This is a genomic window from Vogesella fluminis (assembly GCF_014652335.1).
Taxonomy (GTDB): Bacteria; Pseudomonadota; Gammaproteobacteria; order Burkholderiales; family Chromobacteriaceae; genus Vogesella; species Vogesella fluminis.
In genome coordinates this window covers 57,672-114,607 of sequence record NZ_BMYP01000002.1, presented here as the reverse complement: position 1 = coordinate 114,607, position 56,936 = coordinate 57,672, and the positions used below count along the sequence as shown (strand labels likewise).

Genomic DNA, 56,936 nt, shown 5'->3' with positions numbered 1-56,936 from the left:
AAGGATGCCTGGCAGCAGAAGGAAGCGGCGCAGCAGTAATACTTGCCGCGCCTGCCGTCAGCAGTCGCAGCCGTGAGCGGCGGTGCCGCGCCACAGGGCGCGGCGATATCGCTCAGGCGCCGACGCCGTACTGGGCGCGGTAGGCGCGCACCGCCTCCAGGTTGTCGGCCAGCTCCGGGCTGCCCTCGAGGAAGCCGAGCAGGTCTTGCAGGTTGGCGATCGCCACCACCGGCAGCTTGAAGTCGCGGGCCACTTCCTGCACCGCCGACAGCTCGCCCGTGCCGCGTTCCATGCGGTCCAGCGCGATGGCGACGCCGGCCGGCTCGGCGCCGGCGGCACGGATCAGCTGCACCGACTCGCGCACCGAGGTGCCGGCGGAGATCACGTCGTCGATGATCAGCACCTTGCCCTTGAGCGGGGCGCCGACCAGGCTACCGCCCTCGCCGTGATCCTTGGCTTCCTTGCGGTTGTAGGCGAACGGCACGTTGCGGCCCTGTTCCGCCAGCGCCATCGACGCAGCGGCGGCCAGGATGATGCCCTTGTAGGCCGGCCCGAAGATCATGTCGAACGCTACGCCGCTGCTGCTGATGGATTTTGCATAAAAGCGCGACAGCTGCAGTACGCTGTCGCCGTCATTGAACAGGCCGGCGTTGAAGAAGTACGGCGAGGTGCGTCCGGCTTTGGTGACGAATGCGCCAAAACGCAATACCTGCTTGCTCAGCGCAAAACGAATAAAATCCTGACGGAAATCGCTCATTCCCAGATACCTTTTTGATGATTAACACTTTGACGTGGCTGAAAAATTGCCGGCAAGGATACCACGGGAGACCCCATGCTTCGAATCGTTTCCGCCAACCTCAACGGCATCCGTTCTGCCGACAGGAAGGGTTTCTTCGACTGGCTGGCCGGGCATGACGCCGATTTTGTCTGCGTGCAGGAGCTGAAGGCGCAGGCCGGCGACTTGTCGCCGCGGATGCAGAATCCGGACGGCCTGACCGGCTACTTTCACTACGCCGACAAGAAGGGCTACAGCGGCGTCGGCATCTACACCCGCCAGCAGCCGGATGCGGTCACCATCGGCCTCGGTGTGGACTGGATCGATGCCGAAGGCCGCTATTTGCAGGTCGATCGCGGCAATTTGTCGGTGATCTCGCTGTACCTGCCGTCCGGCTCCAGCAGCGACGAGCGTCAGAACGTGAAATTCCGCTTCCTCGACGTGTTCAAGCCGCACCTCGACCAGCTGCGCGCGCAGGGCCGCGACGTGGTGATCTGCGGCGACTGGAACATCGCCCACCAGGAGATCGACCTCAAGAACTGGAAGGGCAACGTCAAGAACTCCGGCTTCCTGCCGGAGGAACGCGCGTGGATGACGCAGCTGCTCGGCGACGGCTGGTGCGACGTGTGGCGCCGCCTGTATCCGGACGCGCCGGGCTACAGCTGGTGGAGCAACCGCGGCCAGGCCTACGCCAAGGACGTCGGCTGGCGCATCGATTACCACATCGTGACGCCGTCGCTGATGGCGCAGGCGCGCAGCGCCAGCGTCTATAAGGACGAAAAGTTCTCCGACCACGCACCGTTGACGGTGGACTACGACAGGAGTGAGTGATGCCGGACGATGACGACGTGTTCCTGATTACCGTCCCCGGCTGGGGCAACTCCGGCGCCAGCCACTGGCAGAGCTACTGGGAGGTGCTGTATCCGCTGGCACGGCGGGTGGAGCAGGACGACTGGCTGTACCCGACGCGCGACGCCTGGGTGCAAAGGTTGGCCGCAACGGTGGCGGACTGCGACGGCAAGGTGGTGATCGCCGCGCACAGTCTCGGCTGTCACACCACGGTGGAGTGGCTGGGCCAGGCCAGCCTGCTGGAGCAGAAAAAGGTGAAGGGCGTGCTGCTGGTGGCACCGCCGGCGCTGCCGATCACGCCGCAGCGCGCCGCCGCCAGTGGCGAGTTGCCGCCGGGGGCGCCGCTGCCCGACTTTGCCGGCTTTGCCGCGCCGCGCGAACTGCGGCTGCCGGTGCCGGCGCGGCTGGTGGCCAGCCACGACGACCTGTTCTGCGACTGGACCGAGGCGGAGGCGCTGGCGGCGTGCTGGCAGGTGCCGCTGCTCAGCGCCGGCAACAGCGGCCACATGGGCAGCAACAGCGGCCTTGGCGACTGGAAGGCCGGCCAGCGCCTGATCCAGCAGCTGATTCTCGACTGAGTGTGACTGAGCGCGGCCGCGCCTTGCGGCCAACCTTGTAAATAAGAATCCCCGCCGCGGCGGGGATTGTTGTTGTCGGGCTCAGGCGCCGGTGGCCACCGGCCTTGTCGGATCGCTGCACCACTCGCTCCACGAGCCGGCGTACAGCCGCGCGCCGCTGAGGCCGGCGTATTCCAGCGCCAGCTTGTTGTGGCAGGCGGTGACGCCGCTGCCGCAGGACAGGATTACTTGCCCGGCCGGGGTGCCGTCCAGCAGCGCCAGCCATTCGGCGCGCAGCTGTGCGGCCGGCTTGAATAGGCCGTCGCGGTCGAGGTTGTCCATGAAGAAGCGGTTCTTGGCGCCGGGGATGTGGCCGCCGACCGGGTCCAGCGTCTCGTTCTCGCCGGCAAAGCGGTCCGGCGCGCGGGCGTCGACCAGCAGGTACTGCGGCGTGCACAGGTTGGCCGCAATCTCGTCCAGTGTCACCGCGCTTTCCTGCGGTGTGCCCATGCTGAAGCGGGTGGCACTGCGTTCCGGCGTGCCGGTGTCCAGCGCGCCGCCGGCCTGCTGCCACGCCTGGATGCCGCCATCCAGTACCGCGACATTGGCGTGGCCCAGCCAGCGCAGCAGCCACCAGGCGCGGGCGGCGAACATGCCGCCGGCGTCGTCGTAGGCCACTACCTGGGTGTCCGGACCGATGCCCAGCGCACCGAGGTTGACCGCCAGGCGCTGCCCGTCCGGCAGCGGATGACGGCCGTTGCTGCCGTTCCTGGTGCCGGACAGGTGGTAGTCCAGGTGCAGGTAGTGCGCGCCGGGCAGGTGGCCCTCGTCGTAGGCGGCACGGCCGAAGTCGGGGTCGGCAACGGGGCTGGACAGCTTGAAGCGGCAGTCGAGAATGATCAGCTGGTGTTGCGGGATTTGTTGTAATTCGCTGGCGGAAATCAGGGTAGTAAACATCAACGCTCCTCGGTCAGTGGCTGACGGAGCCGCTTCAGAGCCGGTCTGGGTGGCGGGCAAGACCGGCTGGGAAGTGGTTCCTGTTTGAAATCTTAAACGCGGTTCACCTTACCACCCGCCTGCCATGGCGGCAATGCCGCCGCGGCATTCAGCCGGCCTGCAGCGCGTGGCGCAGCTGTGCGGCCAACGTTGGCGTGCTGTGCGCCACGCCGTCGCGCATCGCCGCACCCCACAGCGGATTGGGGAAGTGTTTGTCGTCGGCAAAGCGCGGGATCACGTGCCAGTGCAGGTGCGGCACCATGTTGCCGAAGCTGGCGAGGTTGATCTTGTCCGGGTTCAAGACATCGCGCAGTGCCCGCTCGGTGCGCAGCACCCAGTCCAGCACGTGGGCGCGGTCGGCGGGGGCAAGGTCGGTCATCTCCTTGACGTGTGCGTGCCAGATCACGCGGCAGAACGCCGGGTAGTCGGCATCGGCCACCAGAATCACCCGCAGCTTGTCGTCGCGGTACAGGATGTCGCCACCGTCCTGGTGGCACAGTTCACAGTTCATGGGCTGGTTCCAAGCGTGGCAGGGGGCGGGCGGCCGTCCTGCCTGTGGTTGAGGGAGGGGGTGCCCGATTGTGCCCAAGCCGCGCGCGGCTGTTAAGCGCGGGCGGCGGCCGGTGTCGTCGATGTGCCGCGCCGGCGGCGCAAGGTTGGCCGCAGTGTCAGGTGCGGAAGCCCTGGGTCAGCGTGTCCAGCTGGTCGGAGCGCGCCTCCAGCGAGCGCACCGCGTGCCGGCATTCCGATACCGCGTGGTCGGTCTGTTGCGCCATCTGGCTGATCTGTTCGACATGGCTGGCGATGTTCTGCATCGCCGCCGACTGCTGCTGGGTGGCAGACGAGATGCTGTGCATCCGCGTCATCACGCTGGACAGGCCGCCGTTGATCTGCTCGATCTCGCTGGCGGCGGACTGTGCCAGCGCGACGCCGGATTCGACGCGGGCGATGGCGTCGCCCATGCCATCCAGAGCCTTGCGTGTTTCCTGGTGCATGGAGGTGATCATCTGGCCGATTTCCACCGTCGAGTTGCCGGTGCGCTCGGCCAGCTTGCGCACCTCGTCGGCGACTACCGCGAAGCCGCGCCCCATCTCGCCGGCGCGTGCCGCCTCGATCGCCGCATTCAGTGCCAGCAGGTTGGTCTGGTCGGCGATGTCGTGGATCACGCGGACGATGCCGTTGATGTCATCGGAGCGCCGCCCCAGCACGTCCAGTGTCGATCCCAGTAGCCGGACTGCGCTGGCGATGCCGTGGATCTCGCTGACGGTGTTGCCGACGGTGCCGGCAGCCTTGTCGGCGTTGTTGCTGGCTTCCTGCATCAGCACTTCGGCATCGCGTGCACTGTCGGCGATCTGGCTGACGTTGGCGGTGAGGTGGTTGACCGAGCCGGCGGTGGCGCTGGCGGCCTTGGCCTGCGCGGCCGAGCCGTCGGCGATGGTGTCGGTGATCTGAGCGAGGCCGTGGGTGCCGTGGCGCAGTTCAGTGGCCTCCTGCTTCACCTGGGCGACCATGGGGCGCAGGATGTCCATGAAGCGGTTGAACGCCGACGAGGCCTCGCCCAGCTCGTCGTGGCGGGCGACCGGCAGCCGCCGGCTGAGGTCGCCGCCGCCGCCGGCCAGCTGCCCCATCGCCTCCCTGAGCGTGAGCAGCGGGCGGGTCAGCCAGCTCAGCAGCAGTGCGAGGCCGGCCAGGATGGCGGCGATGGCGATTGCGGCGATCAGCATCGACAGCTTACGGGTGGCATCCACGTCGCGCAGTATGCTGGCCATCGGGATGGTGACGGCCAGCGACCACGGCGCAGCCTCGCCGCTGGCAACCACCGGGGCGAGGAAGTATGCATTGTCGGCGGCGTCGACGAAGTGGTAGGGCTGACCGGCCTTGATTGCCGCCAGTGCTGCGGCGGGCAGCTCGCTGGCGGGCTTGCCGGCGCGCGCCGGGTCCGGGTGGGCAACGTAGTGGCCGGCATTGGACAGCAGCGTCACGTAGCCGTCCGCCATCGGGTGCAGCGGCGCCAGCGCCGCCTGCAGGTCGGCCAGCGCGAAGTCGGCACCGACCACACCGACAAAGCGGCCGTCCACCTTCAGCGGCGCCATCGCCGAGGTCATCAGTACCGGCTTGCCGCCGACCGGGTAGACGTAGGGTTCCATCAGGTAGTCACGGCCGCTCTGCTTGGGGGCGAAGTAGTAGTTGTCGGCGTCGGTCTTCTCGTAATCGACCAGCGGCTCGACCGCCACTTTGTCGCTGCCACGGTTCCAGTACGGGATGTAGCGCCCGGTTTTGTCGTGGGCCGGCTGGTCGACGAATTCGGCGTCGCGGCCGTCCAGCGCGTTGGGCTCCCAGGCGCTGGACAACGCCAGCAGCGTGCGGTTGCGCTCCAGTTCGGTGGCCATAATCGCGTCGTAGGCCTTGCGCTCGGTGACGCCGCTGTGCTTCAGCCCGACGAAGGCGCTGCCGACGCCGTGCACACTGTCGAACGCACTACGGAAAGTGCGCGCGACGTTCTCGGCCTCGGCCCGTGCCAGGTGGGCGGCTGACTGCAGCCCCTGTTCGCGCGCGGCGCTGGCCTGCTGCTGGATGATGATGAACAGGGTGAGGGAAAAACCGACCAGCACGGACAACGCGACAGCGAGCAGGATGCGCGTCCGGATGGACAGGCGGGAAAGGGTGTTCATGATGTCCTCCCATGATATATGGCTATGTTGTGGGGGGAGTCTATCACCGGCCGGCAGGATGAAGGGGGCTGACCGTTCAGGCAGTTGCCGTCACACCCAGTCGCGCACCGGCAGGAAGTCGCTGTACAGCGCCGCCTCCGCGCTGCCGGCCTCCGGCTGGTAGCCGTATTCCCAGCGTACCAGCGGCGGCATCGACATCAGGATGGATTCGGTGCGGCCGCCGCTTTGCAGGCCGAACAGCGTGCCGCGGTCCCACACCAGGTTGAATTCCACGTAACGGCCGCGGCGGTAGAGCTGGAACTGGCGCTCGCGCTCGCCCCACTTTGTCGCCTTGCGGCGTTTGACGATCGGCAGGTAGGCGTCGAGGTAGCCGTTGCCCACCGCCTGCATGAAGGCGAAGCTGGTGTCAAAGTCCGGCTGGTTGAGGTCGTCGAAGAACAGGCCGCCGATGCCGCGCGCCTCGTCGCGGTGCTTGAGATAGAAGTACTCGTCACACCATTGCTTGTATTTCGGGTAGGTGTCGGCGCCGAACGGCGCGCACAGGTCACGCGCCACCGTGTGCCAGTGCACCACGTCGTCGGCGTTGCCGTAATAAGGGGTGAGGTCGAAGCCGCCGCCGAACCACCACACCGGCGCCTCGCCCTCCTTCTCGGCGATGAAGAAGCGCACGTTGGCGTGGCTGGTCGGCACGTAGGGGTTTTCCGGGTGGATCACCAGCGACACGCCCATCGCCTCGAAGCGGCGGCCGGCCAGCTCCGGACGGTGCGCGGTGGCGGAGGCCGGCAGCGCCGGGCCGGTGACGTGCGAGAAATTGACGCCGGCCTGCTCGAACACCGCGCCGCCGCTCAGCACGCGGCTGATGCCACCGCCGCCAAGACCGGTGTCGCCGCGCTGCCAGCTGTCGGCGATGAAGCGGGCGCCACCGTCGGCGCCTTCCAGCCCGGCGCAGATGCGGTTTTGCAAGTCGAGCAGGAAGGCTTTCACTTGGTTGGCGTGGGGGTGGCTCATCGCAATGTCCTGATTGGGTCAACAAGCGCCGATTGTAGCAAAAGCGGCGGCGGTCGCCGCCGTGGTGTGCTCATTGGCCGGGCAGGGCGCGGACAACGAAAAAAAGCCCGCCGGAGCGGCGGGCAAATGCACACGAGGACTAAATGGAGCAGCAGGGAATCAGAAGCGGTAACCCAGGCCGACTTTCAGCGTGCCGACCGGTGCGGTGTCGGTGATGTCTTTGTGGCCGATGTTGCCGATGCCTTCGTACTCGACGCGGGCGGACAGGTTCTTGTCAAAGTTGTAGGCGGCACCGACGCCCAGCCCCATGCCGAAGCTGCTGTCCTTGCTGCTGGCCAGCGCGGGCGAGGCACTGTTGAACTTGCTGCGGATGTGGTTGGCGGACACCTTGCCGTAGACCTCAAGCTGCTGGCTTACCGGGATGATGCCAAGTGCAGCGACACGAAAAGTGTCGTAGTCCAGGCTGCCGGCACCGTTCAGCGCGGTGGCGCCGCCGTGGCGCAGGTAGCTGCCCTCGACCGCAAAGTTGTCGTTGATGCGCTGGCCGATGCCGATCTCGGCCATGCCGGAGGTGGCATCGTCGTCGTTGACCTTGCGGTCGCTGACGCCGGCGCGGTTGGCGGCGCCGTCTTTCAGTGTCCACTGGTTGGCGGAGATGCCGACATTACCGAACACGTAGCTGCCGGTTTCCGCGGCGAAGGCGGTGCTGGCGGCAGCGGCAAACAGGGTAGCGACAAGCAGTTTCTTCATGATGGACTCCGTTTCACGGTGAGTGAGGTTGATGAGTCCATTCTGCGTGCCGCCGCCGCGCAACACTATGGCGCTTGCGTATGCCGACTGTGTGGCAGCGGTGCGTTTATATGACGCTTTGTGACGGCGCCGGCTGCAGCGGCAATGTCAGCCCGAAGCGGGCGCCGCCTTGCGGCGACTGGGCGATCCATGCCTTGCCGCCGTGGTGACGGGCGATCAGGCGCACGAAGGACAGGCCGAGGCCGTAGCCGCCGCTGGCGCGGTCACGCGAGCGATCGAGACGCTGGAACGGGTCGAAGATGCGCTCGCGTTCCTTTTCCGGGATGCCTGGCCCGTCGTCGTCGACGGTAACAACCAGCTGGCCGTGTTCGGCCGCCACCGTCATGGCCACCTGCTGCCGCGCGTACTTGAAGGCGTTCAGCAGCAGGTTGCGGGTGGCGACGTACACCAGGCGGCGGTCGAAGGTGGCCTCGCCGCGCGCGCAGTCCAGCGTCAGCTGCAGCAAGGTTGGCCGCAACGGCTGCACCAGCTCGATCAGGTCTTCGAACCACTCTTCCAGGTCGATGGTGTCGTACTCCAGCGGCACCTCGCCGCGATCGAGCCTGGCGTAGCTGAGGCTGACGTTGATCAGCTCGTCCAGCTCCTGCATGTCGCGCTCCATGCCGTCGCGGTAGCCGCGGCGTTCGTTGTCGGATTCCGCCTCGTCCATCATGGTCAGTCCGAAGCGCAGCCGTGCCACCGGCGTGCGCAGCTCGTGGGCGATGGCGTGTGCCAGCGCCTGCCGCGTCTCCATCTGCGTTTCCAGTTTCTCCGCCATGCTGTTGAGCTGGCGCTGCAGCGGCGAGAACAGCGGGCTGCGCGCCGGCGGCGCCCGCGCGCCGAGATCGCCCTCCGCCAGCCGCAGCGAGGTGTCGCGCAGTGCGGCCAGATCGTGCCAGTGCGGGCGCAGGTTGAGGTAGATCAGCAGCGCCAGCGGCACGCCGAAGAAGGCGAACCACAGCACGAACAGGCCCAGTTCGCTGTGCAGCCAGCCGCCGCCACTGCCCTGGCTGTCCAGCGGGCCGATCACCAGCAGCTGGCTGGTGCCGGGCAGTGGCGCGTACAGGTTCTGCTGGCTGCTGTCGAGCCAGCTCTGGCCGCTGGCCAGCCGTGCGCGCGCCTCTTCGCCGAGGCTGGCCGGCGGCAGCCTGAGCAGCGCCAGCGGATAGGCGAACAGCGGCTGCAGCTCACGCAGGCTGGCGTCACGCCGCGCCGGTGGCTGGCGCAGCAGCTCGCGCTGGATCAGGCGCACGGTGCCGTCCATCTGCTTCTGCAGCCGTTCGCGCTCGCTGTTGGCGGACAGCACGATCAGCAGCAGTACAAAGCCGAGCAGCAGCACGAACTGCAGCAGCATGGTCTGCGCGAAGTAGCGCGCGAACATACGCGCCATGCCCAGCGGCGGTCTCACTCCCAGTCGCTCCGCGAGAACAGGTAGCCCTTGCCGCGCACGGTCTTGATGCGGGTCGGCGTTTCCGGGTTGTCGTCCAGCTTCTTGCGCAGGCGCGAGATGCGGGCGTCGATGGAGCGGTCGAGACCGTCGAAGCCGATGCCGCGCAGCTGGTTCATGATGTCGTCGCGCGACAGGATTTCGCCGGCGTGGCTGGCCAGCAGCCACAGCAGGTCGAATTCGGCGGTGGTCAGCTCCAGCGACTGCGTGTCGAGCACCGCCTCGCGCGTGCTCTGGCAGATGCTGAAGCGGCCGAAGCCGAGCCTGTCCTGGTCGCTGCCGTCGTCACCGTTGTCGCTGCGGCGCAGCAGTGCGCGGATGCGCGCCAGCAGGCGGCGCGGCTCCACCGGCTTGGCCAGATAGTCGTCGGCGCCCAGCTCCAGGCCGAGGATCTCGTCGATCTCCTCGTCGCGGGCAGTCATCATCAGGATGCGCCCCGGATAGCGGTGGCGCACCGCGCGGCAGACTTCGAAGCCGTCCTTGCCGGGCAGCATCACGTCGAGGATCACCAGGTCGGGCATGGTCTCGATGATGCGTTCTGCGGCGCCGTCGCCATGGGCGTGGTGCTGGATGTCGTAGCCGTTCTTGCGCAGGTAGCTGCCGACGAGGTCGGCCAGGCGCTGATCATCCTCGATCAGCAGCAGACGTGGGTTCATGGCAGATCCTTGTGGGGTGACTGGCCGGTTATACCGCAATTCCGCCAGCAGGCAAAACAGCCCGCGACGGGCGGGCTGTGATGTGACGGACGGGCAGCGCTGCGCGCGTTACAGCCAGAAGTCCTGGCGCGCGCGATGTGCTTCCAGCAGGCGCTGGAACACGCCGGGGTCCTTGGTGTAAGTCATCTCGCCGCTGGCCGGCTGGTAGAAATCGAGCAGGCGCGACACCCAGAAGCGCAGCGCTGCGGCGCGCAGCATCACCGGCCACGCGGCGTGTTCTTCCCTGGTCAGCGGCCGCATGCTCCGGTAGCCGGCGATGATGGCGCGCGCAAGTGTTGCGTCGATGTCGCCCTGCGCATCGCGTGCCCAGTCGTTGAGCGCGATGGCGAGGTCGTACAGCAGCACATCGTTGCAGGCGTAATAGAAGTCGATGAAGCCGGCGATCTTGTCGCCGTCCATCAGCACGTTGTCCTTGAACAGGTCGGCGTGGATCACCCCCTGCGGCAGGAAGTCGAAGCGGTGGCTGTCCTGGAACGCGATCTCGCAGCGCAGGCTGGCGGCATCGGCAGCCGGCAGCTGTGCATACAGCGCCGAGGCGGTGCGGCTCCACCAGTCCGGGCCGCGCGGGTTGCGCATGCGGCGCGGAAAGGTGCTGCTGGCCTTGTGCATTTGCGCCAGCATCTCGCCGACGGCATGGCACTGTGCCGCGTTCGGCTGTGCGACATCGTGGCCGGCCAGGCAGCTGACCAGGCAGGCCGGCTTGCCGGCCAGCAACGAGGCGAACTGGTCGTTGTGGTCGGCAATCGGCGCCGGACAGGCAACGCCGTGCCGCGCCAGATGGCTCTTCAGTTCCAGGAAGTAGGGCAGCTCGTCCAGCTGCAGCACCTCGAACAGCGTCAGCACGTAGCGGCCGCGGGTGGTGGTGACAAAGTAGTTGGTATTGGTGATTCCGGCCGCAATGCCTTTCAGCTCGACCAGCTCGCCCAGCGCATAGCGCTGCAGCCACTGTGCCAGCTCTGCGGTCGAGACCGAGGTATAAACCGACATGCCTGCTCCTCAGAAGGTAAGCAGGACCCACTGCGGCACCACCAGGCGCTGCGACGGGTCGATGCGTTTCATCTGGCCGTTACCTTCGTCATCACGCAGGTAGTACGGTGGCGCGTTTTTCGGCGTCACTTTCAGCAGGTAGAGGCGGCCGTTGAGACGGTATTCCTCGATGCTGTTGTCGCCGTCCTGGATGATGCGGACTTCCGGCTCTGCCATGGCGTCGGCGGCAATGGTCGGCGGTGGCGGCAGTACCGCGGCGGGGGTATCGGCCAGTGCCGGCAGGGCGATGGCGGCCAGCACGGCCAGGATCAGGCGGGACATGGTGTTTCCTTGGTTGTCGGCGCTGACGGGCAGCGCCGGTCGGCAAATATTACAGATTGAGCAGCTGTTCGCGTTCTTCCGGCAGGGCCTCGAAGCCGCGGGTTTCGTAAAAGGTGAAGATGGTTTCCACGATCTGCTGCGGGTCGTCGATCAGCTGCAGCAGGTCGAGGTCTTCGGCGTTGATCAGGCCGTCGCCGACCAGGCGCTGGCGCACCCAGTCGAGCAGGCCGTCCCAGAACTCGGCGCCGCACAGGATGATGGGCATCTTGCGCGTCTTGCCGGTCTGGATCAGTGTCAGCGCCTCGAACATTTCGTCCAGTGTACCAAAGCCGCCGGGCATCACCACATAGGCCAGCGCATGTTTGACGAACATCACCTTGCGGCTGAAGAAGTGGTCGAACTTCAGGCTCAGGTCCTGGTATTCGTTGGGGCGCTGCTCGTGCGGCAGCACGATGTTGAGGCCCACCGACGGGCTGTTGCCGTAAAAGGCGCCCTTGTTGGCCGCCTCCATGATGCCGGGGCCGCCGCCGGAGATCACCGCGAAGCCGGCATCGGATAACAGGCGGGCAATGTCCTCGGTCTGCTTATAATAGCGATGATCGCGCGGCGTTCGTGCGCTGCCAAAAATACTTACAGCGGGACTGATCTGTTGCAGTTCTTCTGCCGATTCAACAAATTCCGACAGAATTTTCATCACATGCCAGGCTTCGCGCGAGCGGAAACGCTGCATCATCGCGTAGCGGTCGCTGGTTTGCGGTAATTTATCGGACAAGCTCATATCTGCCCCTTTTCTTATGAAAACCCTGTTATTGATTGATGGCTCTTCTTATTTGTACCGGGCCTTCCATGCGATGCCCGACTTGCGCTCACCCGCCGGCGACCCGACCGGTGCCATCTACGGCATGGTCAACATGCTGCGCCGGCTGGAAAAGGAAGTGCAGTTCGATTATAGCGCCTGCATTTTCGATGCTAAAGGTAAGACTTTCCGCGACGAGCTGTACCCGGAGTACAAGGCCAACCGGCCGTCGATGCCGAGCGACCTCGCCGCGCAGGTGCTCACCGTGCACGAGGTGGTGCGCGCCAGCGGCTGGCCGCTGTTGATGGTGGACGGCGTCGAGGCCGACGACGTGATCGGCACCCTGGCCCGCACGGCCGAGGCCGCCGGCATGAAAGTGATCGTGTCCACCGGCGACAAGGACATGGCGCAGCTGGTGACGCCGGCGGTGACGCTGGTCAACACCATGACCAACGAGCTGCTGGACGAGGCCGGGGTGAAGGAAAAATTCGGCGTGCCGCCGAGCCTGATCATCGACTACCTGACGCTGATCGGCGACAAGGTCGACAACGTGCCCGGCGTCGACAAGTGTGGCCCGAAGACGGCGGTGAAGTGGCTGGAAGAGTACGGCACGCTGGCCGGGGTCATCGCGCAGGCGGACAAGGTCGGCGGCAAGGTCGGCGACAATCTGCGCGCGGCGCTGGAATGGCTGCCCAAAGGGCGCGAGCTGATCACCATCAAGTGCGACGTGCCGCTGCAGGCGGAGCTGCCGCAGGGCATGGACAGCCTGCTGCACGGCAGCAAGGATAAGGCGCGGCTGGCGGAGTTGTTCGCCGAGTGCGGCTTCCGCACCTTCCTGCGCGAAGTCAGCGAAGCGGTTTCCGATACCGCCACCGTCACGCTGGCCGCCCCGCGGGCGCAGCCGGCGCTGCATACCAGCGGCGACCTGTTCGGTGACGACAGCGCGACGGTGCCGGACGTCGTTGCCGCCAGCGAGCCCGTCGCCGCCATCGCGCGCCACTACGACACCATCCTCAGTACTGAGCAGCTGGACGAGTGGCTGCAAAGCTTGGCCGCAGCCGAGGTGGTGTCGCTGGACACCGAGACCACCAGCCTCGACCAGATGCAGGCGCGCCTGGTCGGCATCAGCTTCTCGGTGGCGGCGGGGCAGGCCGCCTACCTGCCGCTGGCGCACCGCGGCCCGGACGCGCCGCAGCAGCTGGACTTCGACGCCACGCTGGCCAGGCTCAAGCCGTGGCTGGAAGACGCCGGCAAGAAAAAGCTGGGGCAGAACCTGAAGTACGACCGCCACGTGTTTGCCAACCACGGCATCACCCTGCGCGGCGTGGTCGACGACACGCTGCTGGCCTCCTACGTGATCGAGAGTCACGAACGCCACGGCATGGACGAGCTGGCGCGCCGTCATCTGAACGAAACCACGGTCAGCTATGAGGAAATCTGCGGCAAGGGCGCCAAGCAGATCGGCTTTGCCGAGGTGGCGGTGGACGTTGCGGCCAACTACGCGGCCGAGGACGCCGACATCACCCTGCGCCTGGCGCAGCACTTCGCGCCGCTGCTGAATGGCAAGCTGGCCGAGGTCTACCGCGACATCGAGCTGCCGGTGGCGGAGGTGCTGTTCGCGATGGAGCGCAACGGCGTGCTGATCGACCGCGAGCAGCTGGCGGCGCAGAGCCACCAGCTGGGTAGCGAGATGCTGCAGCTGGAGCAGCAGGCCTACGCGCTGGCCGGCCAGCCGTTCAACCTCAATTCACCGAAGCAGTTGCAGGAAATCCTGTTCGGCAAGCTCGGCATCCCGACCAAGGGCGTGCGCAAGACGCCGTCCGGCGGCTACTCCACCGACGAGGAAGTGCTGGAGAAGCTGGCGCTGGACCACCCGCTGCCCAAGCTGATTTTGCAGTACCGTGGCCTCACCAAGCTGAAGTCCACCTACACCGACAAGCTGCCGGCGCTGATTAATCCACAGACCGGCCGCGTGCACACCACTTATGCACAGGCGGTGGCGATTACCGGCCGCCTGGCCAGTTCCGACCCCAACCTGCAGAACATCCCGGTGCGCACCGCCGAGGGCCGTCGCGTGCGCGAGGCCTTCATCGCCGCGCCCGGCCACGTGATCGTTTCCGCCGACTACTCGCAGATCGAGCTGCGCATCATGGCGCACCTGTCCGGCGACGCCGGCATGCTGGCGGCGTTTGCCGGCGGCGAGGACATCCACAGGGCCACCGCCGCCGAGGTGTTCTCCACCCCGCTGGCGGAGGTGACGACCGAGCAGCGCCGCGCCGCCAAGGCGATCAACTTCGGCCTGATCTACGGTATGGGCGAATTCGGCCTTGCCTCACAGCTGGACATCAGCCGCGACGCTGCCAAGCTGTACATCGACAGCTACTTCCGCAAATACCCGGGCGTCGCCGAGTACATGCAGCAGACGCGCGATGCGGCGCGCGAGCAGGGCTATGTCGAGACCGTGTTTGGTCGCCGCCTGTACCTGCCGGAGATCCGCGCCGCCAACCAGGCGCGCCGCGCCGGCGCCGAACGCGCCGCGATCAACGCGCCGATGCAGGGCACCGCCGCCGACCTGATCAAGCTGGCGATGATCGCGGTGCAGGACTGGCTGCAGGCCGAGCGGCTGCAGAGCAAGCTGATCATGCAGGTGCACGACGAACTGGTGCTGGAAGTGGCGGACAGCGAACTGGCGCTGGTGCGGGAAAAACTGCCGCAGCTGATGGCCGGCGTCGCCGTGTTGAAGGTGCCGCTGCTGGCAGAAGTCGGCGTCGGTGTCAGCTGGGAGAGCGCGCACTAAGCGCGCACGGCTTCAGCGGCATGGCAAAAGGTTGGCCGCAACGGTGCACGCTGTTGCGGCCAACCTTTTTTGCAATCTCGCCGTTTACAGCGACTCGGCGACGCAGACGCGGTTGCGTCCCTTGGCCTTGGCCTGGTACAGCGCCAGATCGGCACGGCGGATCAGCTCACCCAGTTCGCGGCAGGCCGGCGACAGCGAGGCGATACCGATGCTGACCGTGATCGGGATGGTGTGGTCCTGGTGCGCGATCGGCAGCGCGGCGATGGCGTTGCGCAGCCGTTTCGCCACCACCAGCGCCTCGCCGGCCGGGGTGTCGGGCAGGATGGCGGCAAACTCCTCGCCGCCCATGCGGCACACCAGGTCGCTGGCGCGCAGCGTGCCCTTCACGCACTGGGCGAAGGCCTGCAGCACCACGTCACCGCCATCGTGACCGTGGTTGTCGTTGACGCGCTTGAAGTGGTCGAGATCCATCATCAGCAGGCTGAACGACTTGCCGTGATGGCTGGCTTCGCGCAGGCGCTGCGAGGCAAGGTCGAGAAAATGGCGGCGGTTGGCAAGGCCGGTCAGACCGTCCTGCGTCGCCAGCCGGTACAGTGCGGTGGCACGCTGCTCCTGCTGGATGGCAATCGCCATCAGGTGCGAGGTACGGCGCACGATGTCCAGTACGTGCTGCTTCGGCGTGCAGGGGTGGTCATGGTAAATGGCGAAGGTGCCGAGCACCTTGCCGTCCTGCGCCAGGATCGGTTGCGACCAGCAGGCGGCGAGGTTGTTGCCGGCGGCCAGTTCGCGGTAGTCCTGCCATAGCGGGTCGTGGGCGATGTCGCTGACGATCACCGCTTCGCCGCGCCGCGCGGCGGTGCCGCAGGAGCCGACGCCCTCACCGATCGGCAGGCCGTCGATGGCCTGCTTGTATTCGCTGGCCAGCGACGGTGCCGCTGCCAGGTGCAGCCGTTCGCCGGTCTCGTCCAGCAGCATGATGCTGCACATCGTGCCGCTGAGCTGGTTTTCGATCATCTGGCAGGTCCAGCCCATCACTTCCGGCAGCGGCCGGTCGTTGGCGATCATCTCCAGCAGCCGGTTTTCGTCGGCTTCCCACTGCCGGGTGGCATGCTGCTCGCTGATGTCGCGGTCGATGCAGAGCAGCGACTGCAGCTGGCCGGCGTCGTCGAACTCCGGCAGCAGTCTCGATTCGAACACATAGAGTTGCTGCGGCAGGCTCAGCTCGCTGATGAAGCGCTGCGGCTTGCCGCTGGCGATCACCTGCAGTGCATTGTGGCGGATGGCATCCTTCAGCTGTGCCGGCAGCCGTCGTTCTTCCAGTGTGCGACCGATGTGCTCCGTCGCCGGTGTCGGCGAAAACCGGCGCAGCGTGTTGTTGATGAAGCGGCAGCGCAGGTCGGGGTCGTAGCGGGTAATGATGTCCGGCGAGTTGTCGACCAGGGTGCGGAAGGCATGACGGTCCTCGCGCACGCTGATCAGCCAGCCGTCTTGCAGCGGTGTGACCAGCCATTCCAGCAGCAGACCGTCTGCCGGCAGCGTCAACCCCTTGTCATCGGGCTGATCGAGGCGCTGCAGCACTGCCTGCGGCAGCAAGGTGGCGGGCAACGGGCGGCCGGCGGCGGGCAGCGCTCTGCCGTGGCAGGCAATGCTGAAGCGCTCGCTGACAAAAACGACCTGCCGCGACAGGTCGAGCAGCAGATAGCCGGCCGGCAGCGCGCCGAGGACGGTTTCGAGAGTGGCTTGGGCGAACACGCGGTGCTCCTGCAGGCCATGACCGCATGGCGGGCAATGGCAAATCCGGGTAATGATCCAGCATAGTACCTGAATGCCATGTGCGGAGATATCCGTTGCCGGCGGGCGGGCAGGCATCGCCAAGCTGCGCCGGCTGGAGTATTCTGCCGGGATTGGCTACAGGAGCATTCCGTGGAGTATTTTCCGATTTTCATGCGCCTTGCCGGCGAGCCGTGCCTGCTGGTCGGCGGCGGCGAGGTGGCGGTGCGCAAGGCGCGCCTGTTGCAGTCGGCCGGCGCCCGGCTGACGGTGGTGGCGCCGCAATTGGTGCCGGAGCTGGCGGAGATGGCGGCGGCCGGCGAGGTGTGCCATATCGATGCCTGTTTCCTGCCGGCACAGGTCGGCGGCCAGCGGCTGGTGGTGGCCGCCACCAGCGACCGCGAGGTCAATCGCCTGGTGTCGCAGACGGCGCAGGCGCAGGGCATTCCGGTCAACGTGGTGGATGACCCCGAGCTGTCCAGCTACATCACGCCGGCCATCGTCGACCGCTCGCCGCTGGTGATCGCGGTGTCGACCGGCGGCGGCGTGCCGGTGCTGGCGCGGTTGATCCGCGCACGGCTGGAAAGCCTGATTCCGGCCGGTTTCGGCCGCCTGGCGCAGTTCGCCGCGCGCTTTCGCGACCGGGTCAAGGCGCGCTTCGGCAATGTCGAGGAGCGGCGCGCGTTCTGGGAGGCGGTGCTGGAGGGGCCGCTGGCAGAGCAGGTGATGAACGGCGACGAGCGCGCCGCCGAGGCCGACCTGCTGCAAAGGTTGGCCGCAGGCGACAGCACGCCGTCCGGTGCGGTGTACCTGGTGGGTGCCGGCCCCGGCAACCCCGATCTGCTCACCTTCCGCGCCTTGCGCCTGATGCAGCAGGCCGATGTGGTGCTGTACGACAACCTGGTGGCACCGGAGCTGATGGAGCTGGTGCGCCGCGATGCGCAGCGCATTTTTGTCGGCAAGCAGCGCGCCAACCATGCCATGCCGCAGGAGGAAATCAACACGCTGCTGGTGCGGCTGGCGCAGGAAGGCAAGCGCGTGTTGCGGCTGAAAGGCGGCGATCCGTTCACTTTCGGGCGTGGCGGCGAGGAAATCGAGCTGCTGGCCGGGCACCGCATCCCGTTCGAGGTGGTGCCCGGCATCACCTCGGCCAGCGGTGCCGCAGCCTACGCCGGCATTCCGCTGACCCACCGCGATCACGCACAGTCAGTGGTGTTCGTTACCGGCCATAAAAAAGACGACAGCATTCAACTGGACTGGCCGGCGCTGACGCGCCCGGATCAGACGGTGGTGGTGTACATGGGACTGGCGATGGCGGCCGAAATCTGCGACGCCTTCATCGCGCACGGCAAGGCGGCGACCACGCCGGCGGCGGTGGTGCATCGCGCCACCACCGCGCAGCAGCGTACCGTGGTCGGCACGCTGGCCAGCCTGCCGGCCAAGATCGCGCAGAGCGGCATCGCCTCGCCGGCACTGATCATCGTCGGTGACGTGGTGGCGCTGTCGTCGCGGCTGGGCTGGTTCCGCGATGTCGAGGAGGTCGTGCTGACCCCCGACGCGCAGCAGTGAATCCAGGGCGGTGACGGCGCGGTACCGTCACCAGGTCATAACGCGGGCAATGCCGGCTCGTCCGGAGCAAGACAATCATGGTAGGTGTACTGATCATTTCGCATGGCGAGCTGGGCTTGTGTCTGGCCGACTGTGCGCGGCATGTGCTGGGGCGTGTGCCGGACAATCTGGCCATCCTCGGCGTCGAGAAGCAGGATAGTCCCGACGCACGGTTGCAGGATGCGCAGGCATTGATCGACAGGATCAATGACGGCAGCGGTGTGCTGGTGTTGAGCGACATGCTCGGCGGTACGCCCTGCAATATTGCCAGCCGCTTGCGCCAGCGCGGCGTGGTCGAGGTCGTCGCCGGCGTCAACCTGCCGATGCTGGTGCGGGCACTGAGCTACTGTGCGCAGCCGCTGGAGGTGGTGGTCAGCAAGGCGATTACGGGGGGACTGGAAGGCGTTTACTACGTCATGCCCGAGGGAAAACAATGAAAACACAGCAAATCGAGATCATCAACAAGCTGGGCCTGCATGCACGTGCCTCCAGCAAGTTCACCCAGACCGCCAGCCGTTTCAAGGCCGAAGTCTGGATCGCGCGCAACGGCCGCCGCGTCAACGGCAAGAGCATCATGGGGGTGATGATGCTGGCGGCGGCAAAAGGCTCGCAAATCGAGCTGGAAACCAATGGCGAGGACGAAGATCTCGCCATGGCGGCCCTGGTCGAGCTGATCAGCAACCGCTTTGACGAGGCGGAATAACCGCCCGCAACAAGAACAGGTATCGGATAGGGGAGAGGGCGCAACATGAGCATCGTTTTGCACGGGGTTCCGATCGGTGGCGGCATCGCCATCGGCCGTGCCCGCCTGTTGTCGCAAAGCATGGATGACGTGGTGCATTACAGCATCGACGACCACGAAATCACGGCGGAACAGCAGCGTTTCGATCAGGCGGTGCGGGCCACGCGCAAGCAACTGGAAATGCTGTGGGGCAGCATCCCGGAAAACGCCCCGGCCGAGCTTGGGGCCTTCCTGTCGCTGCACATCATGCTGCTGTCGGACGTGACCCTGACGCGCGAACCGCGTGAGCTGATTGCCAGCCTGCGCTGCAATGCGGAGTGGGCGCTGAAACAGCAGTGCGACACCCTTGTCGAGCAGTTCGACGCCATCGAGGAAGACTACCTGCGCGAACGCAAGCACGACGTGCTGCAGGTGGTGGAGCGCGTGTTCAAGAACCTCGGCGGTCATACCACCGAGCTGCAGTTGTCGGAAGGGCTGGACGGCGACACCATTCTTGTCGCGCACGACCTGTCGCCGGCCGACATGGTCTATTTCAAGGATTCCAGCGTTGCCGCCTTCGTCACCGATGTCGGCGGCGCCACCAGCCACACCGCCATTCTCGGCCGCAGCCTCGATCTGCCGTCGGTGATCGCGCTGCATCACGCGCGCGAGCTGGTGCGCGAGGATGAGCTGATCATCGTCGACGGCCAGCAGGGTGTGCTGCTGATCGACCCGGAGCCGACGGTTCAGGCCGAATACCGCCGCCGGCAGCGGGCCTGCATCGAGGCGCGGCGCAAGCTGTCCAGCATCCGCAAGACCGATGCCATCACCGGGGACGGCACGCCGATCGAGCTGCTGGCCAATATCGAACTGCCGCAGGATGCGGCCAACGTGCTGGACGCCGGTGCCGTCGGTATCGGCCTGTTCCGCAGCGAATTCCTGTTCCTCGGCCGTGACAGCCTGCCGTCGGAGGATGAGCAGTTCGAAGCCTACCGCATGGTGGCAGAGCTGACCGGCGGTGCGCCGGTGACGGTGCGCACCATGGATCTGGGCGCCGACAAGAGCCCGCGCTGGCTCAATCACCAGCTGGCGGAAAACCCGGCGCTGGGGCTGACCGGCATCCGCCTGTGCCTGGCCGAGCCGCTGATGTTCCGCGCCCAGCTGCGCGCGCTGCTGCGCGCCTCGGCCTTCGGCAAGCTGCGCATCCTGTTCCCGATGATCAACAGTCTGAGCGAGCTGAAACAGTCACTCAGCCAGCTGGAGTACGCCAAGGCCGAGCTGCGCGCCGAGGGCATCGCCTTTGCCGAGGCGGTGGAAGTCGGCGCCATGATCGAAATCCCGTCGGCGGCGCTGGTGGTGGGCAGCTTCATCAAGCATGTCGACTTCCTCTCCATCGGCACCAACGACCTGATCCAGTACACGCTGGCGATCGACCGCAACGACGACACCGTCAGCCACCTGTACGATCCGATCCATCCGGCGGTGCTGAAGCTGATCTCCTACACCATCAAGACCGCCAGCAAGGCCGGGGTGCCGGTATCGGTGTGCGGCGAGATGGCCGGCGACGCGCGCCTGACCCGGCTGCTGCTGGGCATGGGCCTGCGCCGCTTCTCGATGCACCCGGCCAACCTGCTGGACGTGAAGCAGAAGGTGCTGTCCAGCCACCTCGACGAGGTGGGGCCGCTCGTCGCGCGCATGCTTCGCAGCGAAGACCCTGATAGAATCGCCGATCTTCTGCAACAACTGAATGCCGGGCCGGACGCCTGATCCGGCTTTTTTCTTTTCATGCTCAAAGACGCTATCGATCTGTCCGCCGTGCGCCGCGTGCTGGTCATCAAGCTGCGCCACCACGGCGACGTGCTGTTGTCGTCGCCGGTGCTGTCGGTGCTGAAGACGCACGCACCGCACGCCGAGATCGACGCGCTGGTGTATCACGACACCCGCGACATGCTGTCCGGCCATCCGGCGCTGTCGCAGCTGTTCACCATCGACCGGCAGTGGAAAAAGCTCGGCCTGCGTGGCCAGCTGGCCGCCGAGTGGCGGCTGCTGGCCGGGCTGAAGGCCCGGCACTACGACCTGGTGATCCAGCTGACCGAACACAAGCGCGGCGCCTGGCTCGCCCGCATGCTGCGGCCGCGCTGGGCGGTGGCGCCGGGCGGCAATTTCGGCAAGTTCTTTGCTCGCAGCTTCAGCCATCGTTACCCGGTGATCGGCGGCAACCGCCGCCATACCGTGGAAATCCATCTCGATGCCTTGCGCCGTCTCGGCATTTATCCGGCGGCAGACGGACGCCGGCTGCAACTGGTGGCCGGTGAGGCGGCGCAGCAGAGCGTGCGCCAGAAGCTGGCGGCGCAGGGCGTCAACGGCTCCTACCTGCTCATCCATCCGACTTCGCGCTGGCTGTTCAAGACCTGGCCTGCCGCACGCATGGCGGCGCTGATCAAGCAGTTGCGCGCGCAGGGCGAAACGGTGGTGCTGTCGGCGGCGCCGGATCCGGCGGAGCTGGCGATGCTGGCCGATATCACCGGCCGGCTGTCGCAACCGGTGGCCTCGCTGGCCGGACAACTGAGCCTGAAGGAGCTGGCGGCGCTCATCGACGGCGCGCGGGCCTTCATCGGCATGGATTCGGTGCCGATGCACATCGCCGCGGCGATGCAGACGCCGTGCGTGGCGCTGTTCGGCCCCTCCGGCGACATCGAGTGGGGGCCGTGGCAGGTGCCGCACCGCCTGCTGCGCACCGAGTTGCCCTGTCGCCCGTGCGGCAAGGACGGCTGTGGCGGCGGCAAGCGCAGCGAATGCCTGGAACTGATTACCGAGGCGCAGGTACTGGCGGCCTTCAACAGCCTGATGGCCGAGGTCGGCGCATGACGCGGCTGGTGATCGTACGGCAGAAGTACAATCCGGCCGGCGGCGCCGAGCGCTTCGTCAGCCGTGCGCTGTCGGCGCTGTCGGCGCAGGGTGGGCTGGAGGTGAACCTGATCGCGCGCAAGTGGGAATCGCTTTCCGGCGTGCGCGCCTTTGCGGCCAACCCTTTCTATCTCGGCAGCGTCTGGCGCGACTGGGGCTTCGCCTGCGCCGCGCGCCGTATCTGGCAGCGCGAAGGCTTCGAGCTGGTGCAGTCGCACGAGCGCATCGCCGGCTGCGACATCTACCGTGCCGGCGACGGCGTGCACCGCCACTGGCTGCAGCTGCGCCGCCGCGTGCTGTCGCGCCGGGGCCGGCTGGCCATGCTGCTGAACCCCTATCACCACTACGTGCAATGGATGGAGCGGCGCATGTTCCTGCATCCGCGCCTGAAAACGGTGATCTGCAATTCGCAGATGGTGAAGCGCGAGATCCAGCACTACTTCGGCCTGCCGGACGAGCGTTTTGCCGTGATCTACAACGGCGTCGATAGCGCGGCGTTTCACCCGTCGCTGCGCGAACACCGTGCCGCGATGCGCGAGCAGTGGCAGATCCCGGCCTCCGCGCCGCTGCTGCTGTACGTCGGCTCCGGTTTCGAGCGCAAGGGCGTGGCACGGGCCTTGCAGGCCATCGTGCCGCATCCGGATGTGCATCTGGTGGTGGTGGGGCACGACAAGCATGCTGCGCAGTACCAAAGGTTGGCCGCAATGCTGGGCATTGCCGCGCGCGTGCGCTTTTGCGGCGCGCAGAACGACGTCAAGCCGTTTTACGGCATGGCCGATGCCTTCATCCTGCCGACCCTGTACGATCCGTTTCCGAACGTCTGTGTCGAGGCGCTGGCCGCCGGTTTGCCGGTATTCACCACGCAGCAGTGCGGTGCCGCCGAGCTGATCCGCAACGGCGACAACGGCTGGGTGGCCGACGCGCTGGATACGCCGGCGCAGCAGGCGCAGATCGCCAGCTGGCTGGCCTGCCGTGCCGAGTGGCCAAGGTTGGCCGCAGCGGCGCGCGACAGTGTGGCCGACCTGACGCTGGACAAGATGGCTGCGCGTCTGCTGGCTTGCTACCGGCGCTTGTTGTGACAGGGCCCGGCTGGCGCCGGGCTGGTTTATAATCGTCTGTTTTATCGTTGGTTTTCCGCATGACAACTACCCCTGCGACCAGCAGTTTCGCGCTTTACAAGCGGGTGCTCGGCTACCTGAAGCCTTACTGGAAGGTTTTTCTGGTGTCGCTGCTGTCGATGAGTATCGCCGCCGCCACCGAGCCGGCCTTTGCCCGGCTGATGAAACCGCTGATCGACGGCGGCTTCGTCAACAAGGACGGCTCGTCGCTGATCTGGGCGCCGCTGGCCATCGTCGGCCTGTTCCTGGTGCGCGGCATTACCAGCTACATCAACGAATACTCCACCAGCTGGCTGACCGGCCATCTGGTGCAGTCGCTGCGCGAGGAGATGTTTGCCAAGCTGGTGCGCCTGCCGGTGAACTACTACGACGACCATCCGTCCGGCCGCCTGCTGTCGCGCATCGCCTTTGACGTCAACCTGGTGACCGAGGCCGGCTTCAACGTGATCACCGTCACCGTCAAGGACGGCATCACCATCATCGGCCTGCTGGGGCTGCTGTTTTATACCGACTGGCAGCTGACGCTGATCTGCCTCGCGGTGCTGCCGGTGGTGTCGCTGTGCGTGCGCCTGGTCAGCAAGCGCTTGCGCGGTCTGTCGCGGCAGAACCAGCAGAACATCGCGCAGCTGACCCAGGTGCTGGGCGAGACCATCGACTGCCACCGCGTGGTCAAGGTCTACGGCGGCGAAGGCTACGAGGCACAGCGCTTCCAGCGCACGGCCGAGGCCATCCGCCACAACGGCGTCAAGCAAAGTGCCACCTCGTCGGCCAATACCGGCGTCACCCAGCTGTTCATCGCCTGCGCGCTGGCGGCGATCCTGTATTTTGCCGCGCTGCGTGCCCACAGCGGCAGCTTTACCGCCGGTGACTTCATGTCCTTCCTGACCGCGATGCTGATGCTGTTCGCACCGGTCAAGCGCATCACCAGCATTTCGCAATCGCTGCAGAAAGGCCTGGCCGCCGCCGAGAGCGTGTTCGGCTTCCTCGACGAGCAGGGCGAGCCGGATAACGGTACCCGCCGCCTGCAGGGCACGCGCGGCGAGCTGCTGTTCGACAATGTGCAGTTCAGCTATCCGGCCGCCGAGCGCCCGGCGTTGCAGGACATCCGCTTTGCCGTCAAACCGGGCGAGACCGTGGCGCTGGTCGGCTCCAGCGGCAGCGGCAAGACCACGCTGGTCAGCCTGATCCCGCGCTTCTACGAGCCATCGGCGGGGCAGATTACGCTGGACGGCATTGCGCTGACCGACATCACCCTCGCCAGCCTGCGCCAGCACATTGCGCTGGTCAGCCAGGACGTGGTGCTGTTCAACGACAGCGTGGCGGCCAACATTGCCTACGGCCGCATCGGCGAAGTCAGCCGTGAGCAGATCGTCGAGGCCGCCCGCGCCGCCAACGCGCTGGAATTCATCGAGGCGATGCCGCAGGGCTTTGACACACTGATCGGCGAAAACGGCGTGCGCCTGTCCGGTGGCCAGCGCCAGCGGCTGGCGATTGCCCGTGCACTGCTGAAAAACGCGCCGATCCTGATCCTGGACGAAGCCACCAGCGCGCTGGACACCCAGTCCGAACGGCTGGTGCAGGCGGCGCTGGAAAACCTGATGCAGAACCGCACCACGCTGGTAATCGCCCACCGCCTGTCCACCATTGAGCATGCCGACCGCATCGTGGTGATGCACCAGGGCCGTATTGCGGAAGTCGGTAACCACGCCGCACTGATCGCGCAGGATGGCCTGTACGCCAACCTGCACCGCCTGCAGTTCAAGGAGCCGGCCCATGACTAAGCCGGCACTGACAATCGTGCATACCGAATCGTCGCTGGGCTGGGGCGGGCAGGAGCACCGCACCTTCAAGGAGATGGTCGGCCTGCGCCAGCTGGGACACCGCATGATCCTGCTGTGCCAGCCCAAGGCCAAATTTGGTGCCCGTGCACGCGAGGCCGGTTTCGAGGTGTTCGAAGTCCGCATGCGCAACGGCATCGACCTGCCGGCGGCCTGGAAAATGGCGGCCATCATCCGCCGCGTGCAGGCCGACGTGGTCAATACCCATAGCGGCCGCGACAGCATTCTCGGCGGTCTGGCCGGTCTGCTGGCCGGCCGTCTGGTGGTGCGTACCCGTCATCTGGCGCTGCCGATTACCTCGCGCTTCACCTACACCACGCTGCCGCACCATGTTGTCAGTGTCAGCGAGCATGTGCGCCGCTACCTGATCAGCGAGGGCGTGCCGGAGTCGCGCGTGTCCACCGTGTATACCGGCATTGATCCGCAGGTGATGCAACTGGACGGGCCGTCCACACTGCGGACCGAGCTGGGCATTGCCGACAGCGCCCGCGTGATCGGCACCGTGGCCATCCTGCGCATGAAAAAAGGCCACCGTTTCATCGTGGAGGCGGCCGACCGCATTCTGGCGGCGCATCCGGACACCCATTTCGTGTTTGCCGGCGACGGTGCGCAAATGGACAACCTCAAGACGCTGATTGCGGCCAAAGGGTTGGCCGCACGCATACACCTGCTCGGCCTGCGCCGCGACATCGCCAACGTGCTGGCCGGCTGCGACCTGTTCCTGCTGCCGACCGAGCAGGAAGCGCTGGGCACCTCCTACATCGAGGCGATGGCGATGGGTCTGCCGGTGGTGGGCACCAATGTCGACGGCGTACCGGAAGTGGTTCGCGACGGCGACAACGGCCTGCTGATCGCACCGGGCGATGCCGCCAGCCTGGCAACAGCGGTCAATCGTCTGCTGGGCGACGACACGCTGCGCCAGCACATGGCCGGGCGCAGCCGCGAGCTGGTGTCGTCGGTGTTCCACGTCGATACCATGTGCCAGTCGATGCTGGAGCTGTACCGTCGCCTGCTGGCACAACGGGGGCAGGGATGAAACAGGCCAAAGCGATTCCGGTACTGATGTACCACCATGTCAGCCCCTGCCCCGGCCTGGTGACGGTCTCGCCGCAGACCTTCGAGCACAATATGCGCTGGCTGGCGGAAAACGGCTGGACCACCCTCCGTTGCGACGACCTGGCCGGGTTTCTGGCCGGCCGGCCGTTGCCGGACAAGAGCGTGCTGGTTACCTTTGACGACGGTTACCTCGACAACTGGGTCTACGCCCATCCGGTGCTGCAGCGTTACGGCCAGCAGGCCACGCTGTTCACCATTACCGGCTGGATCGGCGACGGCGCGGTGCGTCCGCACGACGGTTGCGGCCAACCTTTGCCGGCCACACCGGATCACAATGGCTGCAAGCGGGCGGTTGACGAGGGCCGTGCCGACGAGGTGATGATGCGTTGGAGCGAGATCGAGGCGGCGCGAGCCGCCGGCACCTTCGAGTTTCACAGCCATACCCACAGCCATGCCCGCTGGGACAAGCTGTGCGCCAGCCGCGAGGATAAGCGCGCGCAGCTGGCGGCGGATCTGGCGCAGTCGCGCGCCACGCTGCAGGCACGGTTGGGCACGGTCAGCAATCACCTGTGCTGGCCGCAGGGCTATTTTGACGACGACTACCTGGCCGTGGCCGATGCGGCCGGTTTCCGCCACCTGTACACAGTGGACAAGATGCTCAACACCCGCACTACCTCGCCACGGCACATCGGCCGCATCGTGACCAAGGACCGCAGCGACGGCTGGTTCGGCCGCCGCCTCGGCCTGTATCGCAGCCCGCTGCTGGGCCGCGCCTATCTGGCGCTGCGGGGCAAATAATGGGTACCCGCATCCGCGAAAACCTGCTGGCGTGGGGGCTGGGCCTGGCCCGCCGCTTCGACCGCCGTGCGCCGGACCCGGCCGAGCTGGGCACCGCCGCCATCCGCCATATCCTGGTGATGTCCTGCACCGCCATCGGCGACACGTTGCTGTCCACGCCGGCCATCCGCAGCCTGCGCCAGCGCTACCCGCAGGCGCGCATCGTGCTGTTGGTTAACGCACCGTATCACGGTCTGTTTGCCGATAACCCCGACATCGACGACCTGATCGACTACCACGGCGGCTATCGTCGCTTTGTGCGTCTGGCGCTGGCACTGCGCCGCGAGCGCTTCGATCTGGTCGCCATCCTGCACGCCAACGAGCCGCAAGCCACGCCGCTGGCGTATCTGAGCGGTGCCCGCTGGCGTTTCAAGCTACCCAACAACAGCCGTTTCCGCTTTTTGCTCAGCAACCACCAGCAGGTCAGCAACTGGCGCGATTTCACCCACGGCATCGACCAGCGTCTGGCCGTGGCCGCGCTGGCCGGTGCCGACGGCAGCGACAAGCACATGATCCTGCCGGTGGCGGCACAGAACCGCGACGCGGTGGCCGGCTGGCTGCAACAGCAGTACGGCATCACGCCGCAGCAGCCGGTGATCGGTTTCCAGGTCGGCGCCTCGACCGCCAGCCGGCGCTGGCGGCCGGAGCGCTATGCCGAGCTGGCGCAGCGCCTGATTGCGGCCAACCCTGCGCTGCGCATTGTCGTCACCGGCTCGCCACAGGAGCGGGCGCTGGCCGATGCCGTTGCCGGCGCCGTCAACGACGCGCGACTGGTGGTGACGGCAGGGCAGTTGCCGCTGACGCGGATGCCGGCACTGGTGCAGCGCTTTGCCTGCCTGGTGACGCCGGACACCGGCATCATGCACATGGCGATTGCGGTGGGCACGCCGATAGTCGGCCTGTTCGCCGCCGCGCACTGGCACGGCTCCGGCCCGACCACCGAGCTGCAGCGCCATATCGTGATCCAGAAACACCGCACCTGCGACCCCTGCCTGGGCAAGCGCTGCCAGTATTCGGCACCGCCGTGCATGGACAACATTACGGTTGACGAAGTGCTGGCCGCCTGTAACCGTTATTGCGGCCAGGAGTTTATCCAATGACTTATCCCATCCATGTTCTGCTTCTTGATACTGGCAAAGAGTGGGGGGGCGGTACCAATAGCATGCTGGAGTGGTTGCGCCGGCGCAGTCCCGATAAATTTCATGTGACTTGTGTGTTCTATCGTAACTATGCGCGCGGGGGGGATGCCCTGACTATTGAAGCGGCTGTACGAGCGGCTGGGGCAAATTTTCTGCTGTTGCCGCAAAGGAAACAACCGCTATGGGCCAAACTTGCCAAGGAGTTGCTGAGAGGCGTTTTGCATTTCACTCCCAAGCTGCGGGCAGCTGCAATCCAGAGGATTGAGAGTATCTGGCGTATTCGCCCGGCCGCTCAAGCGCTGACCGGTCTGTTGAAGGAATGCAAGCCGGATATTTTGTATATGAATAATTCCCCGGTATCAAATTATGAAGGTTATCTGGCGGCCAGAGAGATTGGCATGCCGGTAGTCCAGCATTGCCGCACATTGCCAAAATTAGATGGGAAAATAGTCAGGCTTGTTAATGAAACAGCCAGCCGTGTGTTGGCAGTTTCAGATAGCGTAGTAGATGCGCTGCATCAGCAGGGTGTTATTCAAGATAAAATCAATCTTTTATATAATGGAATTGATCTTTCACAGCCACTACCCACTCCTGTGGATATTTCAAAAAAATTAGGAATTCCATGTGGACAGACTGTTATAGTTTGTATAGCCGCACTGTTGCCAAGAAAAGGGGTGGCAGATGTTATTCGCGGATTATCTCTTCTTGATTTTCCGGCACATTTGATCATCCTTGGTGACGGGCCGCAGCGGGGTGAGTTGGAAGCCTTGTCAGTTACATTAGGTTTAAGCGCGAGAGTCCATTTCTTGGGTTTTGTTCCGGAGCCTTTGCCATGGATTGCAGCATCCGATCTGTTGGTCCTGGCATCTGAAAGCGAAGGCTTGGGCAGGGTTTTATTGGAAGCCATGTTTGTACAAAAACCAGTAGTTGCTTCTAATGTTTCCGGGGTGCGGGATGTTGTTGTGCATAAGAAAACCGGTCTTTTGTTTTCTTATGGTCAAGTTGACATGTTAGCGGAGAGTTTGACAGTTTTGCTTGGTAATCCGCGACTTCTCCAGGAATATGGACAGGCAGGTAAGCAGAGAGTGCGTCGAAAATTCAATATTGAAAATTATGCGAATGGTGTTTCTGCAGTCTTGAGTGAAGTTGCTGCGGCACACAAACCATGATCTACGTGCTGCTGACCTATATGCTGGCGCCGTGGTGGTGGCTGGCCAAGCGCCTGCAACGCCGCGACCGGATCGAGCGCATCCTGCTGCTGCAGACCGCCAAGATCGGCGACATGCTGTGCGCCACGCCGGTGATCCTGGCCTTGCGCCAGCACTATCCCGACGCGCAACTGAGCGTGCTGCACGCGCCGGTCACCGGCAGGATCATCGCCGGCCTGAGCGAGGTCGACCACTGCATCGCCATCCGTTCCGACTCGTGGCGCGGCTGGGCGGGAAAATGGCGGCTGGCGCGGCTGATTGCCGGCGGACGCTACGACCTGGCGGTCAACCTGTCGCCGTCGCTGCCGCTACTGTGCGGCCTGATCTGGGCCGGCGTGCCGCGCACGCTGTCCATCATGCCGACCAGGGTTGGCCGCACGCTGGCCGCGCTGCGCCGCTGCATCGATATCACAGAGCAACATCGTCCGGGTGAACTGGTACTGGCCACCAAGCAGCGCCTGCTGCAGCAGCAGGGCATCGCCATGGGCCTGCGCAAGAAAATGGCCATCGCCGCCAGCGGCGAGGCGGTCTGCGACCGGCTGGGCATCGCCGCCGACCATTCCGCTATCGGGCTGGCGATTTCCAGCGCCAACAAGCTGAAGGAGCTGGGCGAAGACTTGCTGTCGGCGCTGGTGGCGCGGCTGTTGCAGGATTATCCGGGGCCGGTGGTGCTGATCGGCGGGCCGGAAGACGGCCCGAGCGCCGCCGAAGTCCTTGGCCGCGTGCAGGGCGGCGAGCGCGTCATCAATGCCGCCGGCGCCTTCCAGCTGGACGAGCTGCCGGCGCTGATGCAGCGGCTGAAATTGTTTATCGGCGTCGACTCCGGGCTGACCTATCTGGCTGACACCTTTGACGTGCCGATGGTCGTGATCGTCGGGCCGGTGGATTTCCGCGAGCAGCGTCCGCTGGGACCACAAGTGCAGTTCGTGTCGCAACGGCCGCCTTGCTATCCATGTGCCTTCGTTTTTAATGCGCCCTATGTCTGCAAGACGGGGAGCCGTGAGTGTATCGCTTCGGTTGGTGTGCAGGATATTATGTCGGCGGCAAACAAGGTGACTCATGCAAAATAGGCATGTTCATATTGTTAACAGCCTGCTGTTTGTGCTGCTGCTGATATTCTCGGTTCCCGGCACGATCGCATTACGCTATATCCTGATGGCAATATTGCTGTTGCTGATGTTCGGCAATAAGGATGGCAGGGCTGATTTCCGGAGCATGGTGAAAGAAAACCGGCCATTGCACGGATTGCTGGCGTTGACGGCCTGGCTGCTCCTGCAACTGCTATGGGCCGGATTTCCCCTGGAGGTTCTGGGCGAGCTGAAAGGCCAGTGGCTGGCGGCGCTGTTATGTTTTGGCATCGGAGCCGGCTTTGCGCTTTCGAAACAGGAGCTGACCGCAAAAACCGGCCTGTTGCATTACGTTTTTCTTTTTGGCCTGCTGGCGATGGTGCTGGATTATGCAAGCCAGTTCCTGCACTGGGGATGGCCTGTTTCATGGTCGGGGATTCCGGTTCTTGCCAATGGCCTTGAGATAAAAAGCCGGATCATGGCCAGCAAGGTGCAAGTGGCCTATTTTTGTACCTTGTCCTTTGTTTTCTACTTGTCCGAGCTGATTTCCCGCCTGCTGTACCGGAAACGTCTGGTGCCCGTGACACTGCCCGTATTATTGCTGGCGCTGCTGCTGGCGGTATTGCTGAATGCTTTTTCCGGTGCCAGGAACGGCTTTGTCGGGTTGAGCATGACTTTCCTGTCCGGCCTGTTCCTGTTATTCCTCTTTGAAAAGAAAACGGCGCCTGTAAAAAAGGCAGCTTTCATGCTGGCCATGTTGCTGTGTTTTGCCGGTGGCGCCTTGCTGAATTACAAGCTGGATTCCCGCTGGGACCGTTTCCTGTCCTCGGCCACGATCGGTGCCCAGTTCGAAGAGAGCCAGGCTTGGGTTGATCCCCATAAATGGCCATACCCATTGCTGGCAGACGGAAAACCGGTCGACGTATCGGCCTATGAGCGAATGGCTTTTCTTGCGGCCGGATTGGATTACGCACTGCAAAACCCGCTGGGAAGCGGTTTTTCCCGTTCGGCTTTCATGCATGAAGTCGAGCAACGATATGGCGGCAAGGCGCGTCATTCGCATAGCGGCATGATCGAATTCATGATCGGGATGGGATTCCCCGGATTGCTGCTCTGGCTGCTGGCCCTGTTCAGGCTGCTGAGCCTGGGAAGCGACCGGTTGCGTCATGGTATCGATATGCCCGGCTTGTGGTCTGTCCTGCTGGTTCTGGGTTTTTCCGGAAGGATGGTGGTAGAAAACATTTCACGGGATCATATGCTGATGATGTTCATGCTGTTTGCCGGTTTCCTGTCAACGGTTTTGTACCGTGAGACGTCTCGTGATTTGTAGGCCCGGATTCTGATGAAAATACTTGTTATCCGCCGCGACAATATCGGCGACCTGGTGCTGACAACGCCGCTGCTGGCCAGTTTACGCCGGGCATATCCGGCAGCCCACATCGCGGCGTTGGTGAATACCTACAATCAGGCCGTGCTGGCGCATTGTCCGGATATCGATGCACTGCATGTGTACGAAAAGGCAAAGCACCTGCCGGGCAGCAAGCTGGCGATCTGGTGGCGTACGCTGAAGCTGGTGCTGGCGCTGAAACGCCAGCGGTTCGATGTGGTCATCCTTGCCGGTAATGGTTATTCACGCCAGGCGGCCAAATTTGCCCGGCTGGTAGGGGCACGCAAGATCGTCGGCTATGCACCGGCACATGGTGCACACGTACTGGACCACGTAGTAACGGCTGATCCTGCCCGGCACCATCATGCCGAAGTAACCCACCGCCTGCTGGGGGCGCTGGGCATCGATTCGGCTCCGGGCGCTGCCTGCGTGCTACCCGCTCCGGCCGAGGCTGCTGCTGCCCGGCAGGCTCTGGCAGGCTTGTCCGGCAGCGGCATGGTGATCGGCGTGCACATCAGCGCGCGCAAGCCGCAGCAACGCTGGCCAGCTGAGGCTTTTGTCGCGCTGATGCAGGCACTGCATGCCCGTTTGGCCTGCCGTTTCATGCTGTTCTGGTCGCCGGGGGACGAGGATCACCCTGCGCATCCGGGGGATGACCGCAAGGCGGCACGCATTGTCGCTGCGGCAGCGCAGTACGGTCTGCCGCTGCTGCCGTATCCGACCGGCGAACTGCCGCAGCTGATCGGCGGGCTGGCCGTGTGCGATGTGCTGCTGTGTTCCGATGGTGGTGCCATGCATCTGGCCGCCGGGTTGGGCAAGCCCATGGTGACCTTTTTTGGTAATACCGATGCCGTACACTGGGGCCCCTGGCATGTGCCGCACCGCCTGCTGCAGCCGGATAGCCGGCAGGTGGCGGACATCAGCGTGGCCGAGGCCGAGTCGGCCTTGCTGTCATTGCTGCAGGAAACAGCCCCTGGCGGCTGAGTGTCGGCCTGCGGCTTGTGCCGCCGCCAGCAAGACATTGCGGCCAACCTTGTCCAAGGTTGGCCGCAATGTTTTTGATGCCTTGTCCGCTGCAAGCAGGGATCAGAAGAAGCGGTTGACCTCGGCCACCACCTCGTCGTCCAGCGTGCCGGCGGCCTGTGCCAGCGCCAGTCGTGCCTGCAGGAAGTTGTAGCGGGCCTGCGCCAGCGCGCGGATGGCGTCCTGGTAGTCCTTTTCCGCGTTGAGCAGGTCGAGGTTGGTGCGCACGCCGACGTCCTTGCCCAGGCGGGTGGCGTCGAGCTTGCTCCTGGCGGAGAGCAGCAGCTGTTCCTGCGCCTTGACCAGCGCCGCGCCGTTGCTGACTCCCAGCCAGCTGCGGCGCACGTTTTGCGCGTTCTGGCGGCGGGCGGCTTCCAGATCCTCGCGTGCCTTGTCGAGGTTGGCCGCGGCTTCGGTCACTTGCGAGTTGATGGCGCCGCCGGCGTATAGCGGCAGCGTCAGGCTGAGGCCGAGACTGCTGCCGCGCGTGGTGTCGCGGCCGCTGGCGACGCTGCCGGCGTCGGTACTGCGGTTGTGGCTGTAGCCGGCGTTGAGGCTGACGGTGGGCAGGTGCTTGCCGCGCGCTTCGTCCAGCTCTTTTTCGGCCAGCACCAGCTGCTGCTGTTGCAGTTGCAGTGCCAGGCTGTTCTGCTGCGCGCGCTGTGTCCATTGCTCCAGCGTGCCAAGGTCGGCGGCGTTCAGTTGCGGCTTGTCGCGCAGGCGGCGGATGCTTTCCGGGTTGAGGCCGGTCAGCTGCGCCAGCGCGTTGCGCTTGAGGTCGAGATCGCTGAGGGCGGCGATTTCCTGGGCGCTGGCGGCGTCGTAGCCGGCCTGTGCCTCGTGGGTGTCGGTGATGGTGGCGGTGCCGACCTCGAACGCCTTGCGTGCCTGTGCCAGCTGGCGCTCGTAGGCGGTCTTGGTGGCGCGGGTGACGGTGAGCACGTCCTCGGCCAGCAGCGCGTCGAAGTAGGCACGGGCGACGTCGATCACCAGTTGCTGGCCGCTGGCGTCGAACTGCAGCTGCGCCACGGTGCTGGCGATCCTGCCCTTCTGGTAGCCGCTGTAGCTGGTGGTGTTGAACAGTGGCTGTGTCAGCTGCACGCCCAGGCTGTCGCTGCGGTAGTTGCCTGCAGCCGGTTGCAGCGGTTCGGTCTGGGTGCTGGCGGCGCTCAGCCCGACGCTGGGCAGCAGCAGCGCGCGGCCCTGGACCGCCTTTTCGGCACCGGCACGGTTGGCGGCGCTGGCGCCGGCGTAGCCGGCATCATACTGGCGCGCGGCCTGCAGCGCCTGCAGCAGGTCGAAGGCGTGGGCCGGGGCGGCCAGGGCGCTGCCGAGCAGGGCGCCCAGGCCGAGGGTGCGGATAAGCTTCATAGTGGGCATTCCGGTTGCATCATTAAAGCGCTGAAGCCTCTACCTTACCCAATTCCGGTAGCGGCTTCACGCAGGATTGATTAATTTGTTTGCGGGCGCTTGACGCCGAACCACTGCGCGTACAGCGCCGGCAGGAACAGCAGCGTCAGCACGGTAGCCACCAGCAGGCCGCCCATGATGGCCACCGCCATCGGCCCCCAGAAGGTGCTGCGCGACAGCGGGATCATCGCCAGGATCGCCGCCAGCGCGGTGAGCATGATCGGGCGGAAGCGGCGCACGGTGGAGCCGACGATGGCCTCGAAGCGGTCGATGCCCTCGCCGATGTCGGTCTCGATCTGGTCGACCAGGATCACCGAGTTGCGCATGATCATGCCGAACAGCGCGATCACCCCCAGCATCGCGACAAAACCGAACGGCGCGCCGAACAGGATCAGCGTCAGCGTGACGCCGATCAGGCCCAGCGGTGCGGTCAGCACCACCAGCAGCGTGCGCTGGAAGCTGCCGAGCTGGATCATCAGCAGCGTCAGCACGACGACCAGCATCAGCGGTGTCACCTTGCCGATCGCCTGCTGCGATTTCTGGCTCGCTTCCAGCGAGCCGCCCAGCTCGATGTGGTAGCCCAGCGGCAGCGTCTTCTCCAACTGCTGCAGCTTGGGCCACAGCGCCTTGGAAATGTCGGCGGCCTGCACGCCGTCGGCGGCATCGGCGCGCACCGTCACCGTCGGCAGCCGGTTGCGGCGCCAGATGATGCTTTCCTCCGGCTGGTAGCTGATACTGCCCAGCTGCGCCACCGGCACGTACTTGCCGCTGGTGGTCTGCACCATCAGGCTGCCCAGTGCGTCCACCTGCTCGCGGCCGGCGTTGTCCAGCCGCGCCACGATGCCGATGCTGCGGTCGCCTTCGCGCCATTCGCTGACGGTGCTGCCGCTGAGCAGCAGCTGCAGCTGGCGGCTGAGCGACTGGCTGGAGACGCCCAGCACGCGCGCCTTGTCCTGGTCGATCTCCACCCGCAGCGCCTTCACCTGCTCGCCCCAGTCGATGTTGACGTGGCGGGCACCGGGATGGGCGCGCAACAGCGTTTCAACGTTGGCCGCAATGCTGCGCACCCTGGCGTGGTCCTCGCCCATCACGCGGAACTGCACCGCGTAGCCGACCGGCGGGCCGTTCTCCAGCCGCGTGACACGGCCGCGCACCATCGGGAAGTCGCGCTCGAACAGCGTTTCCAGCTTGTGCTTGACCTCTTCGCGCACCTTTTCGTCCTGCGTCATCACCATCAGCTGCGCGTAGTTCAGGTGCTGCTGCTGCTGGTCCAGCGGCAGGTAGAAGCGCGGGCTGCCGCCGCCGACGTAGGCGGTGGTGCTGACCACGTGCTGGTCGTCCTTGATCAGCGCCTCCAGCTTGCGCACCTCGGCCTCGGTGGCCTGGTAGCTGGCGCCCTGCGGCAGCCACATGTCCACCATCAGCTCGACGCGGTTGGAGGAGGGGAAGAACTGCTGCTGCACGAACAGCTTGAACGCCACCAGCGACAGGATGAACGCGGCCGCGGTCAGCGCGATCACCGTCTTGCGGTGGTCCAGGCACCACTCCACCGTGGCGCGGAAGCGCAGGTAGAACGGCTTGTGGTAGACGTCTTCATGCGCACTGCCGGCGTGGTGCTCCGGCAGCAGCTTGTAGCCGAGGTAGGGCACGAACACCACCGCCACGATCCACGACAGCAGCAGCGCGATGCTGACCACCGAGAACAGGCTGAACACGTACTCGCCGGCGTTGGATTTGGCCATGCCCACCGGCAGGAAGGTGGCCGCGGTGAGCAGGGTGCCGGTCAGCATCGGGAAGGCGGTGCTGGTGTAGGCAAAGGTGGCGGCCTGGAACTTGTTCCAGCCCTGTTCCAGCTTCAGCGCCATCATTTCCACCGCGATGATGGCGTCGTCGACCAGCAGGCCCAGCGCGATGATCAGCGAGCCCAGCGAGATGCGCTGCAGATCGATGCCCAGCAGGTACATGGCGAGGAAGGTCATCGCCAGCACCAGCGGGATCGACAGCGCCACCACGATGCCGTTGCGCACGCCCAGGCTGAGGAAGCACACCGCCAGCACGATCACCACCGCCTCGATCAGCACCTTCATGAACTCGCCGACCGCGTTCTTCACTACCTGCGGCTGGTCGGATACCGAGTGGATCTGCATGCCGACCGGCAGCTTGTTCTGTACCTCCTGCATCAGCAGTTGCAGGTTGTTACCCAGTTTCAGCACGTCGCCGCCCTGTTTCATGCTGATGGCGAGGCCGAGCGCCGGCTTGCCGTCAAAGCGCATGCCGAACGACGGCGGGGTGACGAACTGGCGCTCGACGGTGGCGATGTCGCCGAGGCGGAAGCTCTTGCCGCCGGCGCTGAGCGGGGTGTCGGCAATGGCCGCCACCGAGCCGTAGCTGCCGGCGACGCGCACCCAGATGCGGTCGCTGGCGGTGTCGTAATTGCCGGCCGGCGTCATCGCGTTCTGCTCCGCCAGCGCGCTCCAGATGGTGCGTGCGTCCAGCTGCAGCGCCGCCAGCTTGGCGTTGGACAGCGTCACGTAGATGCGCTCTTCCTGCTCGCCGATCAGGTCCACCTTGCCGACGTCGGGCAGGCGCAGGATCTCCTGGCGCACGTCATCGACGTAGCGGCGCACTTCTTCATAGCTGAAGCCGTCGCCGGTAAAGGCGTAGATGTTGCCGAAGGTGTCGCCGAACTCGTCGTTGAAGAACGGGCCGCGGATGTCGGCGGGCAGGGTGTGCTTGATGTCGCCGAGTTTCTTGCGCACCGTGTACCACAGCTGCTGCACGTTCTTGGGCGGTACGTCCTCGCGGATCGACAGGATCAGCAGCGCCTCGCCCGGCTTGGTGTAGCTCTTCACGTACTCCAGCTCGCCCATTTCCTGCAGCTTCTTCTCGATCTTGTCGGTGACCTGCTGCTCGGTCTCCAGCGCGGTGGCGCCGGGCCACAGCACGCGCACCATCATCGCCTTGAAGGTGAATTCCGGGTCTTCCTTCTGCCCCAGCTGGGTGTAGGCGAACAGCCCGGCCACCATCAGCACCACCATCAGGTACTGCACCAGCGAGCCGTTGCGCAGCGCCCATTCCGACAGGTTGATTTTTTTCATCGTCGCCGTCCCTTATTGCTGCAGCAGGCTGACGCGCTGGCCGTCGCGCAGCAGGTGGACACCGGCGGTGACCACCTTCTCGCCGCCGGCGAGGCCGGACTGCAGCGTCACACCGTGGCTGTCGAGGCGGGCGACCTGCACCGCCTTGCGGCCAACCTTGTTGCCGCCGCCGATCAGCCACACATAGTGCTTGCCGTTCTCATCGAGAATGGCGCTGTGCGGCAGGCGGATGGCGCGCGGCTGGCCGCCGGCGGCTAGTGCGCTGATGCGCGCGGTCATGCCCAGCCGGACATCGTCGCCGGCGTTCGCCAGCTGCAGCCGCGCGGCGTAGGTGCGGGTGGCCGGGTCGGCGTCGGCGGCCAGCTCGCGCAGGCTGGCGGGGAGTTCGCGACCATCGGCCCACAGCGCCACCTTGAAGCCGCTGGCGCGGCGTACCTGCTCCAGCGCGTTTTCCGGCACCTGGAACAGCACCTCGCGCGCGCCGTCGGCGGCGAGGCGGGCCACCACCTGGCCGGCGGCGACCACCATGCCCGGCTCGGCGCTGATCTCGCTGACTACGCCGTCGCTGTCGGCCAGCAGCGAGGTGTAGCTGCCCTGGTTGCGGCTGGCGGCCAGTGCCGCCTGCGCCTGCTGCAGGCTGGCGCGCGCGCTGCTGACCGCCGCCTGCTGGCGGTCGACCTGCGACTGGCTGATGAAATTCTGTGTCAGCAAGTCGCGAAAGCGCCTGAGATCGGCCTCCTGCTGCTGCAGGCCGGCCTGCGCCGCCGCCAGTTGCGCCGCCTTGGCCTGGCTGTCGAGCTGGTAGTCGCTGGCATCCAGCACCGCCAGCACCTGGCCGCGCCGCACGCGCTCGCCATTGCTGACGCGCTTCTCCACCACCTTGCCGGCGACGCGGAAGGCGAGGCGGCTCTCCTGGCGGGCGCGGACTTCGCCGCTGAATTGCTGGCTGGCGGCAGCGTCGCTGCTGCTGGCGACGGTGTAGCGGACCGGGCGGATTTCCTCGACCGGTTTGACCTCGTCGCGGCAGGCGGACAGGGTCAGCAGGAGCGCGCCGGCCAGGGCCAGGCGGGGGTAGTGCGGTGCCATCGTGATTTCCTCGTTGCGTTTTATTGTTGTGGCTGACGGGACATCAGGCCGTTAAGCATCAGGTCCAGCGACAGTTCCAGGTATTGCAGCGGTGGCATGGAGCGGTGCTGGCTGTCGCTGATCACCTTGCCGAAGGAGCAGCGCCAGGTCATGGTCAGCAGCATCGGTGCCACCAGAGTGTCGACTACCGCGTGCGGATTGATGTCGCGGAACTCGCCGCGCGCCACGCCGCGCTGCAGGATGCGCAGCAGCATGTTGTGGCTGGGCTCGATCACTTCGGCGTGGTAGAAGCGCGCCAGCTCCGGGAAGTTGGTGGCCTCGGCGAACATCAGCTTGCAGATGCCGGCCAGCGGCGATTCGCCGACTTCCAGCCACCAGCGCCGCATTATCAGCCGCAGCAACTCGGCGCTGCTGCCCTCGAACTGCTGCTCCAGTTCGGCAAAGCTGGCCAGCCGCGTCACCAGGTTCTCGCGCAGCACCGCCTTGAAGATGTCTTCCTTGTTCTCGAAGTACAGATAAGGCGTGCCCTTGGTGACGCCGGCCGCCTTGGCGATGTCTTCCATCTTGGTGGACTTGAAGCCGCGCTCGACAAACAGCGCCAGTGCCGCGTCCAGGATCTCCGCCGGACGGACTTCCTTGCGACGGCGCCAGCGGGTGATCGGGCAGCAGGATGGTTTGCTCATGGCTTTTCTGAATGCCTGTTCATTAACATGATGGCCGGACTTTAGTGCAAGCGCTCGGCATCGGCAATTGCTAAATCGGGATTTATTTACTAATGGCGTACCGGTGGCGGTGTCCTGTTGCGGCATTGCCAACAGCCGGGCGCAGCCGGCAGATGCACAAACGCCAGCCGAATCGGCCGTGCTTGGGTAGAATGCAGCGCAGCAATAGCCGTTTCTGATTCCGACTACCGTGGAGATGCCCCGTGAGCGTAGCCCCCATCGACAAGGCCGCCATCCTGGCCGAAGCGCTGCCATATATCCGCAGCTTCAACAACAAGACCATCGTGGTGAAATACGGTGGCAATGCGATGACCGACGACAAGCTGAAGGAAGATTTCGCCAAGGACATCGTGCTGCTGAAACTGGTGGGTCTGAATCCGGTGGTGGTGCACGGCGGCGGCCCGCAGATCAACGAGCTGCTGGAGCGCGTCGGCAAGGAAGGCCAGTTCATCCAGGGCATGCGCGTCACCGACAGCGAAACCATGGACGTGGTGGAGATGGTACTTGGTGGCCTGGTGAACAAGGAAATCGTGTCGCTGCTGAACAAGCACGGCGGCAAGGCGGTCGGCATCACCGGCAAGGACGGCCACTTCATCCGCGCCAGCAAGCTGTTCCTGAAATCGGAATCCGACGAAAACATCGACATCGGCCAGGTCGGCGACATCGAGCACATCGACCCGAGCCTGGTGGCGCTGCTGGACAGCCAGGATTTCATCCCGGTGATCGCACCGATCGGTGTCGGCCAGGACGGCGAGGCCTACAACATCAACGCCGACGTGGTGGCCGGCAAGCTGGCAGAAACGCTGAAGGCGGAAAAGCTGGTGCTGATGACCAACACCCCCGGCGTGCTGGACAAGCAGGGCAAGCTGCTGACCGGCCTGACTGCGGCCAAGGTCGACGAGCTGTTCGCCGACGGCACCATCAGCGGCGGCATGCTGCCCAAGATCAGCTCGGCGCTGGATGCGGCCAAGAGCGGCGTGAACTCGGTGCACATCATCGACGGTCGCGTGCCGCATGCGCTGCTGCTGGAGATCCTGACCGACGAAGGCGTCGGCACCATGATCAAGGCCGGCTGAACCGCGCACAGAGCGGTGCTCCTGCCCGTATACGGGAAGGAGCACCACAAAACAAAACCCCCGAAAAATCGGGGGTTTTTACTGTCCGGAACCTGCCGTAGCGGGCCTGTTCAGACACGGCAGGACATCACAGTGCCTGGATGTTGGTGGCTTGCGGACCTTTTTGGCCCATGCCCGGGGTGTAGCTGACTTTCTGGCCTTCGGTCAGCGATTTGAAGCCTTCCGAGCGCACTTCGGAGAAGTGGGCGAACAGGTCGTTGCCGCCTGCGTCCGGAGTGATGAAGCCAAAGCCTTTTGCATCGTTAAACCATTTAACGGTACCAGTTTCCATTTTTAATTCCTTTAAAACGGGATTGACGGGCAATTGCCCAGGTGCATGACGATCAAGGAATCAAACCGGTAACAATGACGTGCCGCTTTTGAGGTGGATCAACGATGTCGCAAGCAATCTGCTGCTTGAAGGTCCTGCCCGCACCGTTATACGCAGCATTCTTCTTGCGGTCAACGATTAATTGAATTTATTTTTAGCTGACCATTAATAAATCCGGTAAAAGTTGATGCCTTCCTTCCCGTCCGGCCGTCACGATCCGTACATCGTAGCGCATGCCGAGGCCGGCTTGTATTCCGGCGTATCTTTACCTATGCCAAATGCACGGGTTGGCGGCATGGAAACGGCTTGCCGCGCTGAAAGCTAGTTGAAAGCTTGTCCCTCCTATAATTTGCCCACCCCAACCGCGGTGGCGCCATTCGTGCGTCAGGCTGCGGTGGGCACAGGGTGGAGAGCCAGGCTTCCGCCATGCCGCCTTGGCATACACAACAATATGCAACACTCCGGAGATTACACAATGAAACTGTCGAAACTGTTTGTAAGCTGCCTGCTGGCGGTCACCCCATTCGTCGCCCAGGCTCAGGTGGAGCAATTCAAGATCATGGCCCCGGCCAACCCGGGCGGCGGTTTTGATACCGTGGCCCGCACCATGGGCGAGGCGCTGCAGGCTACCGGCTACGCCAAGAACGTAGTGGTGGAAAACAAGGCCGGCGCCGGTGGCGCCATCGGCATGGCGCAGTTCGTCAACAATGAAAAGGGCAACCCCAATGCGCTGCTGGTAGCCGGTGCGGTGACCGTGGGTGCGCTGGAAACCAACAAGTCGCCGGTGAACTTCGGCATGGTGACGCCGATTGCCCGCCTGATGGGCGAGTTCAACGTCATCGTGGTGCCGACTGCCTCGCCGTACAAGTCCATCAAGGACCTGATGGCGGCTTATAAAGCCAATCCGGGTAGCGTGAGCATCGGCGGCGGTTCCGCCGGCGGTATCGACCATATCATGGCCAGCCTGATGTCGGAAAAGGCCGGCGTGGATCCGGACAAACTGAACTACATCCCGTTTGCCGGTGGCGGCGAGGGCAAGGCTGCCATCCTGGGTAACCAGATTGCCGCCTACATCAGCGGTTACGGCGAACTGGCCGACCTGATCAAGGCTAACAAGGTGCGCGCGCTGGGCATCTCCGCCGCCACCCGCAACCCGGACATCCCGGTACCGACCCTGCGCGAGCAAGGCTCTGACGTGGTTGTGTACAACTGGCGCGGCGTGTTCGGCGCCCCGGGCATCAATGCCGCACAGAAAGCCACGCTGATCAAGGCAGTGGAAGCCGCGGTGAAATCGCCGAGCTGGAAAGCCAAGGCCGAAAAGATGGAATGGCTGGACATGCTGCAGACCGGCGACAGCTTCAAGGCCTTCCTGGATGAAGATGTGAAGCGCACTGCCGTTATCGTGAAGAAACTGAAGCTGGGTAACTAAGCCATGATCAAGCGCGTAACCGGCGAGCAGCTGCTCGCCATCGGGATCATCCTGATCGGCCTGGTGATGGCCTGGCAGATCGGCGATATCCCCGAGGAGGCCGGTTATGCCGGCATCGGTCCGCGCTTCTTCCCTTCGCTGGTGGTGGCCGGCCTGATCGTTGCCGGGGGCGCGTTGCTGATGCAGCGTCGTCACCGTAACGGGCCGGACACCATCCTCAGCGATGGCGAAGACGACACGGAACAACTGGAAGCGGAAGAAGCCGCCGAGCGCGGCGAGGCCAACTGGAACATGTTCATCATTGCCAGCGGCAGCTTGCTGGCACACATGGCGCTGATCGGTCTGGTCGGCTTTACCCTGGCCGGCACCTTTCTGTGCTTCGGCATCTGCCGCGCGCTGGAGACACGCCGTCCGGCGCTGGACCTGGTGCTGTCCTTCCTGCTGGCCATCGGCCTGTTTCACCTGTTCAAGGCGCTGGGGCTGAACCTGCCCGCCCTGATGCCAGGAGGATTACTGTAAATGGAATCCCTGAATGCCCTGTTCAGTCTGGGCTTTGCCACCGCGCTGACCCCGGCCAACCTGCTGTGGGCGCTGCTCGGCTGCACCCTCGGCACCGCCATCGGCGTGCTGCCCGGCGTCGGCCCGGCAGTGACCGTGGCGCTGCTGCTGCCGGTCACCCAAAGTGTGGACCCGACTGGTGCGCTGATCATGCTGGCCGGTGTCTATTACGGCGCCATGTTCGGCGGTTCCACCACCTCCATCCTGCTCAACACCCCCGGTGAAGCCGGCTCCATCGTGTCGGCGCTGGAAGGCAACAGGATGGCCAAGGCCGGTCGTGCCGGCCCGGCACTGTCTACCGCCGCCATCGGCTCCTTCGTCGCCGGCTCCATCGCCACCGTGCTGCTGACGCTGCTGGCACCGGTACTGGCCAGCTTCGCGCTGCAGCTGGGCCCGGTGGAAACCTTCTCGCTGATGATGCTGACCTTCGCCGCGGTATCGGCGGTGCTCGGCAATTCGCCGCTGAGGGGCTTCATCGCGCTGCTGCTGGGTCTGGCCATGGGCCTGATCGGCATCGAGGGCCAGTCGGGGCAGTCGCGCTTTACCTTCGGTCTGCTGCCGCTGATCGACGGCATCGACATCGTGGTGGTGGCGATGGGCCTGTTCGCGGTGGGTGAGACGCTGTACACCGCCACCTACGAGAACAAGATCGTTGGCCGCATCGAATCGCTGGCGGGCAGCTTCTGGATGAGCAAGTCCGACTGGAAACGCTCGTGGAAACCATGGCTGCGCGGCACCGCCATCGGCTTCCCGTTCGGCACCATTCCGGCCGGCGGCACCGAGCTGCCGACCTTCCTGTCCTACTCGGCGGAGAAGAAACTGGCCAGCCCGGCGGCGCAGAAGGAATTCGGCAAGGGTGCCATCGAAGGCGTGGCCGGCCCGGAGGCGGCCAACAACGCCGCCGTCACCGGCACGCTGGTGCCGCTGCTGACACTGGGCATCCCGACCTCGGCCACCGCGGCGATCATGCTGTCTGCCTTCCAGCAGTACAACATCGTGCCCGGCCCGCTGCTGTTCGATACCAACCCGGAACTGGTGTGGGGCCTGATCGCCTCGCTGTACATCGGCAACGTGATGCTGCTGGTGCTGAACCTGCCGCTGGTCGGTCTGTGGGTGCAATTCCTGAAAGTGCCGCGCCCGCTGCTCTATGGCGGCATCATCGTACTGGCCACCATGGGCGCCTACGCATTGCGTCAAAGCTGGTTCGACCTGATGCTGCTCTATATAATCGGCGTGCTGGGCTTCCTGATGCGGCGCTTCGACTTCCCGGTTGTGCCGCTGGTGGTCGGCCTGATCGTCGGGCCGATGGCGGAAAAACACTTCCGTCGCGCGATGTCGATCAACGAAGGCGACCTGACAGTATTCCTGACGCACCCGGTCTCGCTCATCATCCTGCTGGTCACTGCCGCCATCCTGCTGCTGCCGCCACTGCTGAAACGCCGTCAGGCACTGCTGGGCTGCACACGTTGAACCCAACCTCCCGGGACACCTGGCTCTTTGCTGGCCAGGTGTCCTTTTTAACTGACACTTTTTCTGCACAAGGACAACACAATGCCGGAAATCCTGTTTGAAAGCACCTTCTGGCTATCGGTGCTGCAGATCATTGCCATCGACATCCTGCTCGGCGGCGACAACGCGGTCGTCATCGCACTGGCCTGCCGCAAACTGCCGGAAGAACAACGCCGCCGCGGCATTTTCTGGGGCGTGGCCGGCGCCATCGGCCTGCGCGTGGTACTGATTTTCTTCGCGCTGCAACTGCTGGCACTGCCGTTCCTGAAAGTGGTCGGCGCGCTGCTGCTGCTATGGATCGGCATCAAGCTGCTGCAACCGGAAGACGACGACGGCCACGGTAATATCGAGGGCAGCACCCACCTGTGGGGCGCCATCAAGACCATCATCATCGCCGATGCGGTGATGAGCCTGGACAACGTGATCGCGGTGGCCGGTGCCGCCAAGGGCAACCTCGGCATGGTGGTGTTCGGCATCGTGATCAGCATCCCGATCATCGTGTGGGGCAGCAAGTTCGTGCTCAAGCTGATGGACCGCTTCCCGATCGTGATTACCTTCGGCGCCGCGCTGCTGGGCTGGATCGCCGGCGACATGGTGACCGGCGACGTGGTGGTGAAGCCGTATCTGGCCGACGCGCCGAGCTGGCTGCACTACGTCAATGCCGCGGTGGGCGCCACCTTCGTGGTGGTAACCGGCAAGTTCCTCGCCAGCCGCAAGACCGCCGCCGCCGCGCCGCTGCACGAGATTCCGCTGGCCGCCAACAAAGACCACAGCTAAGAAAGGGACACCATGAGCACCCGTATCCTGATTCCGGTAGACGGCTCGGCGCACGCGCTGCGCGCGGTAGAACACGCGCTGCAACTGGCCAGGCTCGACCCGGCGCTGGAGCTACACCTGCTGAACGTGCAGATCCCGGTCGAATCCGGCCACGTGCGCCTGTTTGTCGGCCACGAGCAGCTGGAAGACTACTACCGCGAGGAAGGCCTCGCCGCGCTGCAAGCGGCGGCTGCCGTGCTGCAACAGGCCGGTCAGGCCTTCCAGCAGCACATCGCGGTCGGCCACATTGCCGATACCATCGCCCGCTACGCGCAGGAGATGGCATTCAGCCAGATCATCATCGGCTCGCACGGCCGCGGCGGCCTCGGCCAGCTGCTGCTGGGCTCGGTCGCCCGCGACGTGGTAAACCAGTCGCCGGTGCCGGTGACCGTGATCAAGTAAGCCACGCCTCAGTCCGCGACAGCGGCTTTCATCCCGGCCCCGCGCCGGCGGTGAAAGCCGCTTTTGCATGGGCGGTGGCATGGCGGCAGCGGCAGGACATTGCGGCCAACCTTGGCAGGGTTGGCCGCAATGTCTTTCCGTTACCGCAGGATGTGCGGCTCAGGCCAGCGTGAGCAGCACCGGGGTATGGTCCGACGGACGCTCCCACTTGCGCGGGGCCTTGTCGATGACGCAGCCGCTGGCGCGCGCCTTCAGGCTGTCGCTGATCAGGATGTGGTCGATGCGCACCCCCATGTTGCGGCGGAACATCATCGCGCGGTAATCCCACCAGCTGTACTGCTTGTCCTCGTCGTTGAACAGGCGGAAGCTGTCCGCCAGCCCCATGCCCAGCAAGCGGCGGAAGCTGTCGCGCTCCAGCGTGGTGCACAGCACCTGCTCGCGCCAGGCTTCCGGGTCGTACACGTCGCGGTCTTCCGGCGCGATGTTGTAGTCGCCCAGCAGCGCGAAATCGCGGTGCACGGCCAGCTCGCTGGCGACGTAGCGCTCCAGCTCGGCCAGCCACTGCAGCTTGTACTGGTACTTCGGCGAGTCCACCGCTTCGCCGTTGACGAAGTAGGCGCACACCACGCGCACGCCGTCCACCGTGGCGGCGATCACGCGGCGCTGCTCGTCGTCGTAGCCGGGAATGCCGGCCACCACGTCGCCGAGGCTGCAGCCGTTCTTCACCAGGATGGCGACGCCGTTATAGGTCTTCTGCCCCAGCCACGCCGCCTGATAGCCGGCGGCCTCGATCTCGGCCAGCGGGAAGGCCGGCTGGTCCAGCTTCAGTTCCTGCAGGCACAGCACCTCGACCGGGTTGTCGGTCAGCCATTGCAGCACTTGCGGCAGGCGCACTTTCAGTGAGTTGACATTCCAGGTGGCAAGTTGCACGGCGGGCTCCTGATTGGTTGCAGGCCGCCACCTTAGCGCGGCCGGCGCCGGCTGGCAAACCGTGTCCGGCCGCAGCCGCCGGACAGCACGCTAGTGACTAATATTCCGAACACCGCAACGCCAAATACAGCGCCAAGTGGCTGATTTTTGCTGGATGGCGTTTAAACAAATAAACAACAGCCACCGCAAGCCGATTTGCCAAAGCCGTGCGCGGCCGCCTAGAATGGTCCCGTTATCGTAACCGGATGTCCAAATTGTCGTTCAATTCCAAACAACTGCCGCAGTCCGCCGTCGCCATCTGCCCGACGCTGCACCCGCAACGCAACCGCCTGGCGCCGATCGCGCAGAGCTTTGCCATGCGTACCCCGACCTTCCGTCATCGCGATACCCTGCACGCCGCAGCCCAGCCGGACACCCAGTCCGAGCCGCCCCGTTAGCTTCCCGCCGCCGTTCGCCCTACTTCCCGCTGATTTGATGTCGTAAACGCGCAGTACCGGCGCCCCGCGCCCGTACTGTGCCTGTCGCCCGCTGCCGCCCTCGCCGCACGGCGATGCCGTCTGCCGCCTGCCTGCGCCCCTTGTCGTGCGCCGGCCGCGGCAGCCCCGGCGTTGCCGCCGGCCGCGCCGCGGGCCAAGGATGTTGCAATGGAATTCCAGAACTGGTTGATGTACCTCGGCACCATCGTGCTGTTGATGGCGGCGCCCGGCCCGGCGCCCCTCTTGACCCTGTCGCACGGCGCGCAACACGGCGCCCGTGGCGGCATTCCCAATGCGCTGGGCTTTTCCGCCGGTGCGCTGCTGCTGATGGCGCTGTCGGCACTGGGCATCAGCGCGCTGCTGCTGGCCTCGCCCACCGCGTTCAACGTGGTGAAGCTGCTCGGCGCCGGCTATCTGGTGTGGCTGGGGGTGGCGCTGTGGCGCAAGCCGTTCAGCATCGGCACTGGCGGCGGCACGCCGTCCAGTTGCTTGTGGAGCGGTTTTCGCCCCGCCTTCCTGCTGGCGATCAGCAATCCGGAGGACACCGTGTTCTTCAGCGCGCTGCTGCCGCGCTTTCTCGATCCGCAACAGCCGCTGTGGCCGCAGTACGCGGTGATGGCCGTCACTTGGGTGGTGGCCGACCTGGTCATTGCCGTGCTGCTGGCCGCCGCCGGCGGCCGGCTGGGCGTGTGGCTGGCCTGCGGCCAACGTTTGCAGCGCTTCTCGCGTACTTCCGGCGGCCTGTTCGTGGTGGCCGGGGTGACGCTGGCCGCGATGCAGCACTGATGCGCCAAAAAGAATGCCCCCGCTTGCGGCGGGGGCCAACGTCCTGTTTTGTCACTGCATACAGCCATGGCCGGGAGTGCGGCACGCGGCCACAAGTTCCGGGCCAATCAGGTTTTATCCTGAAAACCGCAGTTATAGCCACGGAAACACACGGAAGAACACGGAAAGAAAGGTAAATACAGATATGTGGTCTTTCGCCCAATGGGTGATTCCTTGGCATATCTTTCTTGTGTTGTCTCGTGGATTTTGCCGACAAAACAAAGACATTCATGGGTTTTGTCCGTGTTTTTCTGTGTGGTTCCGTGGCCAATCAAGGTTTTCAGGTTTATTGATGGCAGCGGCGACAGCATTTGCCCGATCGCGCATGTGCGCTCAAAACGGCCATGCCAGCTTGCTCTTGGCCACCGCAATCATGTACAGCGGCATGGCGATGGCCAGCGCCAGCACCACGGCGCGCCACGGCGAACCGTGCAACCGCTTCAGGCCGATGCTGCCCAGCGCGATATAGACCAGCAAGGCCACGATCTTGGCGGCCAGCCACGGCTGTTCATGCGGCGACAACCCCGCCAGCACTGCAAGCGTGATGCCGGCGATCAGCAGCAGGGTGTCGATCACGTGCGGCACAATGCGCAGCAGCCTGGTTTGCAGCAAGGCCGGCCGCACGAAAGACAGCCCCGCACGCAGCGTGAACAGCGTCACCGTCAGGTAGGCGAGGCCGGCGTGGGCGTGTTTCAGCGTCTGGTAATCCATGAATTCGGCATCCTGTGGCAGCGTGTTTTCAAACGGCGTCATGATAACGGTTTTGCCGGTAGCGGCAGTGCTAAACTTGGCCTTCTGATGACCACGCCATCACCGTGCCATGTCCCTGCACCTGTACCAGTCCAACCGCCTCGAAGCCCTCGGCATTCTCTATCGCCACCTGACTGACACGCCGCTGGCCGATCCGTTCGCGCCGGAAGTGGTGATGGTGCAAAGCCGCGGCATGGGGCGCTGGCTGACGCTGCAGCTGGCGCGCGAGCGCGGCCTTGCGGCCAACCTTGAATTCGTGCTGCCGGCCGGCTTCGGCTGGCGGCTGATGAAGACCGTCCTGCCGGCGCTGCCGCCCAAGTCCGCGTTCGCGCCCGAGGTGCTGACCTGGCGGCTGATGGAGGTACTGCCGACGCTCTCCGGCGAGCCGTACACGCCGCTGGTGCGCTACCTGCAGGGCGGGCCGCTGGCCTGCTACGAGCTGGCCGGCAAGATCGCCGACATCTACGACCAGTACCTGGTGTTCCGCCCGGCGTGGATACGCGCCTGGGAGGCGGGCCAGCGCCTGGACCTGGGCGAGGACGAGGCGTGGCAGGCGGCACTATGGCAACAGCTGGCCGCAGACTTGCCCGGCCGCCACCGCGTCACCATGCTCGACGACTTCTTCGCCCGCCTGCGGCCGGAGCACCTGCCGCAGCGGGTGTCGGTGTTCGGCATCGCCACGCTGGCGCCGATGTACCTGGCACTGTTGCTGCGCATGGCGGAGCTGACCGAGGTCAACGTGTTCCTGCTCAACCCGTGCGAGGCCTACTGGGGCGACATCGTCGACGCCCGCGGCCAGCTCAAGCTGTTCGCCCGTGGCGAAAGCGCCGACGGCGGCCACCCGCTGCTGGCCTCGCTGGGGCAGCAGGGGCGCGACTTCTTCGACGACATCGCCGCCGGCGTGCCGGACGCCGAGTCGATGTTCCTGCCCCCGGCCGGCGACAGCCTGCTGGCGAGGCTGCAGCGCGACATCCTGCAGCTCAGCCCGCCTGCGGCCAACGTTGCACCGCCGGCGGTGGACGACCGTTCCATCGTCTGCCACATCACCCACAGCCCGATGCGCGAGCTGGAAGTGCTGAAAGACCGGCTGCTGGCGATGCTGGTGGCCGACACGACGCTGACACCGGCCGACATCGCGGTGCTGACGCCGGACATCAACGCCTACGCGCCCTATATCGACGCGGTGTTCGGTTACCGCAGCGACGCGCCGTCCATCCCCTACAGCATCGCCGACCGCCGCCTGACGCGCGAGGTGCCGCTGTTGGCCACCTTCGGCGCGGTGCTGCAGCTGGCCGACTCGCGCTTTGCCGCCGACGAGGTGCTGGCGCTGCTCGATTGCCGTGAGCTGCTGGCGCGCTTCGGCCTCGCCGACGAGGACGTCACCCTGTTGCGCAGCTGGGTGCGCGGCGCCGGCATCCGCTGGGGGCGCGACGCGGCGCACAAGGCGGCGCTGGGGCTGCCGGCCGAGGCCACGCACAGTTGGCGCTGGGGGCTGGACCGCCTGCTGCTGGGCACGCTGCTGCCGGCCAGCCTCGCCGGCGACGGTGCGCCGCTGTTCGGTGGCCTGCTACCCGACGGCGCGGCGCAGGGCCAGGCCGCCGAGCGCCTGGCGCGGCTGGGCGCGCTGTTCGACACCCTCAGTGCGCTGGCCGAGCTGTGGGCGCAGCCGGCCAGCGTCGCCGACTGGGCCGAGCGCCTGCGCAGCGCCGCCACCAGCCTGTTCCAGGTGGAGGAGGACGGCGAAGCCGCGCTGCAGGTGCTGCACGGCATCGCCGACGAGCTGGCCGCCGACGCTGCGCTGGCCGCTTTCGACGGCAGCGTGCCCTTGCCCGTCGTGCGCGACGCGGTGCTGCGCCAGCTGCAGGTGGCCAGCAGCGGCGGCTTTCTCACCGGCGGGCTGACCTTCTGCGCGATGGTGCCGATGCGCTCCATCCCGTTCCGCGTGCTGTGCCTGATCGGCATGAACGACGGCGCCTACCCGCGCGACGAGCGCCCGGTCAGCTTCGACCTGGTGGCGCGCCATCCGCAAAAGGGCGACCGTTCGCGCCGCTTCGACGACCGCTACCTGTTCCTGGAGGCCATCCTCTCCGCGCGCGACACGCTGTACCTGAGCTGGGTTGGCCGCAGCGTGCGCAGCGACGAGCCGCTGCCGCCGTCGCCGCTGGTGGCCGAGCTGCTGGACACGCTGGCCGCGATGAGCGGTGGCGACATCAGCGACACGATCACCACCCGCCACCCGCTGCAGCCGTTCTCGCGCACCTACTACCGCGCCGCCGACAGCTTCGAGCCGGTGTGGCAGCAGGCACTGGCGGCGCCGCCGGCCGTGCCGCAACCGTTTGCGGCCAACCTTGCGCTGCCGGATGCGCCCATGGTGCGGCTGGCCGACCTGCTGCGCTTCTGGCGCAATCCGGTGCGCGCCTGGCTGGCCGACCGCCTCGGCCTGAAGCTGGAACGCATCGCCGACGAGCTGCCCACCCGCGAGCCGTTCGCCATCGACCGCGACAGCCGCGCCGACATCCGCGACACGCTGGTGCACACCCTGCTCGCGCGCCAGCCGCTGCGCCACGCCGAAGCGCGGCTGCAGGGGCGCGGCCTGCTGCCCGATGCCGCGCTGGGCGAGTCGTGGCTGGCGCTGGAGCGCGCCGCCAGCGCCCGCTTCGCCGCGCGCCTGCCGGCCACGCTGCTGGACGACACCCTGCCGCCACAGCCGGTGCGGCTGCAGCTGGGCGACATCCTGCTCAGCGGCGAGTTGTCCGGCCTGCGCCCGGAAGGCCTGCTGCGCGTGGTGCCGCGCAAGGCCTACGCCGGCGACCTGATCGCGCTGTGGCTGGAACACCTGGTATGCCTCGCCGCCGCCGTGCCCGGCATCGCGCCGCAATCGCAGCTGTTCGCCGAAGACGGCGTGCACAGCTTCGGTGCGGACGACGGCGACGGCGTGGCGCTGGACGCCACCGGCCTGCTGCACGCCTGGCTGCTGCGCTACCGCCAGGGGCAAAGCCAGCCGCTGCCCTTCTTCGCCCGCACCTCGCTGGCCTACGCCCGCGCCAAGCCGGGGCAGGAACTGGACGCCGCGCAAAACGAATGGGCACCCGACTTCACCGGCTCCGGCCGCAGCCCGCAGCGCGACGACGCCGCCAACCTGCTGGTGTTCCGTCACCAGGAACCGCTGTCCGACCCGCTGTTCGCGCAACTGGCGGAAACGCTGCTGCAGCCGATGGTGAGCGCGTTGAAGGCGGGGGAGGGGTGAGGGGTGAAAACGGATAGGCCACGAAACCCACGAAAAGACACGAAAGCAAAGGGTGTAGGTCGGGTTAGCGCAGCGTAACCCGACACGGCTTGCGGCCAACCTTGTCGCGGTAATCGGTTCTGATTTTTGCCACGGAAGCACACTGAAAGACACGGACAAAGGCAAAAGCTTCTTTGGCCACGAAAACACGAAAGCAAAAAGCACCAAGGTTGGCCGCAGGCATGTCGGGTTACGCTGCGCTAACCCGACCTACGATAATCGGACCAGCAATGTCGTCAGCCAGAACCGGAGCGACGCGCCCGATCCCGTTGGTGCAAGCCGTGCAAACTGGCGCCAGCCCGGAAACAAGCCGCCCTCTTTTGAGCGCAGCGTATGGGCGGCGCCGGGATGGTGGCAGTTTTCGCGGGAATTCTTGCACCGTCGGGAGAGCGGGGATTGAAAAGGGGGGTGCGGTATCCCCCTTTCCCGCCGCCGCGCGGAAAGCGGCAGCTAAAAAACATCCGCGCAGCGGATACAAATAAACCAGGCAAGGCTTGCGGCCAACGTTGTCGCGGTAATCGGTTTTGATTTTTGCCACGGAAGCACACGGAAAAAACGGACAAAGGTAAAGGCTTGTTTGGCCACGAAACCCGTGAAAAGACACGAAAATAAAAACGGAAAGGTTGGCCGCAAGCCATTTTCATCGCCAGCCAGAACCAGCCCGACACGCCCGATCCCGTTGGCGCGCGGCAAGCGGCAGATAAAAATACCCGCGCAGCGGATACCCAACCGGTAGATAACAGACATGCACCCCCTCGACCCCCTGAACTGCCCGCTCGCCGGCACCAACCTGATCGAAGCCTCGGCCGGTACCGGCAAGACCTGGACCATTGCCGCGCTGTATACCCGCCTGCTGCTGGAGCACGACGCCGACGGCAATCCGCCGCCGACGCTGGACAAGCTGCTGGTGGTGACCTACACCAAGGCCGCCACCGCCGAGCTGCGCGACCGCCTGCGCCGGCGGCTGACGGAGCTGGCGCGGGTGATGGACGGCGAGGCGGTGGGGGACGCGTTCCTGGCCGCGCTGGCAGCCCGGCTGGCGGCGCAGGACGGCGCGATGGCGCGGGAGCGGCTGCGTACCGCCATCAACGGTTTCGACGCGGCGGCGATCTACACCATTCACGGCTTCTGCCAGCGGGTGCTGACCGATGCGGCGTTTGACAGCGGCCAGACCTTTGCCGCCGAGCTGGCCAGCGACAATCTGGCCGAGCTGCAGCAGCTGGCCGACGATTTCTGGCGCCAGCACATCGTGGCGCTGCCGGCGCTGTCGCAGGTACTGGCCGAAAACGGCGACACGCCGGAAGGCTGGCTGGCCGAGATCCGCCCCTTCCTGTCCAAGCCCTATTTGCGTCACCCCGACATCGACAGCGCCGCGTTGCTGGATGCGCGTGCGGCGGTGGCAGCGGCGTGGCAGCCGCTGCAGGCTGCTGCCGCCACCATCGAGGAGGGCAGCGCCTGCCTGCTGGCAGCCGAAGGCCTCAACCGCACCAGCTACAAGCCGGAACAGCGCCAGCGCTATGTGAAATTGCTGCAGTTGCTGGCGGCGGATGCCAGCCTGCCGCAGCTGTCGTCGGCGCAGGAAAAAGACCTGCAGCGGCTGACGCCGGCGGCGCTGGCCAAGGGCTGCAACAAGGGGGCCACCCCGCCCGAGCATGCGCTGTTCGGCCTGATCGACACTTGGCTTACGGCATGGGCGGCTTACAGCGCCGCGCTGGGGCAGCAGCTGGCCGGGCTGAAGCTGCAGCTGATCGCCTGGATCAACCGGCACGCGGTGGCGCAGCGCCGTGCCACGCGCAGTCGCGGCTTCGACGACCTGCTCACCGATCTGGCCGCCGCGCTGGAGGATGCCGAGCACGGGCCAAGGTTGGCCGCACGCATCGCCGCGGATTTTTCGGTGGCGCTGATCGACGAATTCCAGGATACCGATCCGCTGCAATACCGCATTTTCCGCCACGCCTTCGTGCAGCAACAGCGGCCGGTGTTCATGGTCGGCGATCCGAAGCAGGCGATCTACAGCTTTCGCGGTGCCGACATCTTCGCCTATCTGGCCGCGCGCAACGACGCGCCCGCCGAGCGCCAGTACACGCTGCTGACCAACCGCCGCTCGCAAGCGCCGCTGGTGGCGGCGGTGAACGCGCTGTTCGACCGGCCGCAGCCCTTTTTGCTGGACGGCATCGACTACCCGGCGGTAGACGCGGCGCCGGCCGGCGGCAGCGTGCTGGAAGTGGACGACGGCGATGCCGCCTTCAACCTGCTGAGCTTCCCGGCCAGCGACAGCGCCAAGGGCGTGTCGAAGACCGAGGCCACGCCGTACGCCGCCGACGCCTGCGCGCACGAGATCGCGCGTCTGCTGGCCTTGGCGCGTTGCAATCAGGCGCGGCTGCGCAAGGACGACAAGGTGCGGCCGCTGGCCGGCGGCGACATCGCGGTGCTGGTGGCCACCCACCGCCAGGGCGACGCGGTGCGCGAGGCACTGGCGGCGCGCGGCGTGCCCTCGGTGGCGCTGACGCAGGAAAGCGTGTTCGCCAGCCGCGAGGCGGGCGAGCTGCTGGCGCTGCTGCGCGCGTGGGCGGAGCCGGCGTCGGAAGGGCGGCTGAAGGCGCTGTGCGCCACCGAGCTGTTCGGCCTCGACGCCGCGCGACTGCTGGCGCTGCTGGACGACGAAACGGCGTGGGAAGCACAGCTGGCGGCCAACCTTGACGATCACAAGGCGTGGCAGCAGCGCGGCTTCATGGCCGCGTGGCGGGCGTTCTTCGCGCGGCAGACGGTGGCGCTGCGGCTGCTGCCGCAGCCGGACGGCGAGCGGCGGCTGACCAACCTCGGCCACCTCGCCGAGTTGATCCAGCAGCAGAGCGAGCACATGGCCGGCATCGCGCCGCTGCTGGCGTGGTTCGAGGCGCAGGTGGCCAGCCCGCCGGCGGCGGAAGAGGCGCTGCTGCGGCTGGAAAGCGACGCCGAGCTGGTCAAGATCGTCACCATCCACACCGCCAAGGGGCTGCAGTATCCGCTGGTGTTCTGTCCCTTCCTGTGGGACGGCGCGCTGGAGCGGCGCGACACCACCTTCTGGCGCTACCACGATGGCGACGAGTCGTGGTTGGCGCCGGACGATCTGGTCAGCGCCGGCGCGCGCGATGCGGCGCGCAGTGAAATCCTGGCGGAAAAACTGCGCCTGCTGTACGTGGCGCTGACCCGCGCCGAGCACCGCCAGTACGTGGTGTGGGGCCATGTGCAGAAGATGCACACCGCCGCGCTGTCCTGGCTGCTGCACGGCCGCGCCGCGGCCAACCTTGCGCAGCTGGAGGCTGGCGAGCTGCTGGCGACGCAGCTGGCGGACGACGTGGCCGATCTGGCCGCGCGGCTGCCGCACGCGGTGCGCTGCCGCGAGGTGGACGTCGCGCTCAATGCGCTGCCGCCGGAAGCGGCGCCGGACTTCGTGCCGCAACTGGCCGGCGTCAACCGTTCGCTGTACACGCCGTGGCGGGTCAGCAGTTTTACCGGCCTGACGCGCCACCTGCACGGCACCGCCGGCCCGCGCAGCGAGGCGCCGGATCACGATCACGGCCCGCTGCAAGAGCCGGACGCGGCGGTGGCGGCCGACCGCTTCAGCTTTCCGCGCGGCGCCCGCGCCGGTACCTGTTTGCACGACATGTTCGAGCGCGCCGATTTCACCCGGCCGGAAGGTTGGCCGCAAGTGGTGCAGGAGGCGCTGCACAGGCACGGCTTCGACCCGCTATGGCAGAACGCGGCGCTGGCGATGCTGCACGACACCATTCACTGCGAGATCGCGCCCGGCGTGCGGCTGGCCGGGGTGCCGAACACGCGGCGGCTGGTGGAGATGGAGTTCACGCTGCCGGCCGACGGCCTGAGCCTGCCCGCGCTGAAACGCATCCTCACCAACCCGGCCATGGGCCTCGCCGCGCCGCTGCGCGAGGCGGCGGCCACGCTGACCTTCGACCGCGTGCAGGGCTACCTGAAGGGCTTCATCGATCTGGCCTTCATCCACGGCGACGCGCTGTGGCTGGTGGACTACAAGTCCAACCACCTCGGCGACGGCTTTGCCTGCTACGACGACGACGCGCTGGCGGCGTCAGTGGCGCGCGAGCACTACTACCTGCAGTACCTGATTTACTGCGTGGCGCTGCGCCGCTATATCGCCCAGCGCGCCCCGCAGCTGCATCTGGGCGGCGTGCGCTACCTGTACCTGCGCGGCACCAGCGGCGCGGGCTACGGCGTGTGGCGCGATGTGCCTGGCGAGGCGCTGCTGGATGCGCTGGATGGGGTGTTTGTGGCGAGGTGAGGGCAGGACGTAAGGAGTAGGTCGGGTTAGCGCAGCGTAACCCGACGTCGTTGCCGGGTGCCCGGGAAAGGAAAACGTGCCATGCAATACCGTCGTGCCTTGCTTGCCGGCGCAAGCTACTTTTTTACGGTGGTTACCGAGCAGCGGCGGCCGGTATTTGTCGCGGAAAAAGAGGTGAACCTGTTGCGGGACGTGTTTCGGGAGGTCAGGCAACGCTACCCGTTCCAGATCAATGCGGCGGTGGTGATGCCGGATCATCTGCACTGCATCTGGACCCTGCCGCCCGGCGATGCGGACTATGCGCTGCGCTGGCGCCTGATCAAAACCGGTTTTACCAAGGCGTGCGATCCCTGCTGGCGGGGACAGCCGCAGGCGGTGCGGCAACGCAAGGGGCAGCAGGCGGTATGGCAGAACCGTTACTGGGAACATCTGCTGCGCGATGACGACGACTTTCGCCGTCACGTCGAATATATCCACTACAACCCGGTCAGGCATGGCCTGGTGGCGCATGCGCGGGATTGGCCGTATTCCAGTTTTTTGCGTTATGTGCGTGACGGTGTGTATCCGCTGGAGTGGGGCGCGGACTGGGCGATGACGGACGACCTTGGCGCGGAATGAGCATCGTCGGGTTACGCTGCGCTAACCCGACCTACCCCTGACATCGTGTTCCAATCCGCCGCATTACCACAGCCATGCCGGTACCAACTCCGCCTGTAGGTCGGGTTAGCGCAGCGTAACCCGACGTTGCTGCCGCCTCACCAAGGTTGGCCGCAAGCAGCCACCGCCATGACGAGCGCAAGCCTTGATCCTGGTCGCGATCTTACCGGCCGATCCGTGTTGCAATGGCCGCCCCGGTGCCGCTGACATTGCCGTTACAATCATGTCATTGAGCATCGCCACCTGCGCCGCTTGCGGCCAACCTTGCAAAGGATCGCCCCATGTTTGAATCCGCCGAGATCGGCCACGTCATCGACAAGAGCACTTACAAGGCCGAGGAGGCCGCGCTGCGCGAGGCGCTGCTGGAAGTGCAGTACGAGCTGAAAGAGCGCGGCGAATTCCCGCTCTTGCTGCTGATCCACGGAATGGACGGCGCCGGCCGCGGCGAGACGCTGAGCCAGATCAACGAGTGGCTGGACCCGCGCCTGATCCACACCGCGGCGTTTGACAAGCCCAACGACGACGCGCGCGAGCGGCCGTGGATGTGGCGCTACTGGCGCGAGCTGCCGGCCAAGGGCCGCATCGGCATGTTCTTCGGCTCCTACTATTCCGATGCGCTGTTCGACCGTGTCGACAGCAAGACCAACCGCGACGCCTTCGACAAGCAGCTGTTCGACATCCTGCGCTTCGAGCGCATGCTGGCCAACGACGGCGTGCTGGTGCTGAAGTTCTGGCTGCACCTGGCCGAGGACAAGCAGAAGAAGCGGCTGAAGCTGCTGGAAAAGGACCCGGCCACCGCGTGGCGGGTGACCGAGGCCGACTGGAAGCACCACGGCCAGTACAGCCGCAT

50 protein-coding genes (2 of these 50 cut by a window edge) are annotated in these 56,936 nt (G+C 65.6%); 30 read left to right on the top strand and 20 right to left on the bottom strand.

Features of this window, described 5'->3' with window-relative positions; translation table 11 throughout:
• Positions 1 to 39: the end of a hypothetical protein gene (locus IE083_RS01345; protein WP_189351839.1), read on the top strand. The gene continues 288 nt to the left of window position 1, outside the view; the window shows 39 of its 327 coding nt (coding positions 289-327); its start codon lies off the left edge, out of view; the stop codon is at positions 37 to 39.
• A gap of 73 nt (positions 40 to 112) precedes the next feature.
• Here the strand turns inward: IE083_RS01345 and pyrE are convergent, their stop codons facing one another.
• Positions 113 to 757 carry an orotate phosphoribosyltransferase gene (pyrE, locus tag IE083_RS01340; protein WP_189351838.1) on the bottom strand — a complete coding sequence of 215 codons (645 nt, stop codon included), beginning with the start codon at positions 755 to 757 and terminating at the stop codon, positions 113 to 115.
• Between the two features lie 75 nt (positions 758 to 832).
• On the opposite strand from pyrE, the gene IE083_RS01335 reads away from it, so the two are divergent.
• Positions 833 to 1,606, top strand: a complete 774-nt coding sequence (locus tag IE083_RS01335) for an exodeoxyribonuclease III (protein WP_189351837.1) — start codon at positions 833 to 835, stop codon at positions 1,604 to 1,606.
• A complete protein-coding gene (locus tag IE083_RS01330; protein WP_189351836.1) occupies positions 1,606 to 2,202 on the top strand; it encodes an RBBP9/YdeN family alpha/beta hydrolase in 597 nt (198 codons plus the stop codon). The genes IE083_RS01335 and IE083_RS01330 overlap by 1 nt, the downstream gene beginning before the upstream one ends.
• Before the next feature lie 81 nt (positions 2,203 to 2,283).
• On the opposite strand, the gene IE083_RS01325 is transcribed toward IE083_RS01330, so the two are convergent.
• The 10 genes from IE083_RS01325 to IE083_RS01280 form a co-directional block, all read right to left on the bottom strand.
• On the bottom strand, positions 2,284 to 3,138 hold the full coding sequence (locus IE083_RS01325; RefSeq protein WP_189351835.1) for a sulfurtransferase: 855 nt from the start codon (positions 3,136 to 3,138) through the stop codon (positions 2,284 to 2,286).
• Positions 3,139 to 3,286: 148 nt separating this feature from the next.
• Complete coding sequence (locus IE083_RS01320) at positions 3,287 to 3,688, bottom strand: HIT family protein (RefSeq protein ID WP_189351834.1); 402 nt, start codon at positions 3,686 to 3,688, stop codon at positions 3,287 to 3,289.
• Between the two features lie 157 nt (positions 3,689 to 3,845).
• Complete coding sequence (locus tag IE083_RS01315; protein WP_189351833.1) at positions 3,846 to 5,849, bottom strand: methyl-accepting chemotaxis protein; 2,004 nt, start codon at positions 5,847 to 5,849, stop codon at positions 3,846 to 3,848.
• A 90-nt stretch (positions 5,850 to 5,939) separates the two neighbouring features.
• Positions 5,940 to 6,857, bottom strand: coding sequence for an oxygen-dependent coproporphyrinogen oxidase (gene hemF, locus IE083_RS01310; RefSeq protein ID WP_189351832.1), 918 nt, complete (start codon positions 6,855 to 6,857; stop codon positions 5,940 to 5,942).
• Between the two features lie 159 nt (positions 6,858 to 7,016).
• The gene (locus tag IE083_RS01305; RefSeq protein ID WP_189351831.1) at positions 7,017 to 7,607 is read right to left on the bottom strand and encodes a porin family protein; all 591 of its coding nucleotides are present in this window, start codon (positions 7,605 to 7,607) and stop codon (positions 7,017 to 7,019) included.
• Between the two features lie 106 nt (positions 7,608 to 7,713).
• Positions 7,714 to 9,054: an ATP-binding protein gene (locus IE083_RS01300; RefSeq protein WP_189351830.1), complete on the bottom strand. Its 1,341-nt coding sequence runs from the start codon at positions 9,052 to 9,054 to the stop codon at positions 7,714 to 7,716.
• Positions 9,051 to 9,749, bottom strand: coding sequence for a winged helix-turn-helix domain-containing protein (locus IE083_RS01295; RefSeq protein WP_189351829.1), 699 nt, complete (start codon positions 9,747 to 9,749; stop codon positions 9,051 to 9,053). The genes IE083_RS01300 and IE083_RS01295 overlap by 4 nt, the downstream gene beginning before the upstream one ends.
• A gap of 108 nt (positions 9,750 to 9,857) precedes the next feature.
• Positions 9,858 to 10,796, bottom strand: coding sequence for a homoserine kinase (gene thrB, locus IE083_RS01290; protein WP_189351828.1), 939 nt, complete (start codon positions 10,794 to 10,796; stop codon positions 9,858 to 9,860).
• Between the two features lie 9 nt (positions 10,797 to 10,805).
• A complete protein-coding gene (locus IE083_RS01285) occupies positions 10,806 to 11,117 on the bottom strand; it encodes a DUF2782 domain-containing protein (protein ID WP_120809321.1) in 312 nt (103 codons plus the stop codon).
• Between the two features lie 49 nt (positions 11,118 to 11,166).
• Positions 11,167 to 11,895 carry an LOG family protein gene (locus IE083_RS01280; protein ID WP_189351827.1) on the bottom strand — a complete coding sequence of 243 codons (729 nt, stop codon included), beginning with the start codon at positions 11,893 to 11,895 and terminating at the stop codon, positions 11,167 to 11,169.
• A gap of 16 nt (positions 11,896 to 11,911) precedes the next feature.
• Here IE083_RS01280 and polA point away from each other — a divergent pair, with 16 nt between their 5' ends.
• Positions 11,912 to 14,710 carry a DNA polymerase I gene (gene polA, locus IE083_RS01275; RefSeq protein ID WP_189351826.1) on the top strand — a complete coding sequence of 933 codons (2,799 nt, stop codon included), beginning with the start codon at positions 11,912 to 11,914 and terminating at the stop codon, positions 14,708 to 14,710.
• Positions 14,711 to 14,794: 84 nt separating this feature from the next.
• Here polA and IE083_RS01270 read toward each other — a convergent pair whose 3' ends face one another.
• Positions 14,795 to 16,462, bottom strand: coding sequence for a diguanylate cyclase (locus IE083_RS01270; protein ID WP_189351825.1), 1,668 nt, complete (start codon positions 16,460 to 16,462; stop codon positions 14,795 to 14,797).
• Positions 16,463 to 16,633: 171 nt separating this feature from the next.
• Between IE083_RS01270 and cysG the strand changes: the two genes are divergently transcribed.
• From cysG to IE083_RS01200, 14 genes are all read left to right on the top strand, one after another.
• Positions 16,634 to 18,049, top strand: a complete 1,416-nt coding sequence (gene cysG / locus IE083_RS01265; protein ID WP_189351824.1) for a siroheme synthase CysG — start codon at positions 16,634 to 16,636, stop codon at positions 18,047 to 18,049.
• A gap of 77 nt (positions 18,050 to 18,126) precedes the next feature.
• On the top strand, positions 18,127 to 18,525 hold the full coding sequence (locus IE083_RS01260; RefSeq protein ID WP_189351823.1) for a PTS sugar transporter subunit IIA: 399 nt from the start codon (positions 18,127 to 18,129) through the stop codon (positions 18,523 to 18,525).
• Complete coding sequence (locus IE083_RS01255; protein WP_189351822.1) at positions 18,522 to 18,791, top strand: HPr family phosphocarrier protein; 270 nt, start codon at positions 18,522 to 18,524, stop codon at positions 18,789 to 18,791. Before IE083_RS01260 ends, IE083_RS01255 begins: the two co-directional genes overlap by 4 nt.
• Before the next feature lie 45 nt (positions 18,792 to 18,836).
• Positions 18,837 to 20,576, top strand: coding sequence for a phosphoenolpyruvate--protein phosphotransferase (gene ptsP, locus IE083_RS01250; RefSeq protein ID WP_189351821.1), 1,740 nt, complete (start codon positions 18,837 to 18,839; stop codon positions 20,574 to 20,576).
• Positions 20,577 to 20,594: 18 nt separating this feature from the next.
• Positions 20,595 to 21,677, top strand: a complete 1,083-nt coding sequence (gene rfaQ / locus IE083_RS01245) for a putative lipopolysaccharide heptosyltransferase III (protein ID WP_189351820.1) — start codon at positions 20,595 to 20,597, stop codon at positions 21,675 to 21,677.
• Positions 21,674 to 22,795, top strand: coding sequence for a glycosyltransferase family 4 protein (locus IE083_RS01240; RefSeq protein WP_189351819.1), 1,122 nt, complete (start codon positions 21,674 to 21,676; stop codon positions 22,793 to 22,795). The genes rfaQ and IE083_RS01240 overlap by 4 nt, the downstream gene beginning before the upstream one ends.
• A 59-nt stretch (positions 22,796 to 22,854) precedes the next feature.
• Positions 22,855 to 24,615 carry a lipid A export permease/ATP-binding protein MsbA gene (gene msbA, locus IE083_RS01235; RefSeq protein ID WP_189351818.1) on the top strand — a complete coding sequence of 587 codons (1,761 nt, stop codon included), beginning with the start codon at positions 22,855 to 22,857 and terminating at the stop codon, positions 24,613 to 24,615.
• Positions 24,608 to 25,708, top strand: coding sequence for a glycosyltransferase family 4 protein (locus tag IE083_RS01230; RefSeq protein ID WP_189351817.1), 1,101 nt, complete (start codon positions 24,608 to 24,610; stop codon positions 25,706 to 25,708). The genes msbA and IE083_RS01230 overlap by 8 nt, the downstream gene beginning before the upstream one ends.
• Complete coding sequence (locus IE083_RS01225) at positions 25,705 to 26,526, top strand: polysaccharide deacetylase family protein (RefSeq protein WP_189351816.1); 822 nt, start codon at positions 25,705 to 25,707, stop codon at positions 26,524 to 26,526. The genes IE083_RS01230 and IE083_RS01225 overlap by 4 nt, the downstream gene beginning before the upstream one ends.
• Complete coding sequence (locus IE083_RS01220; RefSeq protein WP_189351815.1) at positions 26,526 to 27,665, top strand: glycosyltransferase family 9 protein; 1,140 nt, start codon at positions 26,526 to 26,528, stop codon at positions 27,663 to 27,665. Before IE083_RS01225 ends, IE083_RS01220 begins: the two co-directional genes overlap by 1 nt.
• Positions 27,662 to 28,873: a glycosyltransferase gene (locus IE083_RS01215; RefSeq protein ID WP_189351814.1), complete on the top strand. Its 1,212-nt coding sequence runs from the start codon at positions 27,662 to 27,664 to the stop codon at positions 28,871 to 28,873. The genes IE083_RS01220 and IE083_RS01215 overlap by 4 nt, the downstream gene beginning before the upstream one ends.
• A complete protein-coding gene (locus tag IE083_RS01210; RefSeq protein ID WP_189351813.1) occupies positions 28,870 to 29,982 on the top strand; it encodes a glycosyltransferase family 9 protein in 1,113 nt (370 codons plus the stop codon). The genes IE083_RS01215 and IE083_RS01210 overlap by 4 nt, the downstream gene beginning before the upstream one ends.
• Positions 29,972 to 31,309, top strand: coding sequence for an O-antigen ligase family protein (locus tag IE083_RS01205; protein ID WP_189351812.1), 1,338 nt, complete (start codon positions 29,972 to 29,974; stop codon positions 31,307 to 31,309). The genes IE083_RS01210 and IE083_RS01205 overlap by 11 nt, the downstream gene beginning before the upstream one ends.
• A 12-nt stretch (positions 31,310 to 31,321) precedes the next feature.
• Positions 31,322 to 32,350, top strand: a complete 1,029-nt coding sequence (locus tag IE083_RS01200) for a glycosyltransferase family 9 protein (RefSeq protein WP_189351811.1) — start codon at positions 31,322 to 31,324, stop codon at positions 32,348 to 32,350.
• Between the two features lie 102 nt (positions 32,351 to 32,452).
• Here the strand turns inward: IE083_RS01200 and IE083_RS01195 are convergent, their stop codons facing one another.
• From IE083_RS01195 to IE083_RS01180, 4 genes are all read right to left on the bottom strand, one after another.
• Positions 32,453 to 33,760 (bottom strand): TolC family outer membrane protein, encoded by a 1,308-nt coding sequence (locus tag IE083_RS01195; RefSeq protein ID WP_189351810.1) that lies wholly within the window; start codon positions 33,758 to 33,760, stop codon positions 32,453 to 32,455.
• An 80-nt stretch (positions 33,761 to 33,840) separates the two neighbouring features.
• Positions 33,841 to 36,897, bottom strand: a complete 3,057-nt coding sequence (locus tag IE083_RS01190) for an efflux RND transporter permease subunit (RefSeq protein WP_189351809.1) — start codon at positions 36,895 to 36,897, stop codon at positions 33,841 to 33,843.
• A 12-nt stretch (positions 36,898 to 36,909) separates the two neighbouring features.
• Entirely contained in the window at positions 36,910 to 37,983 is a 1,074-nt protein-coding gene (locus IE083_RS01185; RefSeq protein WP_189351808.1) for an efflux RND transporter periplasmic adaptor subunit, read from the bottom strand.
• Between the two features lie 20 nt (positions 37,984 to 38,003).
• On the bottom strand, positions 38,004 to 38,666 hold the full coding sequence (locus tag IE083_RS01180) for a TetR/AcrR family transcriptional regulator (protein WP_189351807.1): 663 nt from the start codon (positions 38,664 to 38,666) through the stop codon (positions 38,004 to 38,006).
• A gap of 242 nt (positions 38,667 to 38,908) precedes the next feature.
• Between IE083_RS01180 and argB the strand changes: the two genes are divergently transcribed.
• On the top strand, positions 38,909 to 39,781 hold the full coding sequence (argB, locus tag IE083_RS01175; protein ID WP_189351806.1) for an acetylglutamate kinase: 873 nt from the start codon (positions 38,909 to 38,911) through the stop codon (positions 39,779 to 39,781).
• Positions 39,782 to 39,908: 127 nt separating this feature from the next.
• Here the strand turns inward: argB and IE083_RS01170 are convergent, their stop codons facing one another.
• On the bottom strand, positions 39,909 to 40,112 hold the full coding sequence (locus tag IE083_RS01170; protein WP_047966568.1) for a cold-shock protein: 204 nt from the start codon (positions 40,110 to 40,112) through the stop codon (positions 39,909 to 39,911).
• Positions 40,113 to 40,626: 514 nt separating this feature from the next.
• Here IE083_RS01170 and IE083_RS01165 point away from each other — a divergent pair.
• The 5 genes from IE083_RS01165 (at position 40,627) to IE083_RS01145 (ending at position 44,865) form a co-directional block, all read left to right on the top strand.
• The gene (locus tag IE083_RS01165) at positions 40,627 to 41,580 is read left to right on the top strand and encodes a Bug family tripartite tricarboxylate transporter substrate binding protein (RefSeq protein WP_189351805.1); all 954 of its coding nucleotides are present in this window, start codon (positions 40,627 to 40,629) and stop codon (positions 41,578 to 41,580) included.
• A 3-nt stretch (positions 41,581 to 41,583) separates the two neighbouring features.
• A complete protein-coding gene (locus tag IE083_RS01160) occupies positions 41,584 to 42,099 on the top strand; it encodes a tripartite tricarboxylate transporter TctB family protein (RefSeq protein WP_189351804.1) in 516 nt (171 codons plus the stop codon).
• The gene (locus IE083_RS01155) at positions 42,100 to 43,608 is read left to right on the top strand and encodes a tripartite tricarboxylate transporter permease (protein WP_189351803.1); all 1,509 of its coding nucleotides are present in this window, start codon (positions 42,100 to 42,102) and stop codon (positions 43,606 to 43,608) included.
• An 81-nt stretch (positions 43,609 to 43,689) separates the two neighbouring features.
• Entirely contained in the window at positions 43,690 to 44,424 is a 735-nt protein-coding gene (locus IE083_RS01150) for a TerC family protein (RefSeq protein ID WP_189351802.1), read from the top strand.
• A gap of 12 nt (positions 44,425 to 44,436) precedes the next feature.
• Positions 44,437 to 44,865: a universal stress protein gene (locus IE083_RS01145; protein ID WP_189351801.1), complete on the top strand. Its 429-nt coding sequence runs from the start codon at positions 44,437 to 44,439 to the stop codon at positions 44,863 to 44,865.
• A 159-nt stretch (positions 44,866 to 45,024) separates the two neighbouring features.
• Here IE083_RS01145 and xth read toward each other — a convergent pair whose 3' ends face one another.
• Positions 45,025 to 45,795 (bottom strand): exodeoxyribonuclease III, encoded by a 771-nt coding sequence (gene xth, locus IE083_RS01140; protein WP_189351800.1) that lies wholly within the window; start codon positions 45,793 to 45,795, stop codon positions 45,025 to 45,027.
• 254 nt (positions 45,796 to 46,049) lie between these two features.
• On the opposite strand from xth, the gene IE083_RS01135 reads away from it, so the two are divergent.
• Positions 46,050 to 46,232, top strand: a complete 183-nt coding sequence (locus IE083_RS01135; protein WP_147424464.1) for a hypothetical protein — start codon at positions 46,050 to 46,052, stop codon at positions 46,230 to 46,232.
• A gap of 207 nt (positions 46,233 to 46,439) precedes the next feature.
• The gene (locus IE083_RS01130; RefSeq protein ID WP_189351799.1) at positions 46,440 to 47,057 is read left to right on the top strand and encodes a LysE family translocator; all 618 of its coding nucleotides are present in this window, start codon (positions 46,440 to 46,442) and stop codon (positions 47,055 to 47,057) included.
• Between the two features lie 372 nt (positions 47,058 to 47,429).
• On the opposite strand, the gene IE083_RS01125 is transcribed toward IE083_RS01130, so the two are convergent.
• The gene (locus IE083_RS01125; RefSeq protein WP_229799535.1) at positions 47,430 to 47,849 is read right to left on the bottom strand and encodes a SirB2 family protein; all 420 of its coding nucleotides are present in this window, start codon (positions 47,847 to 47,849) and stop codon (positions 47,430 to 47,432) included.
• Between the two features lie 67 nt (positions 47,850 to 47,916).
• On the opposite strand from IE083_RS01125, the gene recC reads away from it, so the two are divergent.
• Positions 47,917 to 51,093 (top strand): exodeoxyribonuclease V subunit gamma, encoded by a 3,177-nt coding sequence (recC, locus tag IE083_RS01120; protein ID WP_189351798.1) that lies wholly within the window; start codon positions 47,917 to 47,919, stop codon positions 51,091 to 51,093.
• A 489-nt stretch (positions 51,094 to 51,582) separates the two neighbouring features.
• On the opposite strand, the gene IE083_RS01115 is transcribed toward recC, so the two are convergent.
• The gene (locus IE083_RS01115) at positions 51,583 to 51,879 is read right to left on the bottom strand and encodes a hypothetical protein (protein ID WP_189351797.1); all 297 of its coding nucleotides are present in this window, start codon (positions 51,877 to 51,879) and stop codon (positions 51,583 to 51,585) included.
• Here IE083_RS01115 and recB point away from each other — a divergent pair.
• From recB to pap, 3 genes are all read left to right on the top strand, one after another.
• Positions 51,878 to 55,429: an exodeoxyribonuclease V subunit beta gene (gene recB / locus IE083_RS01110; protein WP_189351796.1), complete on the top strand. Its 3,552-nt coding sequence runs from the start codon at positions 51,878 to 51,880 to the stop codon at positions 55,427 to 55,429. The two genes, IE083_RS01115 and recB, sit on opposite strands and share 2 nt — an antisense overlap.
• Positions 55,430 to 55,510: 81 nt before the next feature.
• Complete coding sequence (locus IE083_RS01105) at positions 55,511 to 56,047, top strand: REP-associated tyrosine transposase (RefSeq protein WP_189351795.1); 537 nt, start codon at positions 55,511 to 55,513, stop codon at positions 56,045 to 56,047.
• Positions 56,048 to 56,367: 320 nt separating this feature from the next.
• On the top strand, positions 56,368 to 56,936 hold the start of the coding sequence (pap, locus tag IE083_RS01100; protein ID WP_189351794.1) for a polyphosphate:AMP phosphotransferase. 916 nt of this gene lie beyond the right edge of the window; 569 of the gene's 1,485 nt are visible here — the first part of the coding sequence; it begins with the start codon at positions 56,368 to 56,370; its stop codon lies off the right edge, out of view.

Bases quoted from the DNA above. Each gene is read 5' to 3' on its own strand.
- pyrE (WP_189351838.1), bottom strand. From the start codon at position 757: ATGAGCGATTTCCGTCAGGATTTTATTCGTTTTGCGCTGAGCAAGCAG.
- IE083_RS01335 (WP_189351837.1), top strand. From the start codon at position 833: ATGCTTCGAATCGTTTCCGCCAACCTCAACGGCATCCGTTCTGCCGAC.
- IE083_RS01330 (WP_189351836.1), top strand. From the start codon at position 1,606: ATGCCGGACGATGACGACGTGTTCCTGATTACCGTCCCCGGCTGGGGC.
- IE083_RS01325 (WP_189351835.1), bottom strand. From the start codon at position 3,138: ATGTTTACTACCCTGATTTCCGCCAGCGAATTACAACAAATCCCGCAA.
- IE083_RS01320 (WP_189351834.1), bottom strand. From the start codon at position 3,688: ATGAACTGTGAACTGTGCCACCAGGACGGTGGCGACATCCTGTACCGC.
- IE083_RS01315 (WP_189351833.1), bottom strand. From the start codon at position 5,849: ATGAACACCCTTTCCCGCCTGTCCATCCGGACGCGCATCCTGCTCGCT.
- hemF (WP_189351832.1), bottom strand. From the start codon at position 6,857: ATGAGCCACCCCCACGCCAACCAAGTGAAAGCCTTCCTGCTCGACTTG.
- IE083_RS01305 (WP_189351831.1), bottom strand. From the start codon at position 7,607: ATGAAGAAACTGCTTGTCGCTACCCTGTTTGCCGCTGCCGCCAGCACC.
- IE083_RS01295 (WP_189351829.1), bottom strand. From the start codon at position 9,749: ATGAACCCACGTCTGCTGCTGATCGAGGATGATCAGCGCCTGGCCGAC.
- thrB (WP_189351828.1), bottom strand. From the start codon at position 10,796: ATGTCGGTTTATACCTCGGTCTCGACCGCAGAGCTGGCACAGTGGCTG.
- IE083_RS01285 (WP_120809321.1), bottom strand. From the start codon at position 11,117: ATGTCCCGCCTGATCCTGGCCGTGCTGGCCGCCATCGCCCTGCCGGCA.
- IE083_RS01280 (WP_189351827.1), bottom strand. From the start codon at position 11,895: ATGAGCTTGTCCGATAAATTACCGCAAACCAGCGACCGCTACGCGATG.
- polA (WP_189351826.1), top strand. From the start codon at position 11,912: ATGAAAACCCTGTTATTGATTGATGGCTCTTCTTATTTGTACCGGGCC.
- IE083_RS01260 (WP_189351823.1), top strand. From the start codon at position 18,127: ATGGTAGGTGTACTGATCATTTCGCATGGCGAGCTGGGCTTGTGTCTG.
- IE083_RS01255 (WP_189351822.1), top strand. From the start codon at position 18,522: ATGAAAACACAGCAAATCGAGATCATCAACAAGCTGGGCCTGCATGCA.
- ptsP (WP_189351821.1), top strand. From the start codon at position 18,837: ATGAGCATCGTTTTGCACGGGGTTCCGATCGGTGGCGGCATCGCCATC.
- rfaQ (WP_189351820.1), top strand. From the start codon at position 20,595: ATGCTCAAAGACGCTATCGATCTGTCCGCCGTGCGCCGCGTGCTGGTC.
- IE083_RS01240 (WP_189351819.1), top strand. From the start codon at position 21,674: ATGACGCGGCTGGTGATCGTACGGCAGAAGTACAATCCGGCCGGCGGC.
- msbA (WP_189351818.1), top strand. From the start codon at position 22,855: ATGACAACTACCCCTGCGACCAGCAGTTTCGCGCTTTACAAGCGGGTG.
- IE083_RS01230 (WP_189351817.1), top strand. From the start codon at position 24,608: ATGACTAAGCCGGCACTGACAATCGTGCATACCGAATCGTCGCTGGGC.
- IE083_RS01225 (WP_189351816.1), top strand. From the start codon at position 25,705: ATGAAACAGGCCAAAGCGATTCCGGTACTGATGTACCACCATGTCAGC.
- IE083_RS01220 (WP_189351815.1), top strand. From the start codon at position 26,526: ATGGGTACCCGCATCCGCGAAAACCTGCTGGCGTGGGGGCTGGGCCTG.
- IE083_RS01215 (WP_189351814.1), top strand. From the start codon at position 27,662: ATGACTTATCCCATCCATGTTCTGCTTCTTGATACTGGCAAAGAGTGG.
- IE083_RS01210 (WP_189351813.1), top strand. From the start codon at position 28,870: ATGATCTACGTGCTGCTGACCTATATGCTGGCGCCGTGGTGGTGGCTG.
- IE083_RS01205 (WP_189351812.1), top strand. From the start codon at position 29,972: ATGCAAAATAGGCATGTTCATATTGTTAACAGCCTGCTGTTTGTGCTG.
- IE083_RS01200 (WP_189351811.1), top strand. From the start codon at position 31,322: ATGAAAATACTTGTTATCCGCCGCGACAATATCGGCGACCTGGTGCTG.
- IE083_RS01195 (WP_189351810.1), bottom strand. From the start codon at position 33,760: ATGAAGCTTATCCGCACCCTCGGCCTGGGCGCCCTGCTCGGCAGCGCC.
- IE083_RS01190 (WP_189351809.1), bottom strand. From the start codon at position 36,897: ATGAAAAAAATCAACCTGTCGGAATGGGCGCTGCGCAACGGCTCGCTG.
- IE083_RS01185 (WP_189351808.1), bottom strand. From the start codon at position 37,983: ATGGCACCGCACTACCCCCGCCTGGCCCTGGCCGGCGCGCTCCTGCTG.
- IE083_RS01180 (WP_189351807.1), bottom strand. From the start codon at position 38,666: ATGAGCAAACCATCCTGCTGCCCGATCACCCGCTGGCGCCGTCGCAAG.
- IE083_RS01170 (WP_047966568.1), bottom strand. From the start codon at position 40,112: ATGGAAACTGGTACCGTTAAATGGTTTAACGATGCAAAAGGCTTTGGC.
- IE083_RS01165 (WP_189351805.1), top strand. From the start codon at position 40,627: ATGAAACTGTCGAAACTGTTTGTAAGCTGCCTGCTGGCGGTCACCCCA.
- IE083_RS01160 (WP_189351804.1), top strand. From the start codon at position 41,584: ATGATCAAGCGCGTAACCGGCGAGCAGCTGCTCGCCATCGGGATCATC.
- IE083_RS01155 (WP_189351803.1), top strand. From the start codon at position 42,100: ATGGAATCCCTGAATGCCCTGTTCAGTCTGGGCTTTGCCACCGCGCTG.
- IE083_RS01150 (WP_189351802.1), top strand. From the start codon at position 43,690: ATGCCGGAAATCCTGTTTGAAAGCACCTTCTGGCTATCGGTGCTGCAG.
- IE083_RS01145 (WP_189351801.1), top strand. From the start codon at position 44,437: ATGAGCACCCGTATCCTGATTCCGGTAGACGGCTCGGCGCACGCGCTG.
- IE083_RS01130 (WP_189351799.1), top strand. From the start codon at position 46,440: ATGGAATTCCAGAACTGGTTGATGTACCTCGGCACCATCGTGCTGTTG.
- IE083_RS01125 (WP_229799535.1), bottom strand. From the start codon at position 47,849: ATGACGCCGTTTGAAAACACGCTGCCACAGGATGCCGAATTCATGGAT.
- recC (WP_189351798.1), top strand. From the start codon at position 47,917: ATGTCCCTGCACCTGTACCAGTCCAACCGCCTCGAAGCCCTCGGCATT.
- recB (WP_189351796.1), top strand. From the start codon at position 51,878: ATGCACCCCCTCGACCCCCTGAACTGCCCGCTCGCCGGCACCAACCTG.
- IE083_RS01115 (WP_189351797.1), bottom strand. From the start codon at position 51,879: ATGTCTGTTATCTACCGGTTGGGTATCCGCTGCGCGGGTATTTTTATC.
- IE083_RS01105 (WP_189351795.1), top strand. From the start codon at position 55,511: ATGCAATACCGTCGTGCCTTGCTTGCCGGCGCAAGCTACTTTTTTACG.